The organism is Salinicola lusitanus, from assembly GCF_038648475.1.
Lineage (GTDB): Bacteria > Pseudomonadota > Gammaproteobacteria > Pseudomonadales > Halomonadaceae > Salinicola > Salinicola lusitanus.
Genome location: NZ_CP151919.1, coordinates 2,449,878 through 2,505,057 on the forward strand (window position 1 = coordinate 2,449,878; position 55,180 = coordinate 2,505,057).

55 protein-coding genes and 1 riboswitch (1 of these 56 running past the window's edge) are annotated in these 55,180 nt (G+C 64.8%); of the genes, 29 read left to right on the top strand and 26 right to left on the bottom strand.

Features of this window, described 5'->3' with window-relative positions:
• From AAGT95_RS11080 to AAGT95_RS11095, 4 genes are all read left to right on the top strand, one after another.
• Positions 1-331: the 3' portion of an EF-hand domain-containing protein gene (locus tag AAGT95_RS11080; protein WP_342593817.1), read on the top strand. 203 nt of this gene lie to the left of the window's left edge; 331 of the gene's 534 nt are visible here — the last part of the coding sequence; its start codon lies off the left edge, out of view; the stop codon is at positions 329-331.
• A gap of 63 nt (positions 332-394) precedes the next feature.
• Positions 395-712: a glutaredoxin family protein gene (locus AAGT95_RS11085; RefSeq protein WP_342593818.1), complete on the top strand. Its 318-nt coding sequence runs from the start codon at positions 395-397 to the stop codon at positions 710-712.
• Between the two features lie 84 nt (positions 713-796).
• A complete protein-coding gene (locus tag AAGT95_RS11090; RefSeq protein ID WP_110602898.1) occupies positions 797-1,075 on the top strand; it encodes a peptidylprolyl isomerase in 279 nt (92 codons plus the stop codon).
• Between the two features lie 278 nt (positions 1,076-1,353).
• Entirely contained in the window at positions 1,354-1,542 is a 189-nt protein-coding gene (locus AAGT95_RS11095; protein WP_110602900.1) for a CsbD family protein, read from the top strand.
• Between the two features lie 124 nt (positions 1,543-1,666).
• Here AAGT95_RS11095 and AAGT95_RS11100 read toward each other — a convergent pair whose 3' ends face one another.
• The 3 genes from AAGT95_RS11100 to AAGT95_RS11110 all read right to left on the bottom strand — a co-directional run bounded on the left by AAGT95_RS11100 (position 1,667) and on the right by AAGT95_RS11110 (position 6,180).
• Positions 1,667-2,917, bottom strand: a complete 1,251-nt coding sequence (locus AAGT95_RS11100; protein WP_110602902.1) for a dicarboxylate/amino acid:cation symporter — start codon at positions 2,915-2,917, stop codon at positions 1,667-1,669.
• Positions 2,918-3,097: 180 nt separating this feature from the next.
• Positions 3,098-4,984, bottom strand: coding sequence for a phosphomethylpyrimidine synthase ThiC (thiC, locus tag AAGT95_RS11105; RefSeq protein ID WP_342593819.1), 1,887 nt, complete (start codon positions 4,982-4,984; stop codon positions 3,098-3,100).
• Between the two features lie 91 nt (positions 4,985-5,075).
• Positions 5,076-5,208: riboswitch (TPP riboswitch) on the bottom strand.
• A gap of 81 nt (positions 5,209-5,289) precedes the next feature.
• The gene (locus AAGT95_RS11110; RefSeq protein ID WP_342593820.1) at positions 5,290-6,180 is read right to left on the bottom strand and encodes a LysR family transcriptional regulator; all 891 of its coding nucleotides are present in this window, start codon (positions 6,178-6,180) and stop codon (positions 5,290-5,292) included.
• 175 nt (positions 6,181-6,355) lie between these two features.
• On the opposite strand from AAGT95_RS11110, the gene AAGT95_RS11115 reads away from it, so the two are divergent.
• Positions 6,356-7,621, top strand: coding sequence for an MFS transporter (locus AAGT95_RS11115; RefSeq protein ID WP_342593821.1), 1,266 nt, complete (start codon positions 6,356-6,358; stop codon positions 7,619-7,621).
• 87 nt (positions 7,622-7,708) lie between these two features.
• On the opposite strand, the gene AAGT95_RS11120 is transcribed toward AAGT95_RS11115, so the two are convergent.
• A complete protein-coding gene (locus tag AAGT95_RS11120; RefSeq protein ID WP_110602910.1) occupies positions 7,709-8,134 on the bottom strand; it encodes a VOC family protein in 426 nt (141 codons plus the stop codon).
• Positions 8,135-8,268: 134 nt separating this feature from the next.
• On the opposite strand from AAGT95_RS11120, the gene AAGT95_RS11125 reads away from it, so the two are divergent.
• The gene (locus AAGT95_RS11125; RefSeq protein WP_342593822.1) at positions 8,269-9,147 is read left to right on the top strand and encodes a LysR family transcriptional regulator; all 879 of its coding nucleotides are present in this window, start codon (positions 8,269-8,271) and stop codon (positions 9,145-9,147) included.
• Positions 9,148-9,161: 14 nt separating this feature from the next.
• Here AAGT95_RS11125 and AAGT95_RS11130 read toward each other — a convergent pair whose 3' ends face one another.
• Positions 9,162-10,082: a LysR family transcriptional regulator gene (locus AAGT95_RS11130; RefSeq protein WP_342593823.1), complete on the bottom strand. Its 921-nt coding sequence runs from the start codon at positions 10,080-10,082 to the stop codon at positions 9,162-9,164.
• Positions 10,083-10,216: 134 nt separating this feature from the next.
• Here AAGT95_RS11130 and AAGT95_RS11135 point away from each other — a divergent pair, with 134 nt between their 5' ends.
• The 3 genes from AAGT95_RS11135 to AAGT95_RS11145 all read left to right on the top strand — a co-directional run bounded on the left by AAGT95_RS11135 (position 10,217) and on the right by AAGT95_RS11145 (position 12,930).
• Positions 10,217-10,945 (top strand): SDR family NAD(P)-dependent oxidoreductase, encoded by a 729-nt coding sequence (locus AAGT95_RS11135; RefSeq protein ID WP_342593824.1) that lies wholly within the window; start codon positions 10,217-10,219, stop codon positions 10,943-10,945.
• A gap of 10 nt (positions 10,946-10,955) precedes the next feature.
• On the top strand, positions 10,956-11,942 hold the full coding sequence (locus AAGT95_RS11140; protein WP_342593825.1) for an amidohydrolase family protein: 987 nt from the start codon (positions 10,956-10,958) through the stop codon (positions 11,940-11,942).
• A 103-nt stretch (positions 11,943-12,045) separates the two neighbouring features.
• Positions 12,046-12,930: a pirin family protein gene (locus AAGT95_RS11145; protein WP_342593826.1), complete on the top strand. Its 885-nt coding sequence runs from the start codon at positions 12,046-12,048 to the stop codon at positions 12,928-12,930.
• Between the two features lie 21 nt (positions 12,931-12,951).
• Here AAGT95_RS11145 and AAGT95_RS11150 read toward each other — a convergent pair whose 3' ends face one another.
• From AAGT95_RS11150 to AAGT95_RS11165, 4 genes are all read right to left on the bottom strand, one after another.
• The gene (locus AAGT95_RS11150; protein WP_342593827.1) at positions 12,952-13,875 is read right to left on the bottom strand and encodes a lipid A biosynthesis acyltransferase; all 924 of its coding nucleotides are present in this window, start codon (positions 13,873-13,875) and stop codon (positions 12,952-12,954) included.
• 97 nt (positions 13,876-13,972) lie between these two features.
• Entirely contained in the window at positions 13,973-14,350 is a 378-nt protein-coding gene (locus tag AAGT95_RS11155) for a DUF4870 family protein (protein ID WP_110602921.1), read from the bottom strand.
• A 102-nt stretch (positions 14,351-14,452) separates the two neighbouring features.
• Positions 14,453-15,373, bottom strand: coding sequence for a TatD family hydrolase (locus AAGT95_RS11160; protein ID WP_342593828.1), 921 nt, complete (start codon positions 15,371-15,373; stop codon positions 14,453-14,455).
• Position 15,374: 1 nt separating this feature from the next.
• On the bottom strand, positions 15,375-16,244 hold the full coding sequence (locus AAGT95_RS11165; protein ID WP_110602925.1) for an EboA domain-containing protein: 870 nt from the start codon (positions 16,242-16,244) through the stop codon (positions 15,375-15,377).
• Positions 16,245-16,544: 300 nt separating this feature from the next.
• On the opposite strand from AAGT95_RS11165, the gene AAGT95_RS11170 reads away from it, so the two are divergent.
• Positions 16,545-17,981 (top strand): alkaline phosphatase family protein, encoded by a 1,437-nt coding sequence (locus tag AAGT95_RS11170; RefSeq protein ID WP_110602927.1) that lies wholly within the window; start codon positions 16,545-16,547, stop codon positions 17,979-17,981.
• A gap of 109 nt (positions 17,982-18,090) precedes the next feature.
• On the opposite strand, the gene AAGT95_RS11175 is transcribed toward AAGT95_RS11170, so the two are convergent.
• From AAGT95_RS11175 to AAGT95_RS11200, 6 genes are all read right to left on the bottom strand, one after another.
• Positions 18,091-18,990 carry a UbiA family prenyltransferase gene (locus AAGT95_RS11175; RefSeq protein ID WP_342593829.1) on the bottom strand — a complete coding sequence of 300 codons (900 nt, stop codon included), beginning with the start codon at positions 18,988-18,990 and terminating at the stop codon, positions 18,091-18,093.
• Positions 18,987-20,171 (bottom strand): metabolite traffic protein EboE, encoded by a 1,185-nt coding sequence (eboE, locus tag AAGT95_RS11180; RefSeq protein ID WP_342593830.1) that lies wholly within the window; start codon positions 20,169-20,171, stop codon positions 18,987-18,989. The genes AAGT95_RS11175 and eboE overlap by 4 nt, the downstream gene beginning before the upstream one ends.
• Positions 20,158-21,450, bottom strand: coding sequence for a 3-dehydroquinate synthase (locus AAGT95_RS11185; protein ID WP_342593831.1), 1,293 nt, complete (start codon positions 21,448-21,450; stop codon positions 20,158-20,160). The genes eboE and AAGT95_RS11185 overlap by 14 nt, the downstream gene beginning before the upstream one ends.
• A gap of 450 nt (positions 21,451-21,900) precedes the next feature.
• A complete protein-coding gene (locus AAGT95_RS11190) occupies positions 21,901-23,364 on the bottom strand; it encodes a M20 family metallopeptidase (RefSeq protein WP_342593832.1) in 1,464 nt (487 codons plus the stop codon).
• A gap of 14 nt (positions 23,365-23,378) precedes the next feature.
• On the bottom strand, positions 23,379-24,722 hold the full coding sequence (locus tag AAGT95_RS11195; protein WP_342593833.1) for an amidohydrolase: 1,344 nt from the start codon (positions 24,720-24,722) through the stop codon (positions 23,379-23,381).
• Positions 24,723-24,782: 60 nt separating this feature from the next.
• The gene (locus AAGT95_RS11200; RefSeq protein ID WP_110602939.1) at positions 24,783-26,318 is read right to left on the bottom strand and encodes an AbgT family transporter; all 1,536 of its coding nucleotides are present in this window, start codon (positions 26,316-26,318) and stop codon (positions 24,783-24,785) included.
• A 283-nt stretch (positions 26,319-26,601) separates the two neighbouring features.
• Between AAGT95_RS11200 and AAGT95_RS11205 the strand changes: the two genes are divergently transcribed.
• Positions 26,602-27,507: a LysR substrate-binding domain-containing protein gene (locus AAGT95_RS11205; protein WP_110602940.1), complete on the top strand. Its 906-nt coding sequence runs from the start codon at positions 26,602-26,604 to the stop codon at positions 27,505-27,507.
• Positions 27,508-27,530: 23 nt separating this feature from the next.
• Here AAGT95_RS11205 and AAGT95_RS11210 read toward each other — a convergent pair whose 3' ends face one another.
• Entirely contained in the window at positions 27,531-28,811 is a 1,281-nt protein-coding gene (locus tag AAGT95_RS11210) for an MFS transporter (RefSeq protein ID WP_342593834.1), read from the bottom strand.
• 47 nt (positions 28,812-28,858) lie between these two features.
• A complete protein-coding gene (locus AAGT95_RS11215; protein WP_157958474.1) occupies positions 28,859-29,137 on the bottom strand; it encodes a hypothetical protein in 279 nt (92 codons plus the stop codon).
• Positions 29,138-29,143: 6 nt separating this feature from the next.
• On the opposite strand from AAGT95_RS11215, the gene AAGT95_RS11220 reads away from it, so the two are divergent.
• On the top strand, positions 29,144-30,505 hold the full coding sequence (locus AAGT95_RS11220) for an MFS transporter (protein WP_342593835.1): 1,362 nt from the start codon (positions 29,144-29,146) through the stop codon (positions 30,503-30,505).
• A gap of 40 nt (positions 30,506-30,545) precedes the next feature.
• Here AAGT95_RS11220 and AAGT95_RS11225 read toward each other — a convergent pair whose 3' ends face one another.
• Together AAGT95_RS11225 and AAGT95_RS11230 are read right to left on the bottom strand one after the other, a co-directional pair.
• On the bottom strand, positions 30,546-31,211 hold the full coding sequence (locus AAGT95_RS11225) for a 2OG-Fe(II) oxygenase (RefSeq protein ID WP_342593836.1): 666 nt from the start codon (positions 31,209-31,211) through the stop codon (positions 30,546-30,548).
• A 154-nt stretch (positions 31,212-31,365) separates the two neighbouring features.
• Complete coding sequence (locus AAGT95_RS11230; protein ID WP_342593837.1) at positions 31,366-32,010, bottom strand: CoA pyrophosphatase; 645 nt, start codon at positions 32,008-32,010, stop codon at positions 31,366-31,368.
• Positions 32,011-32,121: 111 nt separating this feature from the next.
• On the opposite strand from AAGT95_RS11230, the gene AAGT95_RS11235 reads away from it, so the two are divergent.
• Complete coding sequence (locus tag AAGT95_RS11235) at positions 32,122-32,679, top strand: NUDIX hydrolase (RefSeq protein ID WP_342593838.1); 558 nt, start codon at positions 32,122-32,124, stop codon at positions 32,677-32,679.
• Positions 32,680-32,688: 9 nt separating this feature from the next.
• Here AAGT95_RS11235 and AAGT95_RS11240 read toward each other — a convergent pair whose 3' ends face one another.
• Positions 32,689-33,018 carry an NGG1p interacting factor NIF3 gene (locus tag AAGT95_RS11240; RefSeq protein ID WP_110602949.1) on the bottom strand — a complete coding sequence of 110 codons (330 nt, stop codon included), beginning with the start codon at positions 33,016-33,018 and terminating at the stop codon, positions 32,689-32,691.
• 327 nt (positions 33,019-33,345) lie between these two features.
• Here AAGT95_RS11240 and AAGT95_RS11245 point away from each other — a divergent pair, with 327 nt between their 5' ends.
• From AAGT95_RS11245 to AAGT95_RS11305, 13 genes are all read left to right on the top strand, one after another.
• Entirely contained in the window at positions 33,346-33,651 is a 306-nt protein-coding gene (locus AAGT95_RS11245; protein WP_342593839.1) for a septum formation initiator family protein, read from the top strand.
• Positions 33,648-34,373, top strand: coding sequence for a 2-C-methyl-D-erythritol 4-phosphate cytidylyltransferase (gene ispD / locus AAGT95_RS11250; protein WP_110602953.1), 726 nt, complete (start codon positions 33,648-33,650; stop codon positions 34,371-34,373). The genes AAGT95_RS11245 and ispD overlap by 4 nt, the downstream gene beginning before the upstream one ends.
• Entirely contained in the window at positions 34,370-34,855 is a 486-nt protein-coding gene (ispF, locus tag AAGT95_RS11255) for a 2-C-methyl-D-erythritol 2,4-cyclodiphosphate synthase (protein WP_110602955.1), read from the top strand. Before ispD ends, ispF begins: the two co-directional genes overlap by 4 nt.
• On the top strand, positions 34,852-35,910 hold the full coding sequence (gene truD / locus AAGT95_RS11260; RefSeq protein ID WP_110602957.1) for a tRNA pseudouridine(13) synthase TruD: 1,059 nt from the start codon (positions 34,852-34,854) through the stop codon (positions 35,908-35,910). Before ispF ends, truD begins: the two co-directional genes overlap by 4 nt.
• A gap of 36 nt (positions 35,911-35,946) precedes the next feature.
• Positions 35,947-36,699 (top strand): 5'/3'-nucleotidase SurE, encoded by a 753-nt coding sequence (gene surE, locus AAGT95_RS11265; RefSeq protein WP_110602959.1) that lies wholly within the window; start codon positions 35,947-35,949, stop codon positions 36,697-36,699.
• A gap of 19 nt (positions 36,700-36,718) precedes the next feature.
• Positions 36,719-37,354: a protein-L-isoaspartate(D-aspartate) O-methyltransferase gene (locus AAGT95_RS11270; protein WP_232822287.1), complete on the top strand. Its 636-nt coding sequence runs from the start codon at positions 36,719-36,721 to the stop codon at positions 37,352-37,354.
• Positions 37,351-38,271 carry a DUF368 domain-containing protein gene (locus AAGT95_RS11275; RefSeq protein WP_342593840.1) on the top strand — a complete coding sequence of 307 codons (921 nt, stop codon included), beginning with the start codon at positions 37,351-37,353 and terminating at the stop codon, positions 38,269-38,271. Before AAGT95_RS11270 ends, AAGT95_RS11275 begins: the two co-directional genes overlap by 4 nt.
• A 52-nt stretch (positions 38,272-38,323) precedes the next feature.
• Positions 38,324-39,502, top strand: a complete 1,179-nt coding sequence (locus tag AAGT95_RS11280; protein WP_342593841.1) for a peptidoglycan DD-metalloendopeptidase family protein — start codon at positions 38,324-38,326, stop codon at positions 39,500-39,502.
• 308 nt (positions 39,503-39,810) lie between these two features.
• Positions 39,811-40,785: an RNA polymerase sigma factor RpoS gene (gene rpoS / locus AAGT95_RS11285; protein WP_110602963.1), complete on the top strand. Its 975-nt coding sequence runs from the start codon at positions 39,811-39,813 to the stop codon at positions 40,783-40,785.
• A 309-nt stretch (positions 40,786-41,094) separates the two neighbouring features.
• Positions 41,095-42,567 (top strand): TolC family outer membrane protein, encoded by a 1,473-nt coding sequence (locus AAGT95_RS11290; RefSeq protein WP_342593842.1) that lies wholly within the window; start codon positions 41,095-41,097, stop codon positions 42,565-42,567.
• Between the two features lie 177 nt (positions 42,568-42,744).
• Complete coding sequence (alr, locus tag AAGT95_RS11295; RefSeq protein ID WP_342593843.1) at positions 42,745-43,830, top strand: alanine racemase; 1,086 nt, start codon at positions 42,745-42,747, stop codon at positions 43,828-43,830.
• A gap of 52 nt (positions 43,831-43,882) precedes the next feature.
• Entirely contained in the window at positions 43,883-44,797 is a 915-nt protein-coding gene (lpxL, locus tag AAGT95_RS11300) for an LpxL/LpxP family Kdo(2)-lipid IV(A) lauroyl/palmitoleoyl acyltransferase (RefSeq protein ID WP_110602968.1), read from the top strand.
• A 142-nt stretch (positions 44,798-44,939) separates the two neighbouring features.
• Positions 44,940-45,098 carry a DUF1328 domain-containing protein gene (locus AAGT95_RS11305; RefSeq protein ID WP_071231586.1) on the top strand — a complete coding sequence of 53 codons (159 nt, stop codon included), beginning with the start codon at positions 44,940-44,942 and terminating at the stop codon, positions 45,096-45,098.
• A 97-nt stretch (positions 45,099-45,195) separates the two neighbouring features.
• Here AAGT95_RS11305 and ettA read toward each other — a convergent pair whose 3' ends face one another.
• The 4 genes from ettA to AAGT95_RS11325 all read right to left on the bottom strand — a co-directional run bounded on the left by ettA (position 45,196) and on the right by AAGT95_RS11325 (position 49,210).
• Positions 45,196-46,857 carry an energy-dependent translational throttle protein EttA gene (gene ettA, locus AAGT95_RS11310; RefSeq protein ID WP_110709506.1) on the bottom strand — a complete coding sequence of 554 codons (1,662 nt, stop codon included), beginning with the start codon at positions 46,855-46,857 and terminating at the stop codon, positions 45,196-45,198.
• Between the two features lie 158 nt (positions 46,858-47,015).
• Entirely contained in the window at positions 47,016-47,210 is a 195-nt protein-coding gene (locus tag AAGT95_RS11315; protein WP_110602970.1) for a PA3496 family putative envelope integrity protein, read from the bottom strand.
• Positions 47,211-47,350: 140 nt separating this feature from the next.
• Positions 47,351-47,797, bottom strand: coding sequence for a PAS domain-containing protein (locus AAGT95_RS11320; RefSeq protein ID WP_240612466.1), 447 nt, complete (start codon positions 47,795-47,797; stop codon positions 47,351-47,353).
• Positions 47,798-47,881: 84 nt separating this feature from the next.
• Positions 47,882-49,210 carry an MFS transporter gene (locus AAGT95_RS11325; protein WP_342593844.1) on the bottom strand — a complete coding sequence of 443 codons (1,329 nt, stop codon included), beginning with the start codon at positions 49,208-49,210 and terminating at the stop codon, positions 47,882-47,884.
• 194 nt (positions 49,211-49,404) lie between these two features.
• Here AAGT95_RS11325 and AAGT95_RS11330 point away from each other — a divergent pair, with 194 nt between their 5' ends.
• A complete protein-coding gene (locus tag AAGT95_RS11330) occupies positions 49,405-49,683 on the top strand; it encodes a SelT/SelW/SelH family protein (RefSeq protein ID WP_110602974.1) in 279 nt (92 codons plus the stop codon).
• Between the two features lie 106 nt (positions 49,684-49,789).
• Here AAGT95_RS11330 and AAGT95_RS11335 read toward each other — a convergent pair whose 3' ends face one another.
• Positions 49,790-50,761, bottom strand: a complete 972-nt coding sequence (locus AAGT95_RS11335) for a zinc transporter ZntB (RefSeq protein ID WP_110602975.1) — start codon at positions 50,759-50,761, stop codon at positions 49,790-49,792.
• A 143-nt stretch (positions 50,762-50,904) separates the two neighbouring features.
• Positions 50,905-51,552 (bottom strand): arylesterase, encoded by a 648-nt coding sequence (locus AAGT95_RS11340; protein WP_342593845.1) that lies wholly within the window; start codon positions 51,550-51,552, stop codon positions 50,905-50,907.
• A 31-nt stretch (positions 51,553-51,583) separates the two neighbouring features.
• Between AAGT95_RS11340 and AAGT95_RS11345 the strand changes: the two genes are divergently transcribed.
• Together AAGT95_RS11345 and AAGT95_RS11350 are read left to right on the top strand one after the other, a co-directional pair.
• Positions 51,584-52,303, top strand: coding sequence for an ABC transporter ATP-binding protein (locus tag AAGT95_RS11345; protein ID WP_342593846.1), 720 nt, complete (start codon positions 51,584-51,586; stop codon positions 52,301-52,303).
• Entirely contained in the window at positions 52,300-54,816 is a 2,517-nt protein-coding gene (locus AAGT95_RS11350) for an ABC transporter permease (protein WP_342593847.1), read from the top strand. The genes AAGT95_RS11345 and AAGT95_RS11350 overlap by 4 nt, the downstream gene beginning before the upstream one ends.
• Positions 54,817-55,180: the final 364 nt, after the last annotated feature.

Consider the following 55,180-nt stretch of genomic DNA (forward strand, 5'->3'; position numbering starts at 1 on the left):
GGATGCGGATGGGAATGGCGCAATTTCACGCCAGGAGTTCCGGGATCAGTTCGCGTCGCCGCTGATCCAGGCGACCCTGCGGCTTCCTGGTGACGCCGAACCGATGCAGCCGCTGGTCTCCAGCGACTTCCTGCTGCCTCCCGAGCCACCGGCCCAGCGCTACGTATCCGCGCCGATCGAGACGGCGCCACCCGCGAGCATGACGGTACCGACCGATGCGCCGCTGGTGATTCCGGTACTGATCGACGATCAGGAAGCCGCCGCGATCGACCACGCCGCCAGCGAAGCGACCACGTCTGACAGCGAAGACGCAGGGGCACCGGTCAACTGAACGACAGACGGGAAGGTGGCGTCAAATCTCATGTATGACCGAATCAGGAGGTGGTTCAAGACCATGTTCTCAACGACCCCCATCGAGCGCTCCGCCGAAGCTCAGGCTGCCGTCGACCGCGCCTGCCGGGACCTGGCGCTCTATCACTTCATGAGCTGCCCGTTCTGCCAGCGCGTTCGCCATCAGATCCAGCGTCTGGCGCTGCCCATCGAGTTGCGCGACATCCAGCGGGATCCGGAGCGCCGCCAGGAGCTCATGGCGGGCGGAGGCCGCACCATGGTGCCGTGCCTGCGCATCGAGCAGGAAAATGGCGAAGTCGAGTGGATGTATGAGTCCGCCGATATCAATCGCTACCTTGCGGATCGGTTCGAGACGCGTTGATCCAGACGGAAAACGGCGGTGACGCCGGGTGGCGTGTTTTCGTAGAATGCCGGTTCCCATTGATCAAGATTCAGGAGTGATGTCATGGCACAGGCCAGCGCCCGCCATATTCTCGTCGACAGCGAACAGCAGTGTCTCGAACTCAAGCAGCAGATCGAAGCCGGCAGCGACTTTGCCGAAGTGGCCCGCCAGCACTCCACCTGCCCCTCCGGTCGTCAGGGTGGTGAACTCGGCACCTTCGGGCGTGGCCAGATGGTCAAGGAGTTCGATGAGGTCGTCTTCAATGGCGCGGTCAACGAAGTCCACGGACCGGTCAAGACCCAGTTTGGCTATCACCTGCTGGAAGTGACCTCGCGCACCTGATCGCTTTCGCCCGGTTTTCCAGCGAGCCGCCTGTTGCCGGGCGGCTCTCGCCGCTCCATGGCGCTCTTTCGTCTCCATTTCCGCGCTCCCGCACCGATCCTCCCGGCATGATCGCCTTTCGCCGCAAGTCCTCTCGGTAAGAACAAATCTTTACCAATCTCCCGTTTCCACTTCCCTGCGACGAACTACTCTGAAGTCACGTTCGCCGTTCCCGATCTCTTCGCATCGAAAACGACGGCGGGCGGATAAGGATATCCACGGATAACGAGGTAGCTCCCATGACGACGCATTCGAAGTCGGACAAGACGGAAGGCAAGGTCGACAAGGCAGCCGGCAAGGTGAAGGAAGCTGCTGGCAAGATGACCAAGGATCGCGAACTCGAAGGTAAGGGCAAAGCCCAGCAGGCCAAAGGGGACGCCAAGTCCGCCAAAGGCAATCTGAAGGACGCCACCAAACCACGCCACTAGTCAACACTGAATCTCGGTACACCGAGTCTATCGGGCGTTGAGTGCCCCGCTAGGACTCTTCACGCAGCGGCCCCGTTGGAAAACGGGGCCGCTGTCGTTTGGAGAGGATGGCAGAGGCTGTCGCTCAGGCCTTGCCCCGCCGGTTGTACACTTCCAGGTCCAGCTCTTTTTCGCTTTTGCCGACCAGGGTCGTGACCATCAGGTCGCCGGCCACGTTGACACTGGTCCGTGCCATGTCGAGGATTCTGTCCACACCCGCGACGACCCCGATCGCCTCCAGCGGCAGGCCGATCTGCGCCAGCACGATCGAGAGCATGATCAATCCGGCCCCGGGCACGCCAGCCGTCCCGATGGAGGCCAGCGTGCCGGTGAGCACGATCATGCCGTAGTCCATCATCGAGAGGTCGGCCCCGACCAGCTGTGCCACGAATAGCGCCGCGACCCCCTGATAGATCGCGGTGCCGTCCATGTTGATGGTCGCGCCTACCGGCAGCACGAAGCTGGAGACGCCTTCCGAAACGCCCAGGTTCTTCTGTGCGCAGCGAATCGAAACCGGCAGGGTGCCGGACGAGGAGGCGGACGAGAACGACACTACCAGGGCGTCGATGATCCCCTGCAGATAGCGCACCGGATTGAGGCGACCGATCAGACTCAGTAGACCGGTGTAGACGACCAGTACGTGAACGAGGCAGGCGAGATAGACCACGCCGATCACCTTGGCCAGTGGCAGCAGCACATCCAGCCCGTACTGTCCGGAGACATTGGCCATCAGGCCGAAGACGCCGAAGGGGGCGAACGCCATGACGATGGCGGTGAGCTTGTACATCGCCTCGGCGAAGCTCTCGAAGACCCGCACGACGGGCTCGCCCTTTTCGCCGATCAGCATCAGCGAGATGCCCAGGCCGATGGCGAAGACGATGATCTGCAGGATGTTGCCCTCGATCATTGCCTGCAGCGGGTTCGACGGCACCAGGCCGACCACGATGTCGACCAGCGAGGGCGCTTCGCCCGCCTGCTGCGGCGCGCTCATCGAGGCATCGGCGCCGGCACCCGGCTGAAAGATCGTTGCCGCAACCAGGCCGATGACGATGGCAAAGGCGGTGGTGACCAGATAGAGCGCTATCGTGCGAGCGCCGACACGCCCCATCTTCTGGGGATCCCTCATGCCGGTGATGCCGACCACCAGTGTCGAGAAGACCAGCGGCACGATCAGCATCTTGATGCCGTTGATGAAGATATCGCCGAGGGGCTTGAACAGGCTGGCCTGTTCGCCCATCACCGCACCGGCAAGAACACCCAGCACCAGGCCGGCGATGATCTTCTGCCACAGGGGAATACGTCGCCACAGATTGGGACGGGAGGATGCTGCTGTCATTCGCGGGCTCCTTGCGCAGGCCAGATTGCCGGGGGCAAAAGCGCGCATTCTACCCATCCCGGAACCCTTTGCGATCCGCCCATTCGAAAATGGGATGACATATAACCGGGTTACGACCAAAGTCGCCCATGGCGTCCGCTACCGCCACGCGCCGAGCGGCCCATGACGGCAGCGGCAGCGTCACACCTCGCGGTAGAGCTCGCCGCCTTCTTGCTTGAACCGCGCCGCCTGCTGCTGCAGGCCGGCCTCTCGCTCGTCTCGGGCGGTAGTGGCGGTATCACCACCAAATCTCTCGCGCACCTCCTGGGTGATCTTCATCGAGCAGAACTTCGGTCCGCACATGGAGCAGAAATGCGCCACCTTGGCCGAGTCCTTGGGCAGGGTCTCGTCATGGAAGGCACGTGCCGTGTCCGGGTCGAGGCCGAGGTTGAACTGATCCTCCCAGCGGAACTCGAAGCGCGCCTTGGAGAGCGCGTTGTCGCGTCGCTGCGCGCCCGGATGCCCCTTGGCCAGGTCGGCGGCGTGGGCGGCGATCTTGTAGGTGATGATGCCGGTCTTGACGTCGTCCTTGTTGGGCAGGCCCAGATGCTCCTTGGGGGTGACGTAGCAGAGCATGGCGCAGCCGTACCAGCCGATCTGGGCCGCGCCGATGCCGGAGGTGATGTGGTCATAGCCCGGGGCGATATCGGTGGTCAGCGGGCCCAGCGTGTAGAACGGCGCCTCGTCGCAGCAGGCGAGCTGCTTGTCCATGTTCTCCTTGATCAGTTGCATCGGCACATGGCCGGGGCCTTCGATCATCACCTGCACGTCGTGCCGCCAGGCGATCCGGGTCAGCTCGCCCAGGGTCTCCAGCTCGGCGAACTGGGCTTCGTCGTTGGCGTCGGCGATCGAGCCGGGGCGCAGGCCGTCACCCAGCGAGAACGAGACGTCGTACGCCTTCATGATCTCGCAGATCTCCTCGAAGTGGGTGTAGAGGAAGCTCTCCTGGTGGTGGGCTAGGCACCATTTGGCCATGATCGATCCGCCGCGGGAGACGATGCCGGTGACGCGCCTGGCTGTCATCGGCACATGGTGCAGGCGCACCCCGGCGTGGATGGTGAAGTAGTCCACCCCCTGTTCGGCCTGTTCGATCAAGGTATCGCGGAAGATCTCCCAGGTCAGATCCTCCGCCACCCCATCGACCTTCTCCAGCGCCTGATAGATCGGCACCGTGCCGATCGGTACCGGCGAGTTGCGGATGATCCATTCGCGGGTCTCGTGGATATTCTGCCCGGTGGAGAGATCCATGATGGTATCGGCCCCCCAGCGGATGCCCCAGGTCATCTTGTCGACCTCTTCCTCGATCGAGGAGGTCACCGCCGAGTTGCCCAGGTTGCCGTTGATCTTCACCAGGAAGTTGCGGCCGATGATCATCGGCTCGCTCTCGGGATGATTGATATTGGCGGGGATGATCGCCCGGCCGCGAGCGACTTCGTCGCGCACGAATTCGGGGGTGATCTCCGCCGGCAGATTGGCGCCAAAAGACTCTCCCGGATGCTGGTGATCCAGCATCGGATCGCCTGATGCGGCACCGCCCGGGCGTCGTCGCTGGTTCTCGCGAATGGCAATGAACTCCATCTCCGGGGTGACGATGCCTTGCCTGGCGTAGTGGAGCTGGGTCACGTTGGCACCGGGTCTGGCACGCCGCGGCGTGCGCTGGAGCTGAAAGCGCAGATTGGCAAGGCGCAGGTCGGCCGCGCGGATCTTTCCGTAATGGGAGGTCGGGCCGGTAAGCGGTTCGGTATCGCCGCGCTCGTCGATCCAGTTGCGTCTGAGTTCGGGCAAGCCACGGCGCAGATCGATCTCGGCGGCGGGATCGGTATAGGGGCCGGAGGTATCGTAGACCGCGAGCGGCTCGTTGGGCTCCAAGCCTTGGCTGGTCTTTGTCGGCGACAGCGCGATCTCTCGCATCGGGACGCGGATGTCCGGGCGCGAACCTTCGACATGGATCTTGGTCGACGCGGGCAGCGGGGCGATGGCGGCGCTGTCGACGCGAGCGGTATCGGAGAGAAACTGAGGTGATTTCATGGTGCTTTGTGCCTCGGGCATGACGTTGAGGTCAGGCCGGCGCACAGCGTAGGCGGGAGGAGCGCGAATCGACGGGATGGCTTCCAGAACGTGAGGCGCTCCGCTTGATCCCTACGCCGGTACTAGCCGGATCAGGTTCGTCGGGATCCGCCGTGGCGCCGGGCCCGGGGAGGCGCGGCGCAGGACGATCTCAGCCGGTTCCACCGGCACCCCGTCAAGCTGGCGATGACTGGCATCGCCATGGCCAGTCTGTGGCGAGGGCCGGGTCGGGTCAAGCGGAGTTTGCGGCCGGATCGTCAGGCGGCTCAAGTCGCTTCGGCATGTCGAACCAGGTCGACGAAATGCCGTGTCTGGGGCGTCTGCTGGTGGCGGAGGTGGGTCAGCCAGACTTCCGAGACGGCATCGTCGTCACTGATGGGGCGGTAGCGCACGTTGTCGATCCGGATGTGTCGAAAGGAGGCCGGCAGGATCGAGACGCCGAGTCCGCCGGCGACCAGGCTGATGATAGTATTGGGGCCGCCGACCTCCTGGACCAGGCGTGGCGTCAGGCCCCGCTTGGCGAACAGGGCGTTGAACTGGTCCAGCAGGCCGGTGCCGGCGGCCGGCGAGAAGTAGATGAACGGATGCAGCGCCAGTTCGTCGAGTGTCAGCGGCGCGGCGCTGCCGCCGAGCGGGCCCTGGTCGTTGACCACCGCTATCAAGGGTTCGCGGATCAGGGTAAAGGCGTCGAGACCCTCCGGCAGCGTGGCCGGACGCATGATGCCGATGTCCAGGTCGCCCTCCAGCAGCGGCTTGATCTGGCGGCGGCTGTTGAGCTCATGCATGCGCAGGTCGACATCCGGGTAGCGCTGGCGATAGTGCATCAGCGTGCGCGGCAGCAGCGAGGTCAGCGGCACCGAGGTGGTGAATCCGATCCTGAGCTGGCCGGTTTCGCCGCGCCCGAGACGGGAGACCAGCCGTGAGGCGCGCTCGGTGCGAGCCAGTATCTCCCGCGCTTCCTCCAGGAACAGAAGACCCGCCGCGGTCAGTTCGACACGCCGATTGGTGCGCGTCAGCAGGCGGGTGTCGAGTTCGGCTTCCAGCGCCCGGATCTGCTGGCTCAGCGGCGGCTGGGAGATGCCCAGCCGGGCGGCGGCGCGGCTGAAATGCAGCTCTTCCGCCACGGCCACGAAGTAGCGCAGATAGCGCAGTTCCATTGAGTCGTAAAACCTCTCAAAAGCATCGAATAATATATTAGAAAGCTTAATCGAGGCGGCGTAACCTACCAAGCGTCACCTTCATGCCATCCGGGCAGGGCCATCGCCCAGCCCCGGCTCTGGCTCTGGCTCTGATATCGAGAGCGAGAGCGAGACCGAGAACGGGAGAATCGGGTTGTCCCGCCACACACCATCCGAGATCCACGACGCGACACGGGCGGCGAATCGCCAGTTGGAGCGCGAGATGGATGCCGTCGAGAATGCTTTCATCGAGCGCGGCCGGGCCGGTTACCGGCCCACCATGCTGGCGCTTTTCCTCGGCGCCTTTTCCACCTTCGTGCTGCTCTACTGCGTGCAGCCGATCATGCCGATCCTCTCCGACGCCTTCGGTATCGACGCCGCCACCAGCAGTCTATCGCTCTCGGTGGCCACCGGCATGCTGGCGATCGGGCTGCTGGTCACCGGGCCGATCTCCGATGCGGTGGGGCGCAAGCCGATCATGACGATCGCACTGTTGTCGGCATCCGCCTGCACGCTGCTGGCGGCGGTGATGCCGAACTGGACGGGGATGCTGATCATGCGCGCGCTGGCGGGGCTGTCCTTGTCGGGGCTCTGCGCGGTGGCGATGACCTATCTCAACGAGGAGATCCATCCGCGCTACGTCGGCCTGTCGATGGGGCTCTACATCAGCGGCAACTCGATCGGCGGCATGAGCGGACGCCTGATCAGCGGGGTGATGGTGGATTGGGTGCCGTGGCGCTGGACGCTCGGCATCATCGGTGTCGTGGCGCTGATCGCAGCGATCCTGTTCATGCGCTGGCTGCCGCCGTCGCGCCACTTCACGCCGCGTCCGCTCAACTGGCGCAGCGTCTTCTCCGGCTTCAGCGTCCATTTCAGGGATCGGGGGCTGCCCTGGCTCTTTGCCGAAGCTTTCCTGCTGATGGGCGGTTTCGTCACCCTCTACAACTACATCGCCTACCGGCTGCTGGCGGAACCCTATCAGGTCAGTCAGGCGCTGGTGGGGCTACTCTCCATCGCCTATCTCTCGGGTACCTACAGCTCGGCCTGGGCGGGGTCACTGGCCGACCGCCTGGGGCGTCAGCGGATCTTCTGGCTATTCATCGTGATGATGCTGGCGGGGTTGGCGATCACGCTGCTCGAACCGATCAGCCTGATCCTGATCGGCATCCTGATCTTCACCTTCGGTTTCTTCGCCGCCCACTCGCTGGCCAGCGGCTGGGTCGGTCAGCGCGCCAGCCAGGCCAAGGGGCAGGCGTCGTCGCTCTATCTGTTCAGCTACTACCTGGGCTCCAGCGTCGCCGGAACGCTGGGCGGCGCCTTCTGGTTCTGGGGCGGCTGGAACGGGGTGTCGCTGTTCATCGCGGTATTGCTGCTGGTCGCGCTGGCCATTGGTGCGCTACATCTCCGGCGGCTCGCTTAGCGGATCGTTATCGCCATCGACACAAAAAAGCCGCCGATCGAAATCGGCGGCAATCACAAGACGTCGAGGGACGCGAGAGAAACGGTACTACTTGGCGAACAGCTGACCCATATCCTTGAACGCCTTGAACTCCAGCGCATTACCGCACGGATCGAGCAGGAACATGGTGGCCTGTTCGCCGGGCTGACCCTTGAAGCGCACGTAGGGCTCGATCACGAACTGGGTGCCGAAGCCCTTCAGGCGCTCTGCCAGGGCTTCCCACTCGCTCCAGCCCAAGATGATGCCGAAGTGGGGCACCGGCACGTCATGGCCGTCGACCGGGTTGGTGTGCGCGGACTCCTGGGACGGCGTCGGCGGATGCTCGTGAATCACCAGCTGATGGCCATAGAAGTCGAAATCGACCCACTGCTCGCTGGAGCGGCCTTCGCTCAGACCGAAGGTCTCGCCGTAGAACTGGCGTGCGGCAGGCAGGTCGTGAACCGGAATGGCGAGGTGGAAGGGGGACAGTGCCATGGGCGTTCTCCTGAAGGTCGTTGGCCTGGGGGGCATTGATGTCGAGTCATTCTGAACGCGATTAAATTTGATGGAAAGCGCATAATATTGCTGTCTGATATCAAATTGTTTGTATTCTGGTGGCCGTCGATCCCATGCTCAGAGAGCTCAAGACCTTTCTCGCCGTGGTTCGCCACGGGACCTTCTCCGCCGCCGGTGGGGCGGTGGGGCTGACCCAGTCCGCCGTCAGCACCCAGATTCGAAATCTCGAGGCCGACCTCGGCGAGCCGCTGTTCGAGCGGACCGGGCGCGCCGTCAGGCTCAACGCTGCCGGACGCCGACTGCTGCCCCGGGCCGAGGAGATGCTGGCCCTGGCCGATCGTATTCGCAATGCCGATAGCGGCGACCTGGCCGGCGAATGGCACCTCGGCGCCATCGCCAGCGTCCAGAGCGGGCTGCTGCCCGACGTGCTGCGAACGTTGGGGGTCTCGGCACCCGGGGTCATGACCCGGATCGTGCCAGGGGTGTCGCTGACGCTGCTCGATCAGGTCGACAAGGGTGATCTGGACATGGCGATGATCGTCCAGCCCCCCTTTGCGCTACCCGGCGATCTCCATGCTCGCGTGATCGCACGCGAGCCCTTCGTGATGATAGCGCCGGCCGATAGCGATGGTGAGAGCGTCGAAGCACTGCTCGAGACCCATCCGCTGGTGCTCTACGACCGGGGCTCCTTCGGCGGACGTCAGGTGGTCCGCTTCCTCGAGCGGCGGCGACTGCGTCCGGCGATTCGGCTGGAACTCGATGAGATCGACGCGATTGCCAGAATGGTCGAATTCGGTCTGGGCGTGGCGCTGATTCCGCTGACCGGGCTGTGGCGACATCGGCAACCGCCGCCGGTAAGGATCGTGGCGCTGGGGGAACAGACGTTTTACCGCGAGCTGGTAATGGTCTCGCGCCTTTCACCGACGCAGTCGCCGCTGGTGGCGGTGATCGAGGCAGCATTGACGACCGCCGGCCTCGAGGAGATCGGGTGATCGACGCCGGAAGCTCAAGTCTCCCGATAGGCCGCGCGACAGGTCGATATCACCAGTTCCCGGAACCAGCGATGAGCCGGGTCGGCACCCAGCCGCGGATGCCACAGCGCCGAGATCGTGAACGGATCGATCGGCGCGGGGAGCTCGAACATCACCAGGGGCTTGGGATCTTCATGCCGTCGCACCGGCATCAGGCAGGAGTGCGGTACCAGCGTGATCCGATCGGTGTGGCGAGCGATCCGCAGGGCATCCGAGAAGCCCGGCACGATGACGCCGAATTCCCGGTCGAGGCTGAGTGCGCTCAACGCCTGTTCCATTGGTCCGGTGAATTCGCCGCTGGGAGACGCCATCACGTGCCGGCACGCGGCGAGGCGTTGCGGCGTGATGGCGTCATCGAGCAACGCATGCCCCTGGCCCGCGACGCCGACGAAGCGGTCCTGAAATAGCCCCCGCGTCAGCAGCTCCGGCGCGGTGGTCTCGATGACCCCGACCTCGAGGTCGAGCTGACCGTCACGCAGGGGCTCTATCGCTTTGGTCGGCTTGGGCACGAAGCGCAGGCACACCCGCGGCGCGGCTTCCGCAATGGCATTCACCAGCGGCACCGAAAAGCGTTCGACGAACGACGCGTTGGTGCGCAGGGTGAACGTCCGCTCCAGCGTCGAGAGATCGAGGTCGTGTGGGCGTGGACGCAGGATCGAGCGCGACTCCCGCGCCAGTTCATGAACGCGATCGCGTAGCGAGGAGGCGTGGGGGGTAGGTACCAGCCCGCGTCCCGCCCGCACCAGCAGCGGATCTCCCGTCGCCTCGCGCAGACGCTTGAGCGTACGGCTCATCGCCGACGCGCTGAGGTTCAAGCGCTTCGCGGCCGCTGTCACGCTGCCCTCTTCCAGCAGCACGTCCAGCGCGATGAGAAGGTTCAGATCGATGTCGTTCATCGACTCACGGTAACCGAGAACCTGCTTCTGGACTAGCGTTTGATGCAATGATCATGTGCATGTCATGCGTCTGGTGCATTGTCACGCCGACCGCCATCCTTGAGATGAACCCAACATCCATGAGGTCACTTCCCATGACGACAGTTGCCAATCGCCTGACCGCCCTGATCGTGGGCGCCTCGCGGGGTCTGGGCCACGCCATCGCCGCGGAGCTGCTGACGCGAGGCGCGACACCGGAAACCGAGTGGGACGTCATCGGAACGGTTCGCGCCGGTGCCGAGCAGACGCCGTTGCACACCCTGGCGGACGACAACCCCGGCCGGGTCGAGATCGAGACCCTCGACGTCACGGATCCGGATCAGATCGACGCGCTGCACCAACGCCTGGCGGGGCGGTCGATCGATCTGCTGTTCGTCAATGCCGGGACCACCAACCGGGACCCCGATCAGGCCATCGGCACCATCTCCACCGAAGCGTTCACCCGGATCATGATCACCAACGCGCTCAGTCCGATGCGCGTGATCGAGAAGTTCGAGCCTCTGGTGCCGACGTCGGGACTGATCGGCGTGATGTCTTCCGGGCAGGGCAGCATCGCCAACAACGAGAACGGCATGCGCGAGCTCTACCGCGGCAGCAAGGCCGCGCTCAACATGTTCATGCGCAGCTTCGCGGCGCGTCACGCCGCTATCGGGCGGGCAGTACTGGTGATGGCGCCGGGCTGGATTCGTACCGACCTGGGAGGAGATGACGCGCCCTATACGATGGCAGAGACGGTGCCGGCGATCGTCGATGTCCTGCTGGAGAAGAGAGGCCGGCCGGGCATCGAGTATCTCGACCGCTTCGGCAAGATCGTGCCGTGGTGAGGCTGTCGCCATGCACCTGATCGGGATCGAAGAGCATTTCCTGACGCCGGAGATCGATCGCGCCTGGCGCTCGCTGGGGCTGGAACAGACGGACCCGAGCGTGGCGCTGCATGCCGGGACCTGGCACGGACGGCTGATGAATCTGGCCGACGAGCGTCTGGCGCTGATGGATGAAACGGGGCTGGACGTGCAGGTCCTCTCGCTGACCACGCCGGCACTGCACGACCTGGGTGTGGAGAGTGTCGATATCGCCAAGCGCACCAATGACACCCTGGCGGCGGCGGTCGCCCGGTATCCGCAGCGCTTTCAGGCGCTGGCGACGCTGCCCGTCTCGCAGCCCGAGGCGGCGGCGCTGGAGCTCGAGCGCTGCATCGACGAGCTCGGCTTCAAGGGCACGATGCTGTGTGGACGGGTCGGTTCGCGACACCTGGACGATCCCGCCCTGATGCCCATCCTCGCCCAGGCGGAAAGTCTGGGCGTGCCGGTGCTGCTGCACCCGCGCGTGCCGCCGCCGGCGGTGAGACAAGCCTACTATGGTGGGATATCGCCGGCGCTCGATGCGGCTTTGGCGACCTACGGCCTCGGGTGGCATTATGACGCCGGTCTCCAGTTTCTGCGGCTGGTGCTGGCGGGCACGTTCGACCGTTTGCCGCGACTGCAGGTGATTCTGGGCCACTGGGGCGAGATGGTGCTGTTCTATATCGAGCGATTCGCCGCCATGGAGCGTGTGGCGTCGCTCTCCCGACCCATTGCCGACTACTGTCGCGCCAATCTCTACGTCACCGCCAGCGGCATGTTCCTGCCGCACTATCTGGCCCGGGCGGCGGCGGTGGTCGGTCATGAACGACTGCTGTTCTCCACGGACTTTCCCTATCAATATCGCGCGGGCGGCGATGCGCGGGCTTTCCTCGAGCGGTGCGGCCTGGCGGGGCGTGCCAAGGCGGCCTTCGCCCATGGCAACTGGCAACGTCTCACCCGGGGAGCGGGCGTGTCCTGAGCCCGCTCCCGACGATTGCGTGAAACGAACGCGGGGAAAGAATTCGCTGATCATCGGGCGCCGGTACCCCTAAGCTGTGGGTACTGATACCGAGGAGTCGTCCATGTCCGTGCCTGACCCTGTCTCCACCGCCAGACCCCGCCGTATCGTCGCCCAGCACCCGGCCATCCGCGACGATATCGGCGATCTGACGACTCGGCGCCCACTGCCGGGGCCGCGCCTGTCGCAGCTCGATCCCTTCCTGTTTCTCAATCATCACGGCCCGCAGGTCTATCCGCCCAATAACCATGGCTTGCCGTTCGGTCCACATCCGCACCGTGGCTTCGAGACGGTGACCTTCATCCTCGAAGGCTCGCTGGCCCACGCCGACAGCGCGGACCATCAGAGCGTGATCCACGCCGGCGGCGTGCAGTGGATGACCGCCGGCAGCGGTATCGTCCACGCCGAGATCTCCCCGCCCGAGTTCCTGCGTGACGGTGGGCCGCTGGAGATTCTGCAGCTGTGGATCAACCTGCCGGCTCGGCTGAAGATGAGCGAGCCGCGTTATATCGGGCTGCAGCAAGCGTCGATTCCGGCGATTGCCCTGGCCGGTGGCGGTGAGCTGAACCTGATAGCGGGTGAGTTCGAGGGCCAACGCGGGCCTGTCGAGAGCCTGACCGATGTGTTCATGTCGACGCTGACGCTAACGGCAGGCGCTTCCCCTACGCTGCCGGCCCCGGCCGGGCGACAGGTCTTTCTCTACCTGATCGATGGCGAGGTCAGCGTCGGCGGCGACGACGTCAAAGCGCAGCACCTGATCGAACTGGAGAGGCAGGGTGATCGTGTCGAGTTGACCGCAACCACCGGGGCGCGGCTGATCTTCGGCCATGCGCCAGTGATCGATGAGCCGGTGGTCTCCCATGGCCCGTTCGTGATGAACACCCGGGAGGAGATCGTCGCGGCCATCGACGATTACCAGGCCGGGCACTTCGGCGGACTGGCTCAGTAGCGCAGTGGCTCGCGCCGACGCTCAGCGTTTGCTGTAGAGCCTGTGCTTCCGATAGCCGGGCACGAGCTGTTGCTCCTGCTCGGTTTTCTTCCAGCGTTTGTACTCCCACTGGTACTGCACCGGATCGAGCGCGATCGCTGACTCGACGCAGGCGTTGACGCCGAGCGCCGATACCTTTTCATCCGTGTCATAGACGCGGTCATCGGCGGCCAGAAAGTGGATCGCGAAGCCGCGGCCCTCGGGCAGGCGCCTGGCGACACCGGTGACGACGCGAGCCTGGGTCCGCGCCACCAGCTTCGGCAGCAGTGTGGCGGTGTAGGCGGGGCGGCCAAAGAAATCGGCGAATACGCCACTGCCCCAGTCGGGCTCCTGATCGGGCAGGATCCCGACGGCTTCGGCGCGCTTCAGTGCCTTGAGCAGGGCGGCGACGCCGCGCGGGTTGGTCGGTACCAGCTCGGCCCCCATTCGCTCGCGGCCGTGACGGATGACCGGATCGAGGTCGGCCATCTTGGGCGGCTCGTACATCGCGGTGAACGGGAAGTGGCTCGACAGCCAGAAATTGAGCACCTCCCAATTGCCGAAGTGGGGCGCCAGCACGATCACGCCGCGACCTTCGGCGCGAGCCTCGTCCAGCAGCTCGCGACCGTGGACCTCGACGATCGAGGCGTCGACGCGTCTGGGATCGGCGATCCAGGCGAACCCGAGCTCCAGCATGGTCGCCGCGGAGTGACGCAGGCTGGCCTGGATCCGGCTGCGACGCTGCTCGCCACTGTCGTCAGGATAGGCGACTTCCAGATTGCGTCGGCTGACGTGGCGTTCCCGCCGGGAAACGGCATACAGCACGCGGCTGGCGACACCCGCGAGCGACCACATCGTCTTAAGCCGGCAGTGTGACAGCAGACGCCAGAGCAGGTGGATGGCGCGAGCTTGAAGACCTTCGATCATTCGTCTCTCTTTCTCTCGGTGCACGTCATTGCCGGATCTCTCGGTTCGGCGTCCCGGCACGGTGGGCGGCGGCATGAACGGGAGCTGACTTTCGGCATCACCACAGCCAGCTATCGACCTTGTCCGGCGCGCGGCGTTCCTGCAACGCCTTGAAGCCGATGACGCAGCGAACGATCAGCCACACCGCCTGCAGCGCCATCAACACGAAACCGATCAGCACGAAGGCGAGTACCCAACTGATACAGGCGTAGAGCAGCCCGATCCAGAAAGTACGAATATGGTAGCGGTAGTGCTCGTCCAGCCAGCGCGGGCCATTGCCGCGGTAGACATAGGCGATGATCACGCCGATCACCGGGGTGATGCCGGTCACGAAGACGCCCAGCAGCAGGGCGTAGACGATCATGGCGAGGGTGGTGTCGGGACGCCTGGCATCGGTGTCCGATTCGGTGACAGGATTGTCGATCGGTGAAACCATGAAGTTCCTCTCGGCGGCGCATCGGTGGTTGACCGCATTTTGCCGTCGAGAGGCTCCGGGTGCCAGCCTGAACGGAGGCGCCGCAGCAGAGGGACGTTCGCGCTATTCGATCAGCAGCCGGTCGCGGCGGCGATCAGCCGCTGCCTCCACCCGCGGATCGCGGCCGCCTCGCAGGATCGAGTTGCCCTCGAATAGCGTGCGCTGGTCGATGGGCGCGGGATCGAGCCAATCGGCGGCGTGCATCTGGCCGCTCTTGCCGTAGACGGCGAGGGCGTTGTCGTAGGTGACCTGGCGTACCACGCTCTCGGCAATGCCGGATTCGAGCGCCAGCCGCGCCGTCTTGGGGACGCCGAGACAGTCCGAGATTCCCCAGTCGCAGGCGCTGTCGACGATGATCCGGTTGCCGCCATACTGTTTGAGCAGCTCGACCATTCGCGCGTTGCCCATCTTGGTCGACGGGTAGATCGAGAAACCGGCCCAGTAACCGCGATCGAGCGTCTCACGCACGGTCTCCTCGTTGTTGTGATCGATGACCACCCACGACGGATCGAGCCCCATCTCCTCGCAGACGTCCATCGAGCGCGAGGTGCCGCGTTTCTTGTCGCGGTGCGGCGTGTGCACCATCACTGGCAGTTCGAGCTGCTTGGCCAGTGCCAGTTGGGCACGAAAGTACTTGTCCTCGAGTGGGGTCTGCTCGTCATAGCCGATCTCGCCGATGGCGACGACGCCCTCCTTGAGGGCGAACCGTGGCAGCCACTCCATCACACCCTCCGCCAGCGCCTCGTTGTTGGCCTCCTTCGAGTTGAGGCCGATGGTGCAGTAGTGACGGATACCGAACTGGCCGGCACGGAAGCGCTCCCAACCCACCAGGGAGGAGAGGTAGTCGACGTAGGTACCGACGAAGGTCCGGGGCTGGCCGACCCAGAACGCCGGTTCGACCAGGGCCACGATGCCGGCGGCGGCCATGGCCTCGTAGTCGTCGGTGGTGCGAGACACCATGTGGGCATGGGGATCGATGAACATCTCAGGCGGCCTCTTTTTTCAGGGTGAGGTGGTTCCAGTCGAGACGTCCGTCCGCGACCAGTGCGGTGATCTCCGGCACCGTCTGAAGCAGGTCCCGGGCGTAGGGGGTGTCGGCCGCGAGCAGTGCCAGTACCGCTGCACCACGCTCCTCCGGCGTCCCCGCCAGGGCCCGTTGCAGGGCATCGTAGGCCGCAACGCGTTCGGCGAAGGGCCCGACACAGCGCCACAGTTCAGGGCTCACCTCGCGCCCGGCCGCCCATCGTTCCCGGGCGTAGTCGAGCAGGATCGCGGCCAGCTCCGCGTTGACCCGCGAGTCCAGGCCGACGATGGGGGAGAGTCGGCTACCGACGAACAGCGCCTTGAGCACCATGTGGTTCCAGCGATGCTGATCGAAGTGGTCGCGCGGATAGGGGTTGCCGTGCACGATGGATTCGAACACCGCACGCATGTTGGAGCGCAGCCCCTCGCCTACGGCGTCCGTCAACGACTCGGGGCGGGGGTAGAGAGCCAGTCCTCGATAGAGCGTGATCAACTCGCGGGCATCGGCGGTCCGGACCAGATCCCGGAACGTATCCGAGAACGGGCGGTTGCCCTCGAAGGCGAGCAGGGCAGCGATGCGGGCCGCTCCATCGAGGCTCCAGCCCTCGGGATTCCAGCCCGGATAAGCCTGGTTCGCCATCGCCAGGTCCTGTGGAGTGAGCCTCAGGTCCTGCTTGCCGAGTCGTCGCGGCACCAGGCCGAGAAACAGATGGAGATCCTTCTCGTTGCCGCTCTGGCCCAGCGAGGCGTACTGCCCGACGAGCCAACGGGCTTGATCCGGGGCCTGACGGCAGGTCCAGTCGCGCAGCAGCGTCAAAGGTGTAACGGACATGTAAATTTCCGGGCCAGTGATTTCAGAAGCCACTTTATCGGGTCGCCAAAAGAATCCCCAAGCTCAATTAACTGGCCAGTCGAGGGGGCAGGATCCAATGCTGAAACGGACTTATCGAATGACTTTTTTGCCCCGATAGCGGGCCGGTACCTTCACTTTTCTAGTGATAATTTCTCAAAATCGGGCGTTGGTCGTCGCGCCGATTGTCTGTCCTTTTCCCAACTGATATGCAGTCTTTACAGATCGTTGCGATGAGGTCGTGACGATGGAATCTCACGCTCGAATCGGCAGGTCGGCGCCATGCACAACACCTTGGTAATTCTCGTGGTCGGGCTGACGCCCCAACTGGTCGGTGAGCATACACCGGCTCTGAAACGGCTCGCGGAGCGCGGTGGTTTGCGACCATTGAATACCGTGACCCCGGCGGTGACCTGCAGCGTTCAGGCCACATTGATGACAGGCTTGCCGCCAGGTCGGCACGGTGCCGTGGCCAACGGCTGGTATTTCCGGGATCTTTCCGAGGTCTGGTTCTGGCGTCAGTCCAATCGCCTGGTGGCGGGCGAGAAGATCTGGGAAGCCGGGAAACGACAGAATCCCGACTTTACCTGCGCCAAGATGTTCTGGTGGTACAACATGTATTCGACGGCGGACTGGAGTGCCACGCCTCGGCCGATGTATCCCGCCGACGGTCGCAAGCTGCCGGACCACTATACCTACCCGCCGGAGCTGCACGACGAGCTCGATGCCAAGCTGGGAACGTTCCCGCTGTTCACCTTCTGGGGCCCCATGGCGGACATCTCGTCGAGTCGCTGGATCAGCGACGCGACGCGCCATGTCATGGAGACCCGCAATCCCACGCTGACCCTGACCTATCTGCCGCACCTGGACTACAACCTCCAGCGCCTGGGACCGGACCTGTCGCATCCCGAGTTGCAACGTGATCTCCGGGACGTCGACGCCCTGTGCGGCGAGTTGATCGACGCCGCCGATCGGGAAGGCCGAAGGGTCATCGTGGTGTCCGAGTACGGGATCACGCCAGTGCGCGAAGCCGTTCATATCAATCGCGCGTTGCGCGAGGCCGGTCTGGTCTCGGTCCGCCGAGAACGGGATCAGGAGCAGCTCGATCCCGGCGCGTCGCGCGCCTTCGCGGTGGCCGATCATCAGGTGGCGCACATCTACGTCAGCGATCCGGCAGAGGTGCCGACGGTCAAGGCGCTGCTCGAAGGTCTGGATGGCGTGGAGGCCGTCTGGGGCGAGGCCGAGAAGCGGGAGAACGGTCTGGACCATCCCAACTCCGGCGCGCTGGTGGCGATCGCCCAGCCGGATCGCTGGTTCAGCTACTACTACTGGCTGGATGATACCCGGGCGCCGGACTACGCCCGCACCGTCGACATTCATCGCAAGCCGGGATACGACCCGGTGGAACTGTTCTTCGACCCGGCCCTGAAGTCACCCAGGCTCTCGGCGGGGTGGCGACTCGCCAAGCGGCGGCTGGGCATGCGCCAACTGCTGGATGTCATCTCGCTCAAGGACACCGCGCTGGTCAAGGGCGCCCACGGACGGCTGACCGACGATCCCGACCAGGGCCCACTGGTGATCTCGTCCGAACCGGACCTGCTATCCGCAGGGCCGGTCGAGGCGCAGGCGTTCAAGGCACTGGTGTTGGCCCACGTGTTCGAAGGCGAGGAGGGCGATATGGCCAGCCGCGAGACCGCCGTCGACGATGCCAGCGTCTGAGGCAGGGTAAAAAGGCCGGGCCCGCCTCACCATGAGGCGGGCCCGGCCTTGCGCGTCAAGCGAGGCGGAAAGCGATAACGTCGGCGTTCGCCACCGGGTGGCCGGTGCTTCAGGTCCCGGACGTCACCCGTTGCAGTACCAGCGTCGCGGCGAAGGCCAGAACGCCCAGCAAGGCCATTCCGCTGGCGCCCATGGCCGCCATCAGCGTGGCGTCGTAGAGCGAAATGGCGGCGATCAGGCCCACGACGGCGCGTGGTACGTCTCCCGCCGCGCGACGGGATAGCCACAGCAGGCAGCGCGCGCCCCAGATCAGATAGCCGAGCCACAGAATCAACGCCAGCAGCGACGGTTCGGGGCCGGTCAGCATGGCGGCCAGCATCAGCGCCACCGGTACCGACAGTACCACCAACGGCCAGGCGGCGCCCAGCCGGTTGGTCGCTTCCTGGCGGGCGGCGTAGGTCAGGCCAATGACGTGACAGGCCAGGCCGACGGCAGCCCAGATCACCGCCGTATCGAGGGTGTCGGCAACCATCAGCGCGGCGGTGAGGTAGGTCAACAGCCGGCACGCCCCCATCAGCAGCGGGCTCCAGCCGATCCGCTTGTGCCACCAGTCATAGCCCAGGATCGCGGCAACCAGCGCCAGGCCGGTCATGCCGGCTGGCGGATGGCTCAGAAGCAGCAGCCCGCTTCCCAGTGTCAGCATCGCTGCGCCCAGCAGCGTGACGGTCAGGCGGCCGACGTCTCCCCGGGGAATGGGCCGATCGGCACGTTCGCGGGCATCGATCTCGGCATCGCAGGCGTCGTTGAGGTACATGCCGCCGAGATAGAAAAGCGTCAGTGCCAGCAGCGACGTCCAGAGCCCGGCGGTATGCCACAGCGCGGCGCCACTGGCGCCCGCCAGGGCGCTGCCGGCCAGCACGTTGCTCCAGACCGTGGGCAGGTTGGAAACGCGCCCCAGCTCCAGCCAGATCCTGGCGCTCCGCTTCCTGGCTGGCCCCGCCGTGGTCACGCCAGCTGTCGTTCGACCCAGGTCAGCTCGCGGGATATGGCCGCTTCCACGCTCTCCGTGCGCAGGTTCTCCGGTAATACCTGCCATGTGTAGGTCTCCACTTCCAGGTGCTGAGAGATCGGTCGCTGGCGATGCAGGGCGAGAATGTCGACCAGGAACGACTGGGTGGTCTCGAAGGGCGCAATGGCGTCCACGAAGATCGGCACATGAAAGTGCACGCGCCACTCTTCACCATCGGCTCTGGCGTCGTCGGCCAGTGCCTCGGGCAGGTCCGCGTATCGCACCAGTCCCTCTGCGGTGGAGACCACGACCTGATGCAGGTAGGTGCGCTCGCAGAACGGCGCCAGGGCATCGCGCTTCGCCGCGTCGATCCGTGGAACGCGTAGCGCGGCACTCAACTGCAGCTTGTGGATCGGGACGCCGGCGGCGCGCAGTGCCTCGATGCTGGCGGCCGGATCCTCGAACTCGACGGCGGCGTGGCAGACGTCGTAGCAGACGCCGAGATGGCGCGGCAGCGCCTCTCTCGATGCCTCGGGGGAGAGTCCGGTCAGCTCGCTCAAGCGTGCCACGGCGGCATCGGAGTAGAGATAATCGCGGAAGAACGCGATGGTTTCGTCGATGGTCTCGAGGAAACAGTGCGGCTCGGGCTCCAGCGCGATGGCGATGGTGACCTGGGTCTGCCGGGCGAGCTTGACGCAGTGGGCCGCCGCCTTGAGCAGGTTTTCCGCCATCGCCGGCGCGGCCCCCTCGGCCAAGGGCTTGTAGGTGCCGGGGACGGTGCTAAGGCTCAGGGTGTCGCCGGCGACGCCAAGCTCCACCATCAGGTCGGCAAGCCAGCAGGTGTAGTCGAGGCGGGCGCGCTGCTTCCAGTCGGGCTGGTAGACGGCCTGCTTGACCGGGATGCCGTGGAAAGGGCCGAACGGAAACCCGTTCATGGTCACCACGCGATAGTTTTCCCGCGCGAGGATCTCCTTGAGCTCGGCCCGCGCCTCGGGGGCGCGGAGTTCCTCCAACGCCTGGGCAGACAGGCGCAGACCCACGCCGAAGGGCGCCTCGGGGCAGACGTTCTGGCGTACGCGCTTGACCGGCCCGAGCAGCGCCTCGCGCACCGCCTCCCAGGACTGAGTCGGGTGAATATTGAGACAGTAGGTCAGTTGGCCCAGATCATCATGCAGCTGCATCACGGTTTGCCTCTTCGCGCAGCCAGTCGATCGCGGCTGTCATGGTGGTTTCATCGATCTCGTGGACATCGTGTCCACGGCCCAGCGCAGCCAGCAGCGTGATCGTCAGCTCACCGCCGAGATGTTGCTGAAACTCCTTGAGTCCCGACATGACGGCCAGATCGCCGTCATCGCCGAGCTCCATCAACTGGCTATGGAAGACCGGCAGCCCCAGCCGCTTCAGCAGCCACACGATGCGCCACTCGGCGCCAGCGGGGAGCAGGCCCGTGAGCACGGAGTATCGCGCGTCCAGGGCGATGCCGATGGCGACGGCCTCACCGTGGCCGATGCCGTGATGGGTCAATGCCTCGAGCTTGTGTGCCGCCCAGTGGCCGTAATCCAGCGGCCGCGACGAACCCTGTTCGAACGGATCGCCGCCGCGGCCGATCTGCTGCATGTGCAGTTCGGCGCTGCGTCGGATCATCACCTCCTCGGTACGCGGATCGAACTCGGCCAGCGAGTCGGCGTTGGCTTCCAGCCAGTTGAAGAACTCGCCGTCACGGATCAGCGCCACCTTGATCGCTTCGGAGATGCCGGCCAGCCGGTCGCGCCGCGAGAGCGTGCTCAGGAAGTCGAAGTCGTTGAGCACCGCCCAGGGCGGGGCGAAGGTGCCGATGAAGTTCTTGTAGCCCTTGAAGTTGACTGCATTCTTGACCCCGACCCCGCTGTCGTTCTGCGACAGCACGGTGGTGGGCAGCCTGATCAGGCGGACGCCGCGGTGACCCATGGCCGCGGCAAGCCCGAGGGCGTCCAGGACCGCGCCGCCACCGATGACGATCAGGTAGGCGTGGCGATCGACACCGTAGCGCCGGATGCCCTCCAGTACGTCGTCGATGGTGTCCAGATTGGCCTTCACGGACTCGCCGCCCGGCACGGTGATCGGCGCCGCCAGCAGTGTCAGCCGGTTCGCATGGGCGGTGAAGTAGGCCTCGATACGACGGTTCAGATCCGGCCAGGTCGCCGCCACACCGCTATCGACATAGACCAGGCAGCGATGGGGCTTGCAGGGCTCGCGGCGCGAGATGACATCGGCCAGCAGGGCGTTGTCGAGGGAGAAGATCTCCCGAGTGAAGGCCACGGGATAGTCGTAGGCGACGGCAAAGCGTTGCCAGTGAATGTCCGACGATGCTGCGTGCCGGTTGGCCTCGAGAGGTTGCACGGGCGGCCAGTGCGGCGTGCGGGGCGGCGAGTCGAGGGCGAAGTCGCCATCGATCGAAAACGATAATGCGGGCCGGTTCATGGGTTATCGCCTGCGTAAGGGTCCAAAAATGAAAAAGCGGACCACTTCATCATGAGCGGTCGCGCTTGGCCTCTGGTTCGGGTTGCACCGGATTAGCTTCGGGCTTGGACGGGGCGGGCGACAAGAATGGTTCTTCTGCTACGAAGGTTTAGGGCCGGTTCACAAAATACGCCGCGAACCGCGTCGCGACGTGGGGTGGGTTCAGGCCAGGCGCGGGATCCCGGTATGGGTTGCTCCCTTGTTCAATCATGCAATGAAGCCGGGGGCATTTGGGGCGCAGCCCGAGGGAACCGGCCGGTTTCCGCGCGAGACGTTATGAAGAATCAAGCGCTTGGCGCCACCATGCCCCGAGGCTCGCGCCTAGCCTCGTGAAAGAAACGGCGCCACCATGACCGCGTGAATCGTGCGAGCGGATCCTGGTGGCGGATCGCGCTTTCGAGCCGTTCTCCGCTACCCCTTCAGGGGCGAGGGAGCGACGTCGTCCGGGATGGGGCAGCGGTAGGGCTCGCGTCGGGTCGCCCTGTCCAGCTCCGCCCGGGCCTCGGCCAGGGTGGCCGGATCCTGCATGAGCGCGACGGCGGTGCCGGCCATCACCTTGGCCGCCTGGAGCATGCCCTTGTGGCCCAGCGAGCTGCGCCCCTGGGCGACCACCTGCCAGGTGTGCAGCGGTGTGCCCAGGGCAAAGCAGTTGACGTAGCACTGGGCGGTCGGCACGACCCAACTGACGTCGCCGACATCGGTGGAGCCGTACATGAGCGCTTCGCTGGCACTGTAGGGGGCGAGGTCGTCGACCAGCGCCCTGTCGGCGAGCCCCTCGACGTAAGCCTCGCCAGCCTCACCCCCGGTTGCGACGATGTTGGCGTAGGTGGTGCGCAGGTCGTCGTCGCTGACCGTTGCCTTGATGCGCTCCCCGTAGGCGATCTCATCGGGATCGTGACGCGGCGGGCCGAACGCCTCGAACTGTGACTGCATCAGCCGCTCCAGGGTGCGATTGGGGCGGTAGCCCGAGCAGGCCTTGTCGAACGTCATCTCGACCCGGGTGCCGGTCATCAGCGCCGCGCCCTCGGCGATTTTCTGGATGCGTTCGAAGATCGCCTGGACATCGCTCATGCGCCGGGCGCGCATCAGGTAGAGCACCTCGGCGTCCGCCTGGACGACGTTGGGGGAGGCGCCACCGGTGCGAGTGATCGAGTAGTGCAGGCGTGCATCCGGCACGATGTGCTCGCGCAGATAGTTGGCGCCCACGTTCATCAGCTCCACCGCGTCCAGCGCGCTACGCCCGAGATGCGGCGAGTTGGCGGCGTGGGCGGAGGTGCCCTTGAACCGGAAGTAGGCCTGGATATTGGCCAGCGTCGGCGTCGAGAAGATGGCGTTGAACGCCTGTGGATGCCAGGTGAGCGCGGCGTCGACATCGTCGAACACGCCCTCGCGCACCATGAAGGTCTTGCCGGAGCCACCCTCTTCGCCGGGGCAGCCGTAGAAGCGCACGGTGCCGGAGAGCGCGTTGTCGGCCATGTAGTCACGCACGCCGACCGCGCCGGCCAGTGCGGCGACACCGAGCAGGTTATGGCCGCAGCCATGACCGTTGCCGTTGTCGATCAGGGGTTCGGCCCGGCTGGCTTCGCCGCGCTGGCTGAGCCCGGCCAGGGCGTCGTATTCGCCGAGCAGGGCGATGACCGGTTTGCCGGCGCCGTAGCTGGCGACGAAGGCGGTCTCGATGCCGGCGATGCCGCGTTCGACGCGAAAGCCCTCGGCTTCCAGCGCCGCGCTCAGCGTTGCCGCAGAGCGGGTTTCCTCGAACCGGGTCTCGGCCAGTTCCCATACCTGGTTGGCGTGGTCGATGAAGCGATGGCGCTTGTTCTCGATCAGGGTGTCGAGCTGCCGGGTGGTGGCGTCGGTCGCGGTTGCGTCCATGAAATTACCTCTCTTCAGCTCTTCTCGGAGTGTCGGCGAAGCGCCGGGGCGTCTGCCTGCAGGGCCAGATGGGCCAGGGTGTGGATGGCCACCGCCAGCACGTCCTCGTCGAAATCGAAGCATTGATGATGGTGGCCGGCGGCCAGCTCGGTGCCGAACACCATGTAGGTCGCCAGCCCGCCGCGTTCCCGCACGCGCTGCATCATGGTGGTGGCATCCTCGGAGCCGGAAGGGCGATTTTCGGTCGCGATCACGCTATCGATCCCGGGAAGAGCGGCGATGTGCGAGTGGATGAAATCGACCAGCGCCGGGCTCGGTTCGCAGTTGCGTGCTTCGCCGGCAAGGCGGTACGCCATCTCGACGTCCTGCATCGCCGCCGCGCCGCGCAGCACGGCCAGCGCTCGGCGTTGCATTTCCTCGTCGATCTCGCTGGTCTCGCCCCGGGTCTCGAGCTTGAGCGTGGCGGTGCCCGGCACCACGTTGCGGCCGCTGCCGGCGCTGAGCACGCCGACGTTGATGCGCGAGGCGCCGGCGCTGTGACGGGGGATGGCGTGCAGTCCCAGGGCGGCCTGGGCGGCGGCCAGCAGGGCGTTGTTGCCGGCTTCCGGATTGGCGCCGGCGTGGGCCGGCACGCCGGTGAAGGTGACATCGAGCTTGGTGGTGGCGAGATAGCCGTTGTGGCCGCAGACGACCGTTCCCTTGGGCACCCCGGTGCCGATATGGGTGGCGATGAAGATATCCACGTCATCGAGCACGCCGGCTTCGACCATCGATCTCGCGCCACGTACGCCTTCTTCCGCGGGCTGGAAGATCAGCTTGATCCGGCCGCTCAACTGCGCCTTGAGTTCGATGAACAGCCGCGCCAGCCCCAGCCCGATGGTGGTATGACCATCGTGGCCGCAGGCGTGCATCATGCCGGCGTTGCGGGAGGCGAACCCCTCGCGGGCGGGACGATGGTCGTCGGCCCGGGACTCCTCGAGATCGAGCGCATCGAGATCGACGCGATAGGCCAGCGTCGGCCCCGGTCGACCGGTCTCCAGATTGGCGACCACGCCGGTATAGCCGCCGGCAAGCGCGGGCAACCAGCGCGCCACGGCGCCCTGGTCGCGGGCGCGCTCCAGCGCCTGGGCCAGCACTTCGGGCTCGGGCACGCCCATGCGGCTGTCGGCGTCGATCACCTCGCGGCCGACACTGACGTCGTAGCCCAGCCGCTCGAGCTCCTCGGCAACGATCGAGGCGGTCCGGAATTCGACCCAGCCGGACTCGGCGTGATGGTGGAAATCCCTTCGCCACGCCTTCAACTGCGGTCTCAGCGCTTCGATCGCCGGGGCCAGTTCGAATTCGGTAACGGTACTCATGGTGTCGTTCTCCGCCTGTTGGATGTCTTCATGCCTTGTCTCCCACTCCGTCCCTCGGCGTCAGGACGGCAAGTAGGTGGTGATACCCGGACCGTAGGGAATTCCCAGCAGGTAGAACGCCGTCAGCAACAGGATCCAGATCCCCAGAAATGCCAGGGTGTAAGGCAGCATCAGCGACATCAGCGTGCCGAGGCCGGCGTTCTTGTCGTATTTCCGGATGAAGGTGAGCACCACGATCATGTAGGGGTTGAGCGGCGAGATGATGTTGGTCGAGGAGTCGGCGATGCGATAGGCGACCTGGACGAAGGCCGGGTGATAGCCGAGCTGCATGAACATCGGCACGAACACCGGGGCTTCCAGTGCCCACTTCGCCGAGCCGCTGAAGATCAGCAGGTTCATGCAGGCGGTGAAGACGATGTAGCAGAGGATGACCGGGAACCCGGTGAAGTCCATCGCGGTCAGCAGGTCGGCGCCGTTGACCGCGATCCAGGTACCGATATGCGTCCAGTTGAACCAGGCGATGAACTGCGAGGCGGCGAAGATCAGCACGATATAGCTGCCCAGGTCGCGCATCGCCTCGGCCATGTTCTCGGATACGTCGCGCGAGCGCTTGATGCGACCCACGGTGATGCCCCAGGTCACGCTGACGGTGATGAAGAAGAACAGGATGATCGGGATGATGCCGCTGAGAAACGGTGACGGAATCAGGCTGCCGTCCGGGCCGCGCAGCGGCGAGTTCGGCCAGAACAGCAGCGTGGCGATGGCGGCGACGTAAACCAGCGCGGCAATGCCGGCGTTGCGAAGGCCGCGGCGGGCGTTCGGCGGTTCGCTGCTCTCGACCTGCTCGACGTCGCCCCGGTAGCTGCCGAGGCGCGGCTCGATGACCCGCTCGGTGACGACGGCGGCCACGACGGTGAGCACGAAGACGGAGACACAGTTGAAGTACCAGTTGTCCACCGGGGTCACCGTCATGTCGGGGCTGACGATGCGGGCCGCCTCGGTGGAGATGCCCGACAGCAACGCGTCGGTACCGACGATCAACAGGTTGGCGGTGAACCCCGCGCCGGCGCTGGCGAAACCGAGCGCCAGGCCGGCGATCGGGTGGCGTCCCAGCGAGTGGTAGACCATCGCTGCCAACGGCGGCAGCAGGATCAGCGAGGCGTCGGAAGCGACATTCATCATGATTCCGGTGAAGGCGACGGTATAGGTCACCAGTCGCTTGGGTGCCGACAGAATGGTGTGGCGTACCAGGGTCTCCAGCAGCCCCAGCTTCTCGGCCAGACCGATCCCCAGCATCATCGACAGCACCAGGCCGAGCGGTGCGAAACCGGTGAAGTTATCGAGCATCGAGTCGAGAATGAACTGGATGCCCGGCGCCGAGACCAGGCTGCGAATCGCCTCCACCTCGCCACTGCCGGGATGCTCGACGGTGGCACCGGCGACGGCGAACAGTACCGATGCCACCAGCACGGCGGCAGCCAGCAAGACGAAGATCATGAAGGGATCGGGAAGCCGGTTGCCGAAACGCTCGATGGCGTTCAACAGTCGGATGGACAGCCGCGGACGAGCGGCGTCGCGAGACGCGGTCGCTGTCATGAGGGACTCCTGAGTCGGTTGTTGTCGACCGGCTGGACCGATCGTATGTTGTATCGCGCTGTTGTCTCTGCCTTGCCCGAGCCGACGGTCGATTGTGTTTGGGCCTGTTCATCCTAGACGCCGCGAGTCGCGTGGACAGGGTGAGCAGGACCTGAGGCGTCCGGCGTCAGGGCGAGTCGTTGTCATCGACCTCGAAACACAGTAGTGCCGGCTCGGGATCGGCAAAAGATGTCGATTACTTTTTGGTGATAACCTGCGGTAATCGCGCGAGTGGGGGCGTCCTGTGCATTATCCGATCAAACTTCATCAGATTCGGGCCTTCGTCGAAGTCTCCCGTCGCGGCAGCATCCGGGCGGCGGCGCGTGAGCTGGGGCTGTCCCAGCCGGGCCTGACCAAGGCCATTCGGGAACTGGAGGAGGGGCTGGGCGCGGCGCTGCTGGTGCGCACTTCCCGGGGCGTGACGCTGACCGACTCCGGGCGGGCCTTCGATCAACACGCCCATCTGATCATCGAAGAGCTGCGCCGGGCGCGGGAAAACGTGGAGCAGTTGAACGGGGTGCTGCGCGGGCAGATCGTGATGGGGGCGTCGGCCACGGTGGCACGCACGCTGCTACCTCAAGTGGTCGGGCGCTTCCGGCGGGAGCTGCCCAATGTCAGGTTGCGGGTGATCGAGGGGCAGCTGTCGTCGATGGTGGCGGGACTGCGCGATGGCGAGCTGGATTTCTCGATCAATACGCTCTCCAGCGGCGTGCTCGATAGCGATCTCGAGGCGCTACCGCTGTTTTCGACGCCTTTCGTCGTGGTTCTGAGACGGGATCACCCCAAGGCCGGCGCCCGCCGGTTGAAGGAGTTAATCGACTGCGACTGGGTGCTGCCGACGGCGCGCAGCGGCTATTACGCCGATCTTGCCGACACCCTGGAACGTCACGGCTTCTCGCGTGACCAGGTCAGCGTGGTGTGCGACTCCTTCACCACCTCGCTCAACCTGATCCAGCACAGCGAGATGGTCGGCGCCTTTGCCGCGCAGATGACCGCCCAGCACGGCATGGGCGAACTGATGGAGCTGACCCTGGACGACTCGCTGCCGCTGGCGACCTTCCACATGATCAAGCGCCGCGGGGTGCCGCTGACACCGGTGGCAGCGCGACTGGCCAAGCTGTTCGAGTACGAGAGCCGGGGGGCGGAGTGATGCTCGCCGGCTTCTCCCTCGGATTATGCCGACTTGCCCGCGGACACCACGGGCGACGGCGCCATCGGCTCCTCCTCGACGTCTTCGAGGCGGTCGGTGCGCCGCAATACCGGAAAGCGCCACATCCACAGCCCGACGATCGCCAGCGTTCCTACCGAGCCGATGACCGCTGCCGGCACGGTGCCGAACCAGGAAGCGGTGACACCGGACTCGAACTCGCCGAGTTCGTTGGAGGCACCGATGAACAGCATGTTGACGGCGTTGACCCGGCCGCGCATCTCGTCGGGCGTGGCGAGCTGCAGCAGCGTCAGACGCACGTAGACGCTGATCATGTCGGCGGCACCGGCGATCAGCAGGGCGCCGAACGAGAGCCAGAACCAGTGCGAGAGCGCGAACACGAGATTGGCGATGCCGAACACCGCCACCGCGGCAAACATGATCAGCCCGGCGTGTCGCTTGATCGCCCTGACGCCGAGATAGAGCCCCATCAGGAAGGCGCCGATGGCAATCGAGCTGCGCAGCGCGCCGAGGCCCTCCGGGCCGACGTGAAGGATTTCGTGGGCGTAGACCGGCAGCAGCGCGACGATCCCCCCGAACAGCACGGCGAACAGGTCCAGCGAGATGACGCCCAGGATGACCGGCTTGTTGCGGATGTAGTGGATCCCGGCGGTGAAGCGCTGCCAGGCGGTATCGTCGGTCTGGACCCGTTCGAACGCGTAACGCACCGGCACGCCGGCCAACGCCAGTTGGGCAATGACGAAGCAGCCGAGGTTGACGCCATAGGTGAGCGTCGGGCCGAAGGCGTAGAGCAGACCGCCGAGCATGGGCCCGCCGATGACGCCTATCTTCATGATCGATGAGTTGACGGCAATCGCCTTGCCCAGCTGGTCACGCGGCACGATCTGCGGCAGCAGGCTCTGCAGCGTCGGCCCGGTGAAGGCTCGGGCGGCACCGAACAGCACCAGCACCGCGTAGAAAGGCGCTGCCGAATCGGGCTGGTGGAGCGAGAGCAGGATCAGCAACACGCTGCAGAGCGCTTGGGCGGCCCAGCTGAGTTGCAGGATCCGCTTGCGATCGAAGCGGTCGACCACGTCGCCGGCGGGCAGCAGCAGAACGATCATCGGCAGGAACTGGGCCAGGCCCACATAGCCCAGTGTCAGCGGATCGTGGGTAATGTCGTAGACCTGCCATGCCACCACGATCGCCTGGATCTGCATGGCAAAGACCGCGCAGAGGCGCGAGGCAAGAAAGGGGACGAAACCGGGCTGACGATTAACGGGATTGTCGGCGATGTCTGCGGGCATGGTGTCCTGGGCGTGAGGCAGGGGAGGCGGGTTAGCGTGCTAATGGCTCAGCATACGCCGTTTCCTGCCAAAAAGCCGCTGACACTCCATTGCCCGGTCGCGACAGGCGTGACTTCGATACCGGTTCGTATCGTCAGACGGCCATTTTGGATAACGCCAGGTAATGACGAAGGCAGGCGTTGCCCCAAAGCGGCGCGATAGCCCTTTTTCAGCCGCTTTTTCGACTTCTTTTGGCGCAGGGCCGGGCGTATAGTGCGCTCGCTTCCGGCTGTCGCGATCGCTTCCTCCCGCTGCCGGCCGATCTGAATTTCAGGCTCGAGGTCCAAGGTTTTATGTCTCGGCAGTTACTCTCCATGGCGCTGGCACCCCTGCTCGGCCTTTTCATCCTGGGCATCGGCAACGGCTTTCTGGCGTCGCTGATCACCCTGCGTCTGGACGCGGCGGGAGAGTCGGTCACTACCATCGGCTGGGTCTCGGCCGCCTACTACATCGGGCTGGCGATCGGCGCGCTGTTCAACGATCGGCTATTGCTGCGGATCGGCCACATTCGTGCCTACGCCTGCTTTGCGTCGCTGGTGGCTGTCACCGTGCTGCTGCAGGGGCTGTGGCTCAACGCGCCGCTGTGGTTCACGCTGCGCCTGATCGGCGGGTGGGCGACACTGGGTGTCTATCTGGTCATCGAAAGCTGGTTGCTGACCGCGGCGGATACCCGCGTACGCGGCCGTCTGCTGGCGCTCTACATGATCGCGCTCTACGGCGCCGGGGTCATCGGGCAGTTGCTGCTGGGCGTGGCGGACCGCGCCGGTGCCAGCCAGCCGTTCATGGTCATCGCCATGCTGGCGTCGCTGTCGGTGTTGCCGCTGGGCATGATCCCGCGGGTCTCTCCGCTCATCGAGCACGCCGAGCCGCTGTCGCCGTGGCGGTTGATCACGGTGACGCCGACCGGGGTAATGGGCTGCTTCGGTTCCGGTCTGGCAGTGTCGGCCATCTATAGTCTGCTGCCGCTCTATCTTCAGCGCAGTGGTTTCGAGGTGCAGCAGATCGGCGAGATGATGGCGATCGTGATTCTTGGTGGGATGCTGCTGCAGTATCCCATCGGGCGCTGGTCGGACCGACACGACCGTCAGATCGTGCTGATCATGATCGGCGTGGTGCTGGCGGTACTGTGTGGCGGCGTGATCCTGCTGCCCAACCTGCCGGGATTGCTCGCGGCGATGCTGTTCCTGGTGGGCGGCGGGGTGTTCGCGATCTATCCGGTGGCGGTGAGCCACGCCGCCGACCGCGCCCCGGCCGGCGCGCTGGTGCGGATGAGTCAGGGGCTGTTGCTGATCAACGCCCTGGGCGCCACCCTCAGCCCGCCGCTGATCACGCCACTGATGATTCATGTCGGCAATGTCGGGCTGTTCGTGGCGCTGGCCGGGCTGGGCGTGGCGCTGGTGGTCTTCTTCGTCTGGCGCCGGAGCCGGCGCCCGGCGCCGGTCCCGGTGGCACCGTTCACCTCGAATCCCCAACAGTCGGTGGTGGGGGCCGAACTCAGCGTGACCGACGAACTGGTGCAGGGAGCGATCGAGCACGAGCACCAGGAGGATCTGTCGCAGGTGGTTCCTGACGTGGAGACGGCGCTGCCGGACGATGTCGTGGCAGCCGATGGCCACAACGATCAGGTTACTACCGCCTCGGCGAGCGAGCGGTAGGCCACTCGGCGTCGGGCCTGGATACCGGGTTGCCGGGCGCCTAGCGCGCCGGGTCGATCACGCCGCCCAGCGACGCGTTGCGGCGAAACCAGCCGGCGATACTGAGCCGGGGCTGCCGGGTCGGGAGCACTTCGTGGGGGATCCTGTCGGATAGAAAACAGGCGAAAGTGCCCGCTTGCGGCTGAACGCGTGCCACTTCGCGATCGGTCTCCTGCGCATCGTAGAGCACCATCTCGCCGCCGCCGTCCGCCGGCCACTCCGGATTGAGGTACAACACCGTGGAGATGACGCGGTTGGCCCGGCCCCGAAAGCTGTCGTAATGCTTGCGGTAGAACGCTCCCGGTGGATAGAGGGCGAAGTGGGCCTCGAACTCGAACAGTCCGGCGTAAAGGGCGACGTTGATCTGTTGCTGGAGTTCGCTCATCAGCGTCAGGTAGCGACGCTGGGCCAGGCTCTCCCGATCCAGCCAGTGGATCGCGTCGCCACGGATGTCGCGTCGCAGCGTGCGCTCGTCGCCGCGGCCGATGGCCGCCTCCTGAAGTGCCTGGCGCTGGTGCAGTCGCTCCATGTCATCCCGCAGTCCCTGGCACAGGCCCGGGTCGAGAAACCCTTCACCGACATACCAGCCGCACTCCACCAGGCCGTCGATCAAGGTGACCAACTGGGCGTTGTCCCAGAAGGCGTCGTGGGCGTCGTTGGGTGTCATGGATGACTCACTCGGCAAGCTAGGGCCTGTTCACAGTATACGCCGCGAGGCGTTGTTACGAGCCAAGCGCTCGCACCCGCCACAACCCCTGGCTCGCGTCCAGCCTCGCGAGAAAACCGGCTCCGTCGCGGCGCGTGGATAGCGTGCACAGGCCCTAGCTCGAACGATCGGGGCGCGCGGCAACGGAGCGACGGCGCTGGGGGTGATAGCGCAATTCGCCCTGGGCGGGCTTGCGATCCAGGGCGATGTCGCATTCGAAGCCGACGGCCAGCAGCTCGACCAGCATCATGGCGGACAGCCCCCAGATCGTGCGGCCCTCGAACGGGTAGCTGGGAACGTACCAGGATTGATCGTCGACCGGGATCACATCGGTGTGGCTGCGACAGTCATCGAGGAAGTGGCGTAGCGGCACCTCGAAGATCGCCTCGATCTCGCCCGGTTCCGCCACCAGCGGCAGGTCCGGCGCGATCACGCCGACGAAGGGGGTCACGCGCAGGCCGTAGAGCGAGAAGACGTCGCTGAGCCGACCGATGATCTCGACCCGCTCCGGCGCGAGTGCAATCTCCTCCCGGGTTTCCCGCAGAGCGGTGGTGAGTAGGTCGCTGTCCTCGGGCTCCCGCTTGCCCCCCGGAAAGGCGACCTGGCCGGCATGCTGGGCGAGGTGGGCGGTGCGCTGCGTGAACAGCAACGTGGGCTCGGCTCGGGCGACGATCGGCAGCAGGACCGCTGCCTGGGGATGAACACCGCTTAAGCGACTTGGGCGATGTGCTTGCAGGCGCTCGCGGAGTTTCTCTAACATGCGCTTTCGACTCCCTGTTGGCAGGCGCGCCGGCCGGCGCTGTCTGGCGTTCCCGCGAGGCGCCGTCGTTCGGGGCTCCCCCCGCTCGATGACCTCCGAATTCGAGGCGCTATGAACTACTGTAGCCACTGCGGTCACACCGTGCGTTTTGCGATTCCCGATGGCGACGATCGTCCGCGATTCCTGTGCGATGCCTGCGGCACCGTCCATTACCAGAATCCGCGCATCGTGGCCGGCACGCTGCCGGTGGCCGGTGAGCGCATCCTGCTGTGTCGCCGGGCCATTTCGCCGCGCAAGGGGTTCTGGACGCTGCCGGCGGGTTTCATGGAAAACGCCGAAACCGTGGAGCAGGCGGCGCTGCGTGAGACCCGCGAGGAGGCCTGCGCCATCGTCGCCGAGCCGACACTGTATACGCTGATCAGCCTGCCGCACATCAATCAGGTCTACATGATTTTTCTGGGCGATCTCGATGGCGATTTCGCGGCCGGGCCGGAGAGCCTTGAAGTCGAACTGTTCGAGGAGACGCAGATCCCCTGGGACGAACTCGCTTTCCCGACCATCGAGCGCACGCTGCGCCACTTCTTCGACGATCGGCGACGAGGTACCTTCGAACTGCATCTTAGCCAGATCGGCCGGGAAGAGCGGGAGCGTTACTTCGGTTCCGCCTAGCGCCCGCGCTCAGGCCTCGGGCAGCGAGGCCAACGAACTCAGCGGCCACACGTCGTAGGCGGGCTCCTCGTAGGGGTGTGACTCGACCAGCGCGGCGACCGCCGCGCGGATGCGATGATCCTCGCAGACCAGTTCGACCCGATACTCCTCGACCGTTTCCAGCGCGCCCGTCTTCCCGATGTGGGGAGTGGCGCCTTCCAGCGGACGAAACTGGCCCTCTCCCCGGACCTGGAAACAGCACGCCTCGTAATCGCCGATTCTTCCGGCGCCGCTGGCGAACACCGCCGACTTGACGCTTTCCAGGTGGGACTCGGGAACGAAGAACGCCAGCTTGTACATGAGGGTCGTCTAATCCGGTTTGTGCCGTGACGGTGGGCCGCGTGCGGCGATGATGGCATAATGCCCTGCGCTCCGACAGTGGTCAGGCGCGCCCCTGATCTCCGGGGGGGCGGCCTGTTGCGCTCTGTCTGAAAAATGCCTGCGCTCGCCCATACGGCGTTAAAAATTGACGCAAAATGCTCATTTACACCTCGTAAACTCCGCTTTTTCGTCAATTTTTGCCTTGTCTGGCCATCGCTCGCCGATTTTTCAGACAGAGCTTGGGAACGCACCGTCCGAAATGAATCGTGCCGATCGGAAACCTTGGCGATGTGGAAATGGGTCATTGTGGTATTGGTTGTCATGCTGGGGCTGATGCAGTACCGGCTGTGGTTCGGCGAGGGCGGCATTCGGGAGTTCAATGATATTCAGGCTCGCGCCGATACGCTGGAAGGGACCACCGATACGCTCAAGGCGCGCAATGACCGCCTTGCCGCCGAAGTCGTCGATCTCAAGAACGGCCTCGATGCCATCGAGGAGCGCGCCCGCAGCGACATCGGCATGGTTCGGCAGGACGAGCAGTTCTTCTGGGTGCCCGGTGTCGACAGCCCCGGCAACGGCCCCGCCGCCAGCACGGGGGTAGTGCAGCCATGACGCTATGGTTGATCGTGCCCGCCGCCGGCCGCGGCCAGCGCATGCAGGCCGACCGTCCCAAGCAGTACCTTACCCTGCAGGGGAGAAGTGTGCTGGCGCGAACGCTGGAACGCCTGCATCAGGCCTTTCCCGAGGCCGTGCTGCGCCTCTGTTTGGATCCCGACGACGAGTACTTCGACGCCGAAGACGTGCCGTTCGACCGCTGGCTGCGTGTCGGTGGCGGCGACGAACGCGCCGATACGGTGGCGCGCGCGCTGACCACCCTGGCCGAGGAAGCCGCCGACGACGACTGGGTCATGGTGCACGATGCGGCGCGACCCTGCGTGCGGATCGAGGATCTACGTGCCCTGCAGGGGGCGCTCGAGGACGAGGCGATCGGGGCGCTGCTGGCCACGCCGGCGGCCGATACCATGAAGCGCGCCGATGCGTGGGGCCGTATCAGTCACACCGAGCCCCGTGATGGCTTGTGGCATGCGTTGACGCCGCAGGTCTTTCGCTTCGATCTGCTGCGCCAGGCGCTGGACGCCGCCCGGGCGACCGGGGTCAAGGTAACCGACGAAGCCTCCGCGATCGAGGCGCTGGGCCTGGCGCCGCGGCTCGTTACCGGCAGCCGCGACAATCTCAAGATCACGCATCCCGAGGATCTGGCCATGGCCGCGCGAATTCTGGCGCTGCAGGCCGAGACCTCGGCGGACGCACTCGACCAGGGAGTCGAAGCATGAGTTTCAGAATCGGCCACGGCTTCGATGTGCACCGTTTCGGCGACGGCGATCATCTGATGATCGGCGGCGTTCGCGTGCCCTTCGATCACGGTTTCGTCGCCCACTCGGATGGCGACGTGCTGCTGCACGCGATCAGCGATGCGCTGTTGGGTGCCTGCGCGTTGGGCGACATCGGACGTCACTTCCCGGATACCGATCCGGCCTGGAAGGGTGCCGACAGCCGGGCGCTGCTGCGGCACGTCGTCGGGCTGGTTCGTGAGGCCGGCTACCGAGTCGGCAATCTCGACGCCACGCTGATGGCCCAGGCACCGCGGATGGCCGAATGGATTCCGCGTATGCGCGAAGCGATCGCTGCCGATGTGGGAATCGAGCTGGGGGCGGTCAACGTCAAGGCGACGACCACCGAACGTCTCGGCTTCACCGGGCGCGGTGAGGGGATTGCGGCGGAAGCGGTGGTGCTGCTGGTCGCGGACGCCAAATGAGTGACCCGGTGTCGTCATCGATCGCTTGGCCGCCAGCCTGGCACTACCTGGCGGGAGCGCCCGCGACGGCTGGCGACTACCGCCAGAGCCCGGAAGAGTTCCAGGTCGAGGAGGTGTTCGATTTCATTCCGGAGGGGCAGGGCGAGCACTGGTGGTTGTGGGTGGAAAAGCGCGGCATGACGACGCCTGACCTGGCCCGACTGCTTGCCCGGGCCGTCGACATTCCGGTGCGGGACGTCGGGTTCAGCGGTCTCAAGGATCGCGACGCGGTGACGCGGCAGTGGTTCTCGTTAGCGCTACCGGGACGCGAACCGCCGCCGGACTGGGAGGCAGGGCTCGTCGAGCGAGGTGTCACCTGCCTCCAGGCAGTCCGGCACCCGCGCAAGCTGAAGCGCGGCGTGCACCGGGCCAACCGCTTCCGGTTGAGGATCGGCGGAGAGGCCAGTGTGTCGTCGGCTACCCACGAGCGCTGGGACCGGCTGGTACAGCTAGGCGTACCCAACTATTTCGGCCCCCAGCGCTTCGGCCCGGAGGGGCGTAATCTTTTTCGCGCCCGGCAACTGCTGGCCCGAGGCTGGCGCAAGCGGCAGGACCCGCACGGGCTACTGCTTTCCACGGCCCGGAGCTATCTTTTCAACAGTGTACTGTCGGCGCGGGTCGCCGATGGTACCTGGTGCGTGCCTCAGCCCGGCGACGTCCTCAACCTGGAAGGCACCGCGAGTCGCTTCGCTGCGACGGAGATCGACGACGCGCTGCTCGCGAGGGCGGAAGCTGGCGATCTGCACCCGACGGGCCCACTCTGGGGACGGGGTCGGCTGGAGAGCCTGGGCGAGGTGGCCGAGCGGGAAATCCGCATCGCCGCCGGCTGCCCCGACCTGGCCGAGGGGCTGGTGCAGGCGGGGGTGAACCATGAGCGGCGACCGCTACGGCTGCGGCTCAAGGAGCCCGAGTGGCAGACGGATGGCGACGCCGCCTGGCTCTCGTTCTCGCTGCCACGAGGTGCCTTCGCCACGTCGGTGCTCAGGGAGCTGTTCCGGCATCCGACCCTGGTCTGACCCACCGGCCCGACGCTCGAGGAGGAAGGAGAAGAGATGCGCAGACTATTGCTATCCAACGACGATGGGGTGCATGCACCGGGGCTGAAAGCGCTGGCGCTGGCGCTCGAGGGGCACTCGCGACTGCGGGTCGTGGCGCCCGATCGCGACATGAGCGGTGCCAGCAATTCGCTGACGCTGACACGGCCGCTGGCGTTGACCGCAATGGACTCCGGGTTCTATAGCGTCGACGGCACGCCCGCGGACTGCGTCTATCTCGGCGTCAACGGGGTGTGGGACGAGAAGCCCGACCTGGTGATCTCCGGGATCAATCATGGCGGCAACCTGGGCGACGATGTGCTCTATTCCGGAACCGTTGCCGCCGCCATGGAGGGGCGCAACCTAGGGATGGCCGCCATCGCGATCTCGCTTTGCGGGCAGCGCCATTTCGAGACCGCCGGCCGGGTGGCGGCCAGCCTCGTCGGTGCGGCGGAGAACCTCTCGCTGCCGCCGCGCAGCCTGCTCAACGTCAACGTGCCGGACCTGCCGTGGAGCGAAGTCCGGGGATTCCGCGTGACTCGGCTGGGATACCGGGGGCCGGCCTCCCAGCCGATTCACATCAAGGATCCACGTGGGCGCGATCGCTACTGGATCGCCGCGGTCTCCGAAAACGCCGATGATGGCCCGGACACCGACTTCGCGGCGATCGAGGCGGGTTTCGTCTCGATCACGCCACTGCAGACCGATCTAACCCGTCACGAGACGCTGAACGATGTACAGGGCTGGCTTGATGGATTGTCACACGCCTGAGGAACTCAGCGGTGTCGGCATGACATCGCAACGAACTCGCAATCGCATGGTCGAACGTCTGTCGATCGGCGGGATCCGTCACTCGGGGGTACTGGAGGTGATGGCGGCGGAACCCCGCCACCTGTTTCTCGACGAGGCGCTGGCGCATCGTGCCTATGAGGATACGTCGCTGCCACTGGGGCTGGGGCAGACCCTGTCCCAGCCCTGGGTCGTCGCCCGGATGAGCGAACTGGTGGCGCTGGCCGAGCCGCAGCGCGTGCTGGAGATCGGCACGGGGTCCGGTTACCAGACCTTGATTCTGTCGCGCCTGGTCAAGAGCGTCTGGAGCGTCGAGCGTATCGCCGCGTTACAGGCCCGCGCCCGCCAGCGGCTGACGCGGCTCGGCGCGCATAACGTCAATCTGCGCCATGCCGACGGCGGCATGGGGTGGCCGCAGGCGGCGCCGTTCGACGTCATCCTGTTGACGGCCTGCGCCAGCGAGCTGCCGCAGGCGTTGCTGTCCCAGTTGCGCGACGGCGGCATCCTGATCGCGCCGCTGGCGGACGCGGAGGGACGGCAGTGGCTGACCCGGGTGCGTCGGCGTGGCCTGGCGTTCGATCATCAGCGTCTCGAAGAGGTGCGTTTCGTACCATTGCTTGAGGGAGTCATTCGTTGAAACGCATCGCGAAAATCGTATTGAAGGGGATGGGGATGGGCGCCGCGGATGCCGTTCCGGGCGTTTCCGGCGGGACCATCGCGTTGATCGTGGGGATCTACGAGGAGCTGATCGAGACCATCAGGCGTTTCGGTCCGGGGGCCTTCGGCGTCTGGCGCGAGCGGGGTCTTGCCGGCCTGGTCTCCTATCTCAACCTGCGTTTTCTGATCCCGCTGGTGCTGGGGATCGGTATCAGTCTGGTGACGATCGCGCACCTGGTGACCTGGCTGATGGCCCATCATCAACTGTTGCTCAATGCTTTCTTCTTCGGGTTGGTGCTGGCGTCGGCCTGGGTGGTGATGCGTCAGGTCGGCCATTGGCGCTGGCGCTATCTGCTCCCGGTGATGCTGGGTCTCGTGCTGGCCGCGTTCCTGCCGCGTCTGCTGCCCGACATGAGCCAGGCTGGCGATGCGACGCTGTTCGTGGCCGGCGCGATCGCCATCAGCGCCATGCTGCTGCCCGGCGTGTCGGGCAGCTTCCTGCTGCTGGTGATGGGGCTCTACGGCACCGTGATGAACGGCATCAAGAGCTTCGACCTCGGGCTCATCGCGATCTTCGGTGCCGGTTGTCTGCTCGGCTTGTTCACCTTCTCCCGTCTACTGTCCTGGTTGTTGCGCCACCACCATGCCATGACGCTGATGACGATCGTCGGTTTCATCCTGGGTTCGTTGCCGCAGTTGTGGCCCTGGCGGCAGATCGCCAGCTATCGCATGGCCGCCGACGGACAGCAGGTGGCCCTTGCCTACCATTACCTGGCTCCGGCGGACTACGCCGCCGTCACCGGGCAGCCCTCCCAGGGGTTGCTGGCAGCGGCATTGATCCTCCTCGGTATCGTGGTGGTAATCTGCCTGGGAGAGCGTAGAGAGGTCACGACCTGACGCGTGTCGTCATCACCTCCGGATTTCTCGTTCCGAAAAAGGACTTCATCTCATGAGTAAGCGTCGCACTGCACTGTTACTGGGGCTCGTACCGCTCGTCGCCGTCGGCTTGAGTGCCTGCACCACCTCGAGCGGACGGCCACAGGTCCAGGACCTCTCCATCAGTCGTAACAGCGAGACACCCTCGACCTATACGGTGAAGAGCGGCGACACCATCTACGGGATCGCCTGGCAGAATCGTGTCGACTTCCGCGACCTGGCTCAACTCAACGGCATCTCCCCTCCCTACCGCCTGGAGCCGGGTCAGCAACTGAGGTTGCAGTCCGGGGCGAGTGTCGCCGGTGGGCAAGCCATTGCCAGCAGCGGTTCCAGCCGGGGCGGAGTAACGGCCACCGGGCTAGGTGCCGCAAACGGCAACGGGGCCCAGAGCGCCTCTGGCGACGATAATCCCTCCTGGCTGCTGCCGTCCGACGGTGGTAGCGGCAGTGCCGCTGGCGGGCAGGTCGCAGGGCAGGGCAGCGGACAGGCGGCGAGCGGCGGCTCGTCTCCCGGACCTGTCTACGCCCAGAGTGGCGCTGCCGATGGCGCTCGCAACGACACTTCATCCGCGAACGCGGCCCAGGGCGGCTCAGCTGCCAGCGCGGGAGATCGCGGTACCAGTGCCGGCGGTCAGGCGGCGGGCGCGGCAGGGGGCGTTGCCTCCACCGCCGGGAAGAGTGACACCGGATCGTCATCTTCTTCTGCTTCACTCGGTGGTGGTAGCACGAAAACGGCCACTGGCGCGGACGCCGGCACGGAAGTCGCCGGCGAACCGAGCGGTGCCCCGGATCGTTCCGACAGGACTTACAAGCCGGTCGAGAACGTGCCTTGGCAGTGGCCGGCAAACGGGCGACTGGTGGGCAAGTTCGATGACGATTCGAACATCACTCCCGGCATTGATATTGCCGGACAAAAGGGGCAACCTGTCAAAGCAGCCGGACCAGGGATTGTGGTGTATGCCGGCGACGGCGTGCGGGGATATGGCAATCTCATCATCCTCAAGCACAATGATCGCTTCTTGAGCGCTTACGCACACAACGACTCGTTGAAGGTAAAAGAGAACGATGTCGTTGAGGCCGGAGAGACGATAGCTACCATGGGGCAGACGGATGCTGACCAGGTCCAGCTACATTTCGAGGTTCGCGTGAACGGACAACCTCAAGACCCACTCAAATACCTGCCTGCGCGCTGATCCTGCATTGGCGCCTCCAGACTGCGGTGCGGAAACCCGACACGTCGTTCGTTTCCGCGCCTGGCCTGGGTTGCTGTGGAGAGACCAACCCGAAACCGTTATTCATGGACGCATCCGAACAGCCACGCTCGACCTAGCTCGGTAGAGTGGATGTCGGGGCGCCGCTGGCGCCGGAAAGAGAGTCCCAGATAGCGGGACCATGGCCTCTTCGTCAGGGAAGTTAACAAGACTGCAAGGAATACGCGGTCGCCATGGCGCGCTGTCGTCGTGGCGAGGTACTCAGGAAGCCAAGATTGGGGGTAGTGGACATGAGCATGCTTGAACGGGAAATTCAGGATGTTGAGCTCGACGATGTCGATACCGCGGAGGTCGATAGCGATAACACGGGTCGCAAGGATGATGAAGATGCCTTCGAAAAGGCGTTGAACCGTGAAGAGAACTCCTACCACCACAGCCTCGATGCGACACAGATCTATCTCAACGAGATCGGCTTTTCGCCGCTGCTGACCCCGCAGGAAGAAGTGCATTACGGCCGTCTCGCCCAGAAAGGGGATCCGGCCGGGCGCCAGCGCATGATCGAATCCAACCTGCGCCTGGTGGTCAAGATTGCCCGACGTTACCTGAACCGTGGGTTGTCGCTTCTCGATCTGATCGAGGAGGGTAACCTGGGACTGATTCGCGCCGTGGAGAAGTTCGATCCTGAGCGCGGTTTTCGCTTCTCGACCTACGCCACCTGGTGGATTCGCCAGACCATCGAGCGGGCCTTGATGAACCAGACGCGCACGATTCGTCTGCCGATTCATGTGGTCAAGGAGCTCAATATCTATCTGCGGGCCGCCCGCGAATTGACCCAGAAGCTCGATCACGAGGCCACGGCCGAGGAGATCGCCGAGTTTCTCGACAAGCCGGTCAGCACCGTCAAGCGCATGCTGGGGCTCAACGAGCGCGTCTCCTCGGTCGACTACCCCATGGGCGCCGAGAGCGACAAGCCACTGATCGATACGCTGGCCGACGAGAACGAGGTCGGCCCGGAGTCCAATCTGGTCGATGACGACGTCAAGCAGCACGTCGACGAGTGGCTGGTCGAGTTGAGCGACAAGCAGCGGGAAGTCGTGCTGAGACGCTTCGGCCTGCGGGGGCACGAAGCCGCCACGCTCGAGGAGGTCGGCGAGGAGATCGGACTGACGCGAGAGCGTGTGCGCCAGATTCAGGTCGAGGCGCTCAAGAAGCTGCGCCGGATGCTGGAAAAGCAGGGGTTGTCGATGGACTCGATTTTCGAGTGAGGCGACCGCTGCGGTGCATTCCGAGCGGAAATGGTCGTGAACGCCGATCGGGCTATTGATCCGGTCGCATACATGCGGCATTGTATGTAAACCTCGAGCCGAGGCGTCAGCAGAGTGCTGGCGCCTCGGTCGTTTGTTGTATGGTTCCGGATGACGTCGACACCTCTCGGCGTCTCGAGTCCGCCAGAAAACAGCCATGATTTGGGTAGCTGGGCGATGCCGAGAGTGGTTCCGGCTGGTGCACGCCGGCATGGACTCGCGTGGTCGGCTTGGTGTCGTCTTCAGTGCCCAACGATAGGAAATGTCCCGATGTCGCCTCTCATTTCGTTGCCGTCGCGCTCCCCCCTGCGACATGCCATTTCGCTGCTGGTCGTGGCAGCGTTCGCTCCCGCGGCTCACGCGGCGGATCTGTTGACCATCACGCAGGACGCGCTGGAGCATTCGGCGACATTGAACTCGTCACGCTCGACGTTCAAGAGCACCGAAGCCGGGCAGGACGTGGAGCGGGGCGATCTGCTGCCCCAGATCAGCGCCACCGGTAGCGTCTATCGCTACAATTCGCTGGAAAGCCAGAGCTATGCCGGCGCCAGTGTTAGCCAGGGCGGCGCGGTGGGGAGTGGCACGAGCTCCTCCGAAGACTACAACGGCACCAGCCTGGGCGTGAACGTGACGCAGGCGCTGTTCGACGCCACCAACTGGTACGAATACCAGCAGAGCAAGAAGCAGGTTGGCCAGCAGGCGCTGCAGTTGGAGATCGATCAACAGCAGTTGCTGTATGACGTCTCCGAGGCGTATTTCGAGATTCTGCGCGCCAAGGAAGTCCTGGACGCGCGTCAAGCCCAGGAGAAGGCGATCGGTCGCCAGCTCGAACAAGCCAATGAGCAGTTCAACGTTGGCCTGGTGGCGATCACCGATGTCAACGAAGCCAAGGCCGCCTTCGATTCGGCCCGAGCCCAGCGCATCGCTGCCAAGAACGACCTGCAGGTGAGTTTCGAGACGCTGGAGCGCCTGACCGGGCAGCAGTACGCCAGTATCGCCAGCCTGGACGACGAATTGCCCATTCAACCGCCTGCGCCGGCCAATCGCGACGATTGGGTCGACATGGCCCTGTTGAGCAGCCCCTCCATCCAGTACGCCCAGGCCGCGGTCGATTTGGCCAAGTCTGGCGTCGATATCGCCCGGTCCGGCCATCTGCCGACACTGGATGCCTTCGCGGACTACTCCTACTCGGATAACGATCGCGATGAGCTGCGGGGCCACAACGAGGATGTCCAGGTCGGCGTGCAGGCCAATCTCCCGATCTATACCGGCGGTTCCACCAGTGCCTCGGTGCGGCAGAACACCTACTCCCTGGAAGCGACGCAGTACGATTTCGAGGATCAGCGTCGCTTCACGACGCAGCAGGTTCGCTCGCTGTTCACTCAGGTGAGTAACGACGTCGAGTCGGTCGATGCGCAACGCGAGGCCATCGTCTCCAGTCGCAGCGCGCTGGAAGCGACCCGCGCCGGCTACGAGGTCGGGACGCGCAACATCGTCGACGTGCTGGATGCGGAGCAGTCGCTTTACGAATCGATCTCCGACTATGCCGATGCCCGCTATACCTACGTCACGGATCTGCTCCAACTGAGGCAGCAGGCTGGCGTGCTCAGTCTCGAGGTGATTCGCGGCACCAATCGCTGGCTGAGTGACAGCAAACCTGTGTCGCTGACATCGGTCGACGATGGCGACATGTCGGCGGTGGACGATATCGGCAAGCGCCCCACGCCGCCATCCATGCCCTGATACTCCCGCCGTCAGGAAATCCGGGTTCGACGCCGCTGCCACGGCAGCGGCGTCGCCGTTCCGGACGTCGCTATCCGAAGCAGTTTGCTGCCGCGCGCGTTCCCGAACGCGGTAAAATGGCGAGACTCAGCCGGTGGTAGGTGCCGGTTTTCGTCTGCTTGTCCCGAAGGAATCGTCATGGCCCGGCCCCTCATCGCCGACATCGATCTCGGTGCGTTGTGCCACAACTACGCCGTCGCCCGCGAGCTTGCGCCTCACAGCCAGGCCATGGCGGTGATCAAGGCCAATGCCTATGGCCATGGAGCCGTGGCCTGCGCCAAGGCGCTGGCGGCAGTGGCGCCGGCGTTTGCCGTGGCGTCGCTGGAAGAAGCCGAGAGTCTGCGTGACAGCGGCATCGTGCAGCCAATACTGCTGCTGGAAGGCATCTTCGACGCCGACGAACTGGCACGTGTCGAGGCGCTGGGACTCTGGCAGGTGGTGCATAGCGACTGGCAACTGAATGCCGTGTTGAACTACTCTCCCGCGCGGCCCCAGACTGTGTGGCTGAAGCTCGATTCGGGGATGCATCGGCTCGGTTTCGACCCGGCCGCATTTCTCGATCGCTGGGCCAAACTGCAGGCCGCCCGCGATCGTGTCCAGAACCTCCATCTGATCAGCCATTTCGCCAGTGCCGACCAGGACGATCCGTCCCAGTTCGAGCGTCAGCGGCAGACCATCGAATCCGTGAGCCAGCAGTTGGCTGCACCGTTGTGCATTGCCAACTCACCCGCGACGCTGGCCAAGCCCAGTACGCATGGCCAATGGAATCGGCCCGGTATCATGCTCTACGGCAGCAATCCGCTCGAGGGCACATTGCCGGGCGGCCTGACGCTTAGGCCGGTGATGACACTGCGATCGCGTCTGATCGCCGTCCAGACGTTGCCGAAGGGAGAGCCGGTGGGGTATGGCGGTCGGTGGTGCACCTCTCGGCCGGCGCGGATCGGCGTCGTCGCCGCCGGTTATGGCGACGGCTATGACCGGCATGCCGCCGATGGCACGCCCGTGCTGGTCGATGGACAGCGCTGTCCGCTGGTCGGGCGTGTTTCCATGGATATGCTGACAGTGGACATCAGCCATCTGCCCGACGCCGGAGTGGGCAGCGAAGTGGTGTTGTGGGGCCGGGGTCTCGGTGTCGACGAGGTTGCCAGGCATTGCGACACCATCGGCTACACCCTGCTCACCGGCGTGCTGCCGCGCGTGCCGCGGCGGTATCTGGCGCCCTGACGCCACACCTTTTCGCTACACTGGCCGGCATCTACAAAGAATCGGAAGGGACATGCCAAAGAAAGTCTATCCTGCCAACCACGCCCATCCTCGTTACTGGGGTGCCTGGCTCGGCATCGGGTTGATGCGGGCGGGCGCGCTGCTGCCCTGGCGCCTCAAGCTGGCGCTGGGTCGAGGCATCGGATTGCTGAGCTGGAAGCTCGCCAAGCGGCGTCGCCATATCACCGACACCAATCTGGCGCTCTGTTTCCCTGAGCTCGACGATCGACAACGCGCGGAGCTGGTCAGGAAGACCTTCGTCGCCAACGGGATCGGCATCCTCGAGACGGCGACCGGCTGGTGCCGCGACCCCGAACACCTGCGCCACCGCGTGACCTTTCGCGGTACCGAGCACATGGAGCGCGCCATGGCGCAGGGAAAGGGCGCGCTGATCATCGGGATTCATTTCTCCACGCTCGATTTGGGTGGCGCGCTGCACTCACTGTTCTTCCCCGCCGACGTGGTTTATCGGCCCCATGACAACCCGGTTTTCGAGGACTTCATGACGCGTGCGCGGCGCGGAATCTTCGGTGCGGCCATCGATCGCCACGATCTTCGTGGCGTGGTCCGCAGGATCAAGTCGGGTCACGCGGTCTGGTATTCGCCGGATCAGGACTTTGGCCGCGAGGCGAGCGTGTTCGCGCCTTTCTTCGGCGTCCCCGCCGCCTCGATCAAGCTGACCGCCAAGATCGCCCGAATGACCGGCGCGCCGGTAATGCCGCTGATGTTTCATCGCAATCCGGACAACCGTACCTACACCCTGGAATACCTGCCGCCCCTGAAAGACTTCCCCAGTGGAGACGATGTGGCCGATGCGGCACAGGTCAACGCCTTCATCGAGCAGGCGATTCGTCGTCATCCAGAGCAGTATCTCTGGCTGCATCGACGATTCAAGACGCGCCCGCCGGGCGATAGTTCATTCTATTGAACGGGTTATTGCACGCGGAACTTGACGAAAGTGCGGCGAGCGACAAGGCTTAGACTGTCCTCATGGAACGAGAGGGCGGTTTGCCGAAAAGGCGAGAAAGCCGGATCGGCAAGTCCAACAGGCCAGCACAGGAAGAGTTGCCATGCTTAGCTACGCCGTGATTTTTCTTATCGTCGCCATCATTGCCGGAGTCTTGGGGTTCGGGGGTATTGCCGGTGCCGCCGCGACGATCGCCAAAGTGTTGTTCGTGATTTTCCTGATTCTCTTCGTCGTTTCGCTGATCCGGGGAAGAGGGCGCTGAGACTCGCCACGGGCGAGCGTCATCGTCACCAACAAATACCCCGCCTGGATGGCGGGGTATTTGCGTATTGGGTCGGCAGCGTGAAACGGTTTGTCTTTCAGGCGTCGATGCGCTTGTATTTCATTCGCTTCGGCGTGTCATTGCCCACTCGCTTGTGGTAATCCGCTTCATAGTCGGTGTAGTTCCCCTCGAAGAAGACCACCTTCGAATCTCCCTCGTACGCCAGGATATGCGTCGCGATGCGGTCGAGGAACCAGCGGTCGTGTGAGATGACCAGCGCGCAGCCAGGGAAGGCCAGCAAGGCTTCTTCCAGTGCCCGCAGCGTCTCGATGTCGAGATCGTTGGACGGCTCATCCAGCAGCAGGACGTTGGCCGCCTGCTTGAGCGTCTGCGCCAACTGAAGGCGGCCTCGTTCGCCGCCCGAGAGATCGCTCAAGCGCTTCTGCTGGTCGGTGCCCTTGAAGTTGAAGCGGCCGACATAGGCGCGGGAAGAGACCTCGTAGCCATTGATATTGAGGATGTCCTGGCCATCGGAAACCGCTTCCCACACCGTCTGGGTATTGTCGAAGTGATCGCGTAGCTGTTCGACATAGGCGACGTCGACGGTATCGCCGAGCACGACTTCGCCGCCATCGGGTTGCTCCGTGCCGGCGATCAGCTTGAACAGCGTCGACTTGCCCGCCCCGTTACCGCCGACGATGCCGACGATGGCGCCGGTCGGTACCTGGAAGGAGAGGTTGTCGAACAGCATCTTCTCGTCGAAGCGCTTGCTGACGTCGTGGAACTCGATGACCTTGTCGCCGAGCCGCGGCCCCGGCGGAATGTAGATCTCGTTGGTCTCGTTACGCTTCTGGTAGTCCCCGGACTGCAGCTCCTCGAAGCGGTTGAGACGCGCCTTGCTCTTGGCCTGGCGACCCTTGGCATTCTGGCGGACCCACTCCAGCTCCTGCTTGATCGCGCGCTGGCGCCCGGCTTCCTGCTTGGCTTCCTGCTCGAGCCGTTTCTCCTTGGACTCGAGCCACTGGGAGTAGTTGCCTTCGAAGGGAATGCCGTGGCCGCGGTCGAGTTCCAGGATCCAGCCGGCGACGTTGTCGAGAAAGTAACGATCGTGAGTGATTGCGACGACCGTGCCGGGGTAGTCGTGGAGGAAGCGCTCGAGCCAGGCCACCGATTCGGCGTCGAGGTGGTTGGTCGGTTCGTCGAGCAGCAGCATGTCGGGGCTGGACAACAGCAGGCGGCACAGTGCCACGCGGCGGCGCTCGCCTCCGGAGAGGTTGGCGACGCTCGCCTCCCACGGCGGAAGGCGCAGCGCTTCGGCGGCCACTTCCAGCTTGCGCTCGATATTGTGGGCGTCGGCTGCCTCGATGATATTCTCCAGCCGGGCCTGCTCGGCGGCCAGGGCGTCGAAGTCGGCATCCGGCTCGGCATAGGCGGCATAGACCGCTTCGAGCTGCTCCTGGGCTTTCTTGACTTCGCCAAGCGCCTCTTCGACGATCTCGCGGACGTTCTTGTCATCGTCCAGCGCCGGCTCCTGTGGCAGGTAACCGATGTTGAGCCCTGGCATCGGGCGCGCTTCGCCGTTGTGTTCGGTGTCGACGCCGGCCATGATGCGCAGCAGCGTCGATTTCCCCGAGCCGTTGAGGCCGAGCACGCCGATCTTGGCGCCGGGGAAGAAGGATAGCGAGATGTCTTTGAGGATCTCGCGCTTCGGGGGGACGACCTTGCCCACCCGGTTCATGGTGTAAACGTATTGCGCCATGGAAATCCGGTTATGTGTCGCGGTGGATAGAAACAGCGAGTCAGCGCTGGAGCGCCCGTCGGCCGGGCGCGGCCTGGATGAAGAAGGGTAAACCAGTCATGCCGACAATGCGAACGGGCGCCGAAGCGCCCGTCGGATGACACCGGGTCGGAGACCGTCTACTCCTCCTCGTCGCCGTATTCGTCGTACCAGTCGTCTTCGATGGCACGTTTCAGGCGGCGCTCTTCCAGCAGCGCCTCGACCTGTCGTCGCGCGCGCAATGTGTCGGCCTTGCTGCTGCGGGGACGTTCGAACTGCTCGTCGTTGATGGCTTCGGAAAAATCCTGATCGTCGATATATTCCTCACGGCTCATATTTTGGCCCTCCCGTGAAATCGCATCTCAGTGACGCTTCGGGCTATATATCGTCGAAAGCCAATCGGTACAAGACTTTCCTGGTTAAAAAAAACTATCGCCGCGAGAGGCGGCGATAAGAGCTGCGTCGAGTGGTGCGGTCACGCCGTATCTGGCTCGGCCTTCAGCGTCTCGAGCTCCTGCAGCGCCTCTGCGAGATTGGTGACATCCTTCTGCACGCCGATGAAGTAGGTGAGCTGATCTTCGTCGTCGTAGACCGGCGTGATCGACAGCTCGTTCCAGAACGGACTGCCGTCCTTGCGATAATTGCGCAGCACTTCCCGACAGGACTTGCCCTCACGCAGGGCCGTGCGAACCCGGTCGATGGCCGGCTGGTCACGATCGCCATTCTGGAGGAAGCGACAGTCGCGATAGAGGATCTCGTCGATGCTGTAGCCCGTCAGGCGCTCGAAGCCTTCATTGGCGTAGATCAGAATGTTCTCGTCGCCTTCCTGTTCGGCCACTACGATGCCGTCATCCGAGGCGTTGACGATGCGCTCCAATAGAGCCGGGCTGATCATGGGGGGGCGTTTGTTGGTACTGGCCATCCTTGCCTCCAGACTGGGCATTCGACGGATTGTAGGGACGATACGATCGATAATGATGCCACGGTGCCGTGGGATTACAACGCTTTACGAGCGGGGCTCCGACTCGACCTCGGCAAGGGCGTGGGAGCTCAAGGCGGCCGCGATGGCCAGCGCCGCGAGGACCAGCAACAGGCCCGCGCTGCCCAGCCATTGGGCGAATGCGCCCAGAAGCAGGCCGACGACGAGCATCAGGATACCGGTAAAGGTATTCGAGAAGGCGACATAGAGCGCGCGGGTGTCGCTGTCCGCGAGATCCACGACATAGGTCTTGCGCCCCAGGCGAATGCCGGCGTGGGCAATCATCAACAAACCATAGACCACGGCATATGGCCACACGCTGGTGCGTACGGACTCGGGCAGCCATACGCAGGCGGCGCCGGCGAGACAGCACGCGGCCGCTCCGATGGCGCTGTCGCGCATCACCCGGCGACTGGAACGGTCCGCCAGCCGGCCCCAGATCGGGCCGGCGATCATGCTTGCGCCCCCGGAGGTCAGGATCAGGATGCCGAGGCTGGCCAGGTCGGTGCCGCTGTTCTGCTGTCCGAGCAGGGCAAGATAGGGGAGCGCGAGGGCGCTGGACAGCAACAGTGCGCGCGAGAGATTGAAATGCAGGAAGCGGCGATCGCGCCGCATCAGGGCAATACCTTGCTTGACGCTGTCCCAGGCGTTGGCACCGCCCTCGGTGGCGCCCGGGGCTTCGTGAATCAGGGCGGCACACAGTGCGTTCAAGCCCCACCCCAAGGCGGCGGCGAACAGCAGAATGGCCAGTGCCAGGGTGCCCGGCTGATTGCCGAGGAGAATCAGGACGGCACCGACGAGCAGTGTCAGGGCGCCGGCGACGCTGGCGCTCCACCCCATCAACGTCCCCCGACGCTGCTTGGCGATGGTCTTGCCGAGAACGTCCTTGGTGGCGACCGAAGAGAGCCCGCGCCCCAGCGACAGCCCGGTCAGGGCGATCAGCACCAGTGCACCGCCCCAGCCGCCCTGGCCGAACAGTGCCAGCAGCGTCAGGCAGAGGGCGCCAATGGCCTGGATGACACCGCCGGCGACCCACACCCACTTGCGAATGGGGCGCAGCCGGATGTAGCCGGCGATCAGCAATTGCGGCAGCAGCGCGCCCGCCTCGCGGATCGGGACCAGCAATCCCACCATCCAGACCGGTGCTCCGATGGCGCCCATCAGCCAGGGCAGTATCAGGCGGGCGTTGGAGAGTTCGTCCGCCAGCTTGTTGCCGAGGGCGGCGACGAGGTGGCGGAAGAAGTTGCCGGGCTGCTCCTGGCAGGCTTCGTCGGAGATGTCGCGACACATTCGGCTGTCTTCGTCGCCGGTGACGCGCTCGAAGAGGCGGGTGAGGCTGGTTTCTTTGACTGACATGAAAACGTTCCCTGTTTTTTTATGGCGAGCTACGAGCTACGAGCTACGAGCTACGAGCTACGAGCTACGAGCTACGAGCTACGAGCTACGAGCTACGACAGAAGACGACGCCGATCCCTTGGATTGAGTGCGAGCGGGGTTCGGACGCATGATGGTGGGCCTCGATACCGTCCGCTGGAAGGAGACAAAGATTCATGGCTCGCATTCGAATTCATTATTGTACGCAATGCCAGTGGCTGCTGCGCGCCGGCTGGTATGCCCAGGAGCTGCTGCAGACCTTTGGCGAAGATCTCGATCAGGTGGCGTTGGCACCCAGTCATGGCGGGCACTTCGAGGTGCTCTACGACGACGAGACGCTATGGGAGCGCAAGCGCGACGGCGGTTTCCCCGATATCAAGGAGCTGAAGCGCCGGGTCCGTGACCGCCTGGATCCCGGACGCGACCTGGGGCATACCGATAGAGATAAAGCCTGAAGCTGGAAGAGCGGCGCTGCGCGCCTGGAAGTGGGAAGAGCAAGCAAGGCCAATCCCCTGAGCTTGTGGCAGTATCGTTGATTGCATCCTCTCTTCCAGCTTCCAGCTACCACCAGTGCTTGCGCTTGAGCAGCCACATCACCCAGCCGCCCACGAGAGCGGTAATCGCCAGAAAGACCACGAAGCCGTAGGGACTGTTGGCGCCGGGTATGCCACCCACGTTGATCCCGAGAAGCCCGGTCAGGAAGCTGAGTGGCAAGAACACGGTGGTGACGATCGCCAGCATGTACATGCGCTGATTGAGGCGTTCGTTGTGTTCGCTGAAGAGCTGTTCCTGCAGGATCAAGGCGCGCTCCTGCATGGCGTGAAAATCTTCCACATAGCGGGATAACTGGTTGGCGCTTTCGCGGATCGATACCTTGGTGTCCTCGTCGTACCAGCTGGGGCCGTGGGCAATCTGGTCCAGGCAGTCACGCTGCGGCCCCATGAAGCGCCGCAGCGTGATCAGCGACCGGCGTAGGCGGGAGAGGTCGTCGGGATCGATCTCCCGGTCGCTGAGCTGGTCTTCCTCGAGTTCCCCCAAGCGGTCGTCGAGCTGGTGCGCGACATCACCGACCTTGTCCACCAAGGCTTCCGTCAACCAGGCCAGCAGGTCCGAGATCGACAGCGCGCCGCTGCCGTCGTCGATCCGCTCGCGCACGTCGCCGACGGATTTCAGCGGGCGACGGCGCAGGGTTATCAGACGGTTCGGGGCACTCCAGATACGCAGCGATATGAGATCCTCGGGCGCGGCACCGGGGTTGAGATTGATCCCGCGCAGGGTGCTGACGGCACCATTACGGAACTTGGCGACGCGCGGCCGGGTATCTTCCTCCAGCAGGGCCTCGATCGGTGCCTCGTCGAGTCCGGCGATCTCCTCCAGGTAGGTATGGACATCCTCGTGGCGGAAATCGAGATGCATCCAGAGCGGCCGCTCGGGGTCGACCCAGGCCTCTCGAAGCTGACGGACACTGAGCAGCGTACCGCCGCCCTTGCCGTCGAGCTGGTAGGCGGCGACCAAAGCCGTCTCCGTTTCCATTACTCAGCCTCCTTGCCGGTCCTGCTCGCGATGCATCATGTCGCGAGCGTTTTCAATATGTTAACGATAGCAGGCCGAGACGTCATCGCCAGCGGTTCGGTCGGGCTTGACCCGCGCGCGCGACACCCGAGGTCGATGCGCCATCAGCCGGCCGCGTTGGTCGATGGCGTCAGCATTGGTTCCAGTTTCGACCAGACGTTGTCGAGAATAATGGGTTGGGCCTCGGCGGTGGGGTGGATGCCGTCATCCTGCAGCATGGTGTCGAGATCGACGCCCTCGAGCAGGAATGGCAACAGGGGGACCTGGTAGTCGTGAGCCAGTTGGGTGAACACGTCACGGAAAGCGTCTGTATAGGCGGGACCGTAATTGGGGGGTACCTCGATGCCGAGCAGCAGAACCTTGGCGTTCTCCTTCTGGCTGCGCTCGATCATCTTCGCCAGGTTGACCTGCATCTGCTGGGGGGAAAGTCCGCGCAGCCCATCATTGCCGCCGAGCTCCAGCAGAACGATATCGGGATGATATTGTCCGAGAACTTCGGGAAGCCGTGCCGAGCCACCCGATGTCGTCTCGCCACTGATGCTGGCATTGACGACTTCATGCTCACTACCCAACCGCTTTTCCAGCAGAGTGACCCATCCGGCCTGTGGATCGATGCCATAGGCTGCGCTCAAGCTGTCGCCCATCACCAGGATGGTGTCGGCGCGGGCTGCGCCCGGCGTCAGCGATAGCACGGCAACACACAATAACAGTGCGCCACCCGCACAGCGCCTTGCCAGCTTGGCGATAGGCATCTTGCTACCAAACACAGGGAAACCAGGCACCATGTCTCACTCCTCCGACCATGAACGAAAGCGAATTCTACACGCCAGCCAGCTCGCCAAACGGGTAACAAGTGGAGAACGAGAGCTGGTTATTCTCGAATCGCTGACGCTGGATGTCGACTGCGGTGAGAGTGTAGCCATCGTGGGAAGTTCCGGCGCCGGTAAATCCACTCTGCTGGGTCTGCTGGCGGGGCTCGACGCACCCAGCTCGGGAGAGCTCCAGATGTTCGGCCAGTCGCTGAGCGACCTGGACGAGGATGGACGCGCAGCTCTCCGCGCCGGCCGTGTCGGTTTCGTCTTTCAGAACTTCCAGTTATTACCCACGCTTACTGCCTTGGAAAACGTTATGTTGCCGCTGGAACTGTCGCCTCGGCAAGACGTGGCGGCCAAAAGTCGTCAGTGGCTCGAGCGTGTCGGGCTGGGCGAGCGTCTCGATCACCTGCCCAAGCAGCTCTCCGGCGGCGAGCAGCAACGGGTGGCGGTGGCGCGCGCGTTCGTGGCCGATCCCGATCTGGTCTTCGCCGACGAGCCCACCGGCAATCTCGACGAGGCGACGGGTAGTCGCATCATCGATCTGCTCTTCGACCTCAATCGCGAATCCGGGACAACCCTGATCCTCGTCACCCACGACATGGCGCTGGCGACGCGGTGCGACCGCTGCCTCCGGCTCGAGGGCGGTGCGCTGACGGCGATCGAGCAGCGGCGAGGAGTCGAGGCATGAAGCTGATCGCGCTCTCGCTCAAGGGGCTCAGGCGCGACCTGCGTGCCGCCGATGTCCGGGCGCTGTTCGTCGCGTTGGCCCTGGCCGTGGCGGCCACCACCATGATCGGTTTCTTTCTCGACCGTCTCGACCGGGGCCTGACGCGACAGGCGGGGCAACTGCTCGGCGGTGATCTGGTGCTGGAGCAGGGGCGGGCATTCGACGATGAGCTTCGCCAAGAGCTTCGTCGTGCCGGGCTCGAGCTGAGCGACCAGGTCGACCTGGTGTCGATGGTGAGCCAGGGGGATGCCTTCCAGCCGGCGGGTCTCAAGGTGGTGGATGACCACTATCCGCTCTACGGCAAGGTTCGGGTCGATCGGGGCAGTGGCGTCGAAGGCGTTGATCACGGCCCGGCGCCGGGCAGCGCGTGGATCGCACCCAGGCTGGCGCAACTGCTGGATGCGGGCATTGGTGATCGTGTCCAGGTCGGGGCACTGTCGTTGACCATCACCGGCCTGATCGATCGTGAACCTGACCAGCAGGCCGGGTTCGCCGGGCTGACACCGCGCATCATGCTCAACATCCAGGACCTCGAGGCGACGGAGCTGGTCAGGCCCGGTTCGCGAATCGAGTACGAGCTGCTGGCCGCCGGGCCGCCAGCCGCCATCGACGGACTCGCCGCGCGACTCGAAGCGCTGCGCGAAGCCGGGGTCGAGATCCGAGACGTGCGGGTGGACAGGCCCAGTCTGGGACGCTCCCTAGACCGGGCGCAGAAGTATCTGAGCCTGGCAGGGCTGGCGGCGGTTCTGCTTGCCGGGGTGGCCGTGGCCATGGCCACGCGGCGCTATGTCGATCGCCATCTCGATACCGCGGCGCTGCTGCGCTGCTTCGGTGCCTCGCAACGGCAACTGGGCCAGCTCTTCGCCTGGCAACTGGCATGGCTGGGCCTCGTCGCGGCGGTGGTGGGGGCCTTGCTGGGGCTGGCGGGGCAGGCGGTGCTGCTGGCACTGTTGACCCGCTTTCTGCCGCTGGAACTGCCGCCGCCGGGCGGAATGCCCTGGCTGATGGGCGTTCTGACGGCCCTCGCGGTGCTGGTGGGCTTCGCCGGACCGACGCTACTGAGGCTGAAGCGTGTCAGTGCGCTCAAGGTGCTGCGGCGCGAGCTCGACCCGATTCCGGCCGCCGGGTGGCTGGTCGTGGCGTTCGCGAGTCTCGTGTTCGGTGCCCTGCTGTGGCTCTACTCCGGCGACCCGGTGCTGGCGCTGGGCATTCTGCTGGGCGGCCTGGTAGCGCTGGTCGTACTGTGGGGGGTGGGGCAGGCGATGTTGCAACTGCTGCTCGCCGTGCTGGCTCGCTTGCCACAAGGGGGGCAAAAGGGGCGGGCCTGGCAACTGGGCGGACGTCAGTTGGCGCGCCGGCGCACGGCCAGCCTGGGGCAACTGCTGGCTTTTTCCGTCACCTTCGCGGCGATGGCGATCATCGCGCTGGTCAGAGGTGACCTGCTCACTACCTGGCAGGCCCAACTGCCGGTCGATACCCCCAACTACTTCGCGATCAATATCCAGCCGCAGGAGCGGGCCGGGGTCGAAACGCTGATCGAGGACGCTGCCGACAGCGCCAGCGGCCTGTACCCGATGGTGCGCGGGCGCCTGACCGCCATCGACGGTGAGCCGCCGGCGCAGCGGGTGCCCGAAGAGTCCCGCAACGACGGCGCACTTCGCCGCGACCTCAACCTGACCTGGCGCGCCGCACTGCCCGAGGGTAACCGGATCACCGAGGGCCGGTGGTTCGACACCGACGTGGCGTCGGGCGATGGTACCGTGCCGATCTCGGTCGAGGAGGAGCTGGCCGGGCGGCTGGGCCTGTCCCTGGGTGACGAGATGACCTTCACCATCGGCAGTGACAGCATCACGGGCCGAATCACCAGTCTGCGCCATCTGGACTGGGAGAGCTTTCAGCCCAATTTCTTCATCATCTTTCCTCCCGGGGCGCTGGAGGGTTTAGGTCACAGCTATATCACCTCCTTCCACCTTCCCGACGGCGGCAACCAAATGCTGGGTGAGATGGTGCAGCGATATCCCGGCGTGTCGGTGCTCAATGTCGAGGCGTTGCTGGAACAGGTCCGTGGCATCCTCGGCCAGGTGACCCGAGCCATCGAGTTCGTGCTGGGCTTCGTGCTGCTGGCCGGGGTCAGCGTCCTCTACGCGGCGTTGACCGCCAGTCGCCCGGCACGCGCCCACGAAGGCGCGCTGCTGAGGGTGTTCGGTGCCGGTAACCGGACGCTGTCTCGCATGCAGTTGGCCGAATTCGCCTTGCTCGGTCTTGTCAGCGGCTTGCTGGGCGCCGCACTGGCGGAAGCGGCGGCGCTGGGCATCTATGGCTGGCTGGGGTTGGTGCCGAGAATGCACTGGCTGATGTGGGGGATCATGCCGCTATTGGGGGCGGCGCTGGTGGGCGGCGTCGGTTTTCTGCTCTCCCGGGGGACCCGCCGGCAGGCGCCGATGGCCAGCCTGCGATTGTTGGGAGAGACCTGATGGGGGGGCATGAAGCCACCGCAGGATAGCGAATGTGACGGGGGCGGGACGACGGACGACGCTCCCGGGCATGTTTTACCCAAGCTAAAGCCAAGGTGAGAAATTATGGTTCAGCGCATGACGGACTTTCATAGGAAAGGCCGTCAGCGCTGGGGTATCATTGCGCCCCACGCTGCACCTGAAAAGAGCCTGCGCTCGCCCATACAGCGTTGAAGATCGGTTCGAAAGGCGCGTTTACGCTCGTGTAAATTCCGCTTCCTCGCCGACTCCTGACTTGTCTGGGTTTCGCTCGCCGCCTTTTCAAACCGTGCGCTTACGATTTTGAGATCGAGCCGCCGGATGCCGGACTGGCGCCGCTGGTAGT

Bases quoted from the DNA above. Each gene is read 5' to 3' on its own strand.
- AAGT95_RS11350 (WP_342593847.1), top strand. From the start codon at position 52,300: ATGAAGCTGATCGCGCTCTCGCTCAAGGGGCTCAGGCGCGACCTGCGT.
- ettA (WP_110709506.1), bottom strand. From the start codon at position 46,857: ATGGCGCAATACGTTTACACCATGAACCGGGTGGGCAAGGTCGTCCCC.
- AAGT95_RS11155 (WP_110602921.1), bottom strand. From the start codon at position 14,350: ATGGTTTCACCGATCGACAATCCTGTCACCGAATCGGACACCGATGCC.
- AAGT95_RS11305 (WP_071231586.1), top strand. From the start codon at position 44,940: ATGCTTAGCTACGCCGTGATTTTTCTTATCGTCGCCATCATTGCCGGA.
- AAGT95_RS11225 (WP_342593836.1), bottom strand. From the start codon at position 31,211: ATGACACCCAACGACGCCCACGACGCCTTCTGGGACAACGCCCAGTTG.
- AAGT95_RS11280 (WP_342593841.1), top strand. From the start codon at position 38,324: ATGAGTAAGCGTCGCACTGCACTGTTACTGGGGCTCGTACCGCTCGTC.
- surE (WP_110602959.1), top strand. From the start codon at position 35,947: ATGCGCAGACTATTGCTATCCAACGACGATGGGGTGCATGCACCGGGG.
- thiC (WP_342593819.1), bottom strand. From the start codon at position 4,984: ATGAAATCACCTCAGTTTCTCTCCGATACCGCTCGCGTCGACAGCGCC.
- AAGT95_RS11145 (WP_342593826.1), top strand. From the start codon at position 12,046: ATGTCCGTGCCTGACCCTGTCTCCACCGCCAGACCCCGCCGTATCGTC.
- AAGT95_RS11095 (WP_110602900.1), top strand. From the start codon at position 1,354: ATGACGACGCATTCGAAGTCGGACAAGACGGAAGGCAAGGTCGACAAG.
- lpxL (WP_110602968.1), top strand. From the start codon at position 43,883: ATGCCAAAGAAAGTCTATCCTGCCAACCACGCCCATCCTCGTTACTGG.
- truD (WP_110602957.1), top strand. From the start codon at position 34,852: ATGAGTGACCCGGTGTCGTCATCGATCGCTTGGCCGCCAGCCTGGCAC.
- AAGT95_RS11135 (WP_342593824.1), top strand. From the start codon at position 10,217: ATGACGACAGTTGCCAATCGCCTGACCGCCCTGATCGTGGGCGCCTCG.
- AAGT95_RS11170 (WP_110602927.1), top strand. From the start codon at position 16,545: ATGCACAACACCTTGGTAATTCTCGTGGTCGGGCTGACGCCCCAACTG.
- AAGT95_RS11270 (WP_232822287.1), top strand. From the start codon at position 36,719: ATGACATCGCAACGAACTCGCAATCGCATGGTCGAACGTCTGTCGATC.
- eboE (WP_342593830.1), bottom strand. From the start codon at position 20,171: ATGCAGCTGCATGATGATCTGGGCCAACTGACCTACTGTCTCAATATT.
- AAGT95_RS11150 (WP_342593827.1), bottom strand. From the start codon at position 13,875: ATGATCGAAGGTCTTCAAGCTCGCGCCATCCACCTGCTCTGGCGTCTG.
- AAGT95_RS11325 (WP_342593844.1), bottom strand. From the start codon at position 49,210: ATGTCAGTCAAAGAAACCAGCCTCACCCGCCTCTTCGAGCGCGTCACC.
- AAGT95_RS11210 (WP_342593834.1), bottom strand. From the start codon at position 28,811: ATGCCCGCAGACATCGCCGACAATCCCGTTAATCGTCAGCCCGGTTTC.
- AAGT95_RS11125 (WP_342593822.1), top strand. From the start codon at position 8,269: ATGCTCAGAGAGCTCAAGACCTTTCTCGCCGTGGTTCGCCACGGGACC.
- AAGT95_RS11160 (WP_342593828.1), bottom strand. From the start codon at position 15,373: ATGTTCATCGATCCCCATGCCCACATGGTGTCTCGCACCACCGACGAC.
- AAGT95_RS11100 (WP_110602902.1), bottom strand. From the start codon at position 2,917: ATGACAGCAGCATCCTCCCGTCCCAATCTGTGGCGACGTATTCCCCTG.
- ispD (WP_110602953.1), top strand. From the start codon at position 33,648: ATGACGCTATGGTTGATCGTGCCCGCCGCCGGCCGCGGCCAGCGCATG.
- ispF (WP_110602955.1), top strand. From the start codon at position 34,370: ATGAGTTTCAGAATCGGCCACGGCTTCGATGTGCACCGTTTCGGCGAC.
- AAGT95_RS11345 (WP_342593846.1), top strand. From the start codon at position 51,584: ATGTCTCACTCCTCCGACCATGAACGAAAGCGAATTCTACACGCCAGC.
- AAGT95_RS11315 (WP_110602970.1), bottom strand. From the start codon at position 47,210: ATGAGCCGTGAGGAATATATCGACGATCAGGATTTTTCCGAAGCCATC.
- AAGT95_RS11335 (WP_110602975.1), bottom strand. From the start codon at position 50,761: ATGGAAACGGAGACGGCTTTGGTCGCCGCCTACCAGCTCGACGGCAAG.
- alr (WP_342593843.1), top strand. From the start codon at position 42,745: ATGGCCCGGCCCCTCATCGCCGACATCGATCTCGGTGCGTTGTGCCAC.
- AAGT95_RS11200 (WP_110602939.1), bottom strand. From the start codon at position 26,318: ATGACAGCGACCGCGTCTCGCGACGCCGCTCGTCCGCGGCTGTCCATC.
- AAGT95_RS11140 (WP_342593825.1), top strand. From the start codon at position 10,956: ATGCACCTGATCGGGATCGAAGAGCATTTCCTGACGCCGGAGATCGAT.
- AAGT95_RS11110 (WP_342593820.1), bottom strand. From the start codon at position 6,180: ATGGAACTGCGCTATCTGCGCTACTTCGTGGCCGTGGCGGAAGAGCTG.
- AAGT95_RS11340 (WP_342593845.1), bottom strand. From the start codon at position 51,552: ATGCCTATCGCCAAGCTGGCAAGGCGCTGTGCGGGTGGCGCACTGTTA.
- AAGT95_RS11130 (WP_342593823.1), bottom strand. From the start codon at position 10,082: ATGAACGACATCGATCTGAACCTTCTCATCGCGCTGGACGTGCTGCTG.
- AAGT95_RS11290 (WP_342593842.1), top strand. From the start codon at position 41,095: ATGTCGCCTCTCATTTCGTTGCCGTCGCGCTCCCCCCTGCGACATGCC.
- AAGT95_RS11320 (WP_240612466.1), bottom strand. From the start codon at position 47,797: ATGGCCAGTACCAACAAACGCCCCCCCATGATCAGCCCGGCTCTATTG.
- AAGT95_RS11085 (WP_342593818.1), top strand. From the start codon at position 395: ATGTTCTCAACGACCCCCATCGAGCGCTCCGCCGAAGCTCAGGCTGCC.
- AAGT95_RS11220 (WP_342593835.1), top strand. From the start codon at position 29,144: ATGTCTCGGCAGTTACTCTCCATGGCGCTGGCACCCCTGCTCGGCCTT.
- AAGT95_RS11190 (WP_342593832.1), bottom strand. From the start codon at position 23,364: ATGGACGCAACCGCGACCGACGCCACCACCCGGCAGCTCGACACCCTG.
- AAGT95_RS11090 (WP_110602898.1), top strand. From the start codon at position 797: ATGGCACAGGCCAGCGCCCGCCATATTCTCGTCGACAGCGAACAGCAG.
- AAGT95_RS11330 (WP_110602974.1), top strand. From the start codon at position 49,405: ATGGCTCGCATTCGAATTCATTATTGTACGCAATGCCAGTGGCTGCTG.
- AAGT95_RS11235 (WP_342593838.1), top strand. From the start codon at position 32,122: ATGAACTACTGTAGCCACTGCGGTCACACCGTGCGTTTTGCGATTCCC.
- AAGT95_RS11240 (WP_110602949.1), bottom strand. From the start codon at position 33,018: ATGTACAAGCTGGCGTTCTTCGTTCCCGAGTCCCACCTGGAAAGCGTC.
- AAGT95_RS11165 (WP_110602925.1), bottom strand. From the start codon at position 16,244: ATGTCCGTTACACCTTTGACGCTGCTGCGCGACTGGACCTGCCGTCAG.
- AAGT95_RS11230 (WP_342593837.1), bottom strand. From the start codon at position 32,010: ATGTTAGAGAAACTCCGCGAGCGCCTGCAAGCACATCGCCCAAGTCGC.
- AAGT95_RS11120 (WP_110602910.1), bottom strand. From the start codon at position 8,134: ATGGCACTGTCCCCCTTCCACCTCGCCATTCCGGTTCACGACCTGCCT.
- AAGT95_RS11185 (WP_342593831.1), bottom strand. From the start codon at position 21,450: ATGAACCGGCCCGCATTATCGTTTTCGATCGATGGCGACTTCGCCCTC.
- rpoS (WP_110602963.1), top strand. From the start codon at position 39,811: ATGAGCATGCTTGAACGGGAAATTCAGGATGTTGAGCTCGACGATGTC.
- AAGT95_RS11195 (WP_342593833.1), bottom strand. From the start codon at position 24,722: ATGAGTACCGTTACCGAATTCGAACTGGCCCCGGCGATCGAAGCGCTG.